The sequence below is a fragment of the Cupriavidus sp. GW822-FHT02D05 genome (genome assembly GCF_058802485.1).
Genome location: NZ_JBXAOE010000026.1, coordinates 1 through 56,223 on the forward strand (window position 1 = coordinate 1; position 56,223 = coordinate 56,223).

Annotated in this window: 52 protein-coding genes, 1 other RNA gene and 1 riboswitch; of the genes, 18 read left to right on the plus strand and 35 right to left on the minus strand. The window is 63.2% G+C overall.

All coding sequences use genetic code 11. The features are described from left to right. Positions 1–153: 153 nt before the first annotated feature. The 7 genes from cobC to AC1RQK_RS29025 are packed head-to-tail and all read right to left on the minus strand — an operon-like array spanning position 154 to position 7,072. Positions 154–729: an alpha-ribazole phosphatase gene (cobC, locus tag AC1RQK_RS28995; protein ID WP_492376694.1), complete on the minus strand. Its 576-nt coding sequence runs from the start codon at positions 727–729 to the stop codon at positions 154–156. After that, entirely contained in the window at positions 714–1,478 is a 765-nt protein-coding gene (locus AC1RQK_RS29000) for an adenosylcobinamide-GDP ribazoletransferase (RefSeq protein ID WP_492376693.1), read from the minus strand. The genes cobC and AC1RQK_RS29000 overlap by 16 nt, the downstream gene beginning before the upstream one ends. A 41-nt stretch (positions 1,479–1,519) precedes the next feature. Continuing rightward, positions 1,520–2,560: a nicotinate-nucleotide--dimethylbenzimidazole phosphoribosyltransferase gene (gene cobT / locus AC1RQK_RS29005; RefSeq protein ID WP_492812679.1), complete on the minus strand. Its 1,041-nt coding sequence runs from the start codon at positions 2,558–2,560 to the stop codon at positions 1,520–1,522. Positions 2,561–2,617: 57 nt separating this feature from the next. After that, positions 2,618–3,259: a cob(I)yrinic acid a,c-diamide adenosyltransferase gene (cobO, locus tag AC1RQK_RS29010; protein WP_150984001.1), complete on the minus strand. Its 642-nt coding sequence runs from the start codon at positions 3,257–3,259 to the stop codon at positions 2,618–2,620. Next, entirely contained in the window at positions 3,252–4,088 is an 837-nt protein-coding gene (locus AC1RQK_RS29015; RefSeq protein WP_492376691.1) for an ABC transporter ATP-binding protein, read from the minus strand. The genes cobO and AC1RQK_RS29015 overlap by 8 nt, the downstream gene beginning before the upstream one ends. Positions 4,089–4,093: 5 nt before the next feature. Then, complete coding sequence (locus AC1RQK_RS29020; protein WP_492812682.1) at positions 4,094–5,092, minus strand: FecCD family ABC transporter permease; 999 nt, start codon at positions 5,090–5,092, stop codon at positions 4,094–4,096. Positions 5,093–5,107: 15 nt separating this feature from the next. Continuing rightward, the gene (locus AC1RQK_RS29025) at positions 5,108–7,072 is read right to left on the minus strand and encodes a TonB-dependent receptor plug domain-containing protein (RefSeq protein WP_492812684.1); all 1,965 of its coding nucleotides are present in this window, start codon (positions 7,070–7,072) and stop codon (positions 5,108–5,110) included. A 96-nt stretch (positions 7,073–7,168) separates the two neighbouring features. Continuing rightward, positions 7,169–7,413, minus strand: a riboswitch (cobalamin riboswitch). 208 nt (positions 7,414–7,621) lie between these two features. On the opposite strand from AC1RQK_RS29025, the gene AC1RQK_RS29030 reads away from it, so the two are divergent. The 6 genes from AC1RQK_RS29030 (at position 7,622) to AC1RQK_RS29055 (ending at position 11,202) form a co-directional block, all read left to right on the plus strand. Continuing rightward, positions 7,622–7,939 carry a hypothetical protein gene (locus tag AC1RQK_RS29030; RefSeq protein ID WP_183036798.1) on the plus strand — a complete coding sequence of 106 codons (318 nt, stop codon included), beginning with the start codon at positions 7,622–7,624 and terminating at the stop codon, positions 7,937–7,939. Further along, the gene (locus AC1RQK_RS29035; RefSeq protein ID WP_492812686.1) at positions 7,936–8,277 is read left to right on the plus strand and encodes a cell division protein ZapA; all 342 of its coding nucleotides are present in this window, start codon (positions 7,936–7,938) and stop codon (positions 8,275–8,277) included. Before AC1RQK_RS29030 ends, AC1RQK_RS29035 begins: the two co-directional genes overlap by 4 nt. A gap of 311 nt (positions 8,278–8,588) precedes the next feature. Further along, a non-coding RNA gene (gene ssrS, locus AC1RQK_RS29040) (6S RNA) lies at positions 8,589–8,799 on the plus strand. Between the two features lie 189 nt (positions 8,800–8,988). Next, entirely contained in the window at positions 8,989–9,483 is a 495-nt protein-coding gene (locus AC1RQK_RS29045; protein WP_441633252.1) for an EVE domain-containing protein, read from the plus strand. Between the two features lie 84 nt (positions 9,484–9,567). Further along, on the plus strand, positions 9,568–10,380 hold the full coding sequence (locus tag AC1RQK_RS29050) for a sulfite exporter TauE/SafE family protein (protein WP_441633250.1): 813 nt from the start codon (positions 9,568–9,570) through the stop codon (positions 10,378–10,380). 120 nt (positions 10,381–10,500) lie between these two features. Continuing rightward, positions 10,501–11,202, plus strand: coding sequence for an SIMPL domain-containing protein (locus AC1RQK_RS29055; protein ID WP_416049479.1), 702 nt, complete (start codon positions 10,501–10,503; stop codon positions 11,200–11,202). 124 nt (positions 11,203–11,326) lie between these two features. Here the strand turns inward: AC1RQK_RS29055 and AC1RQK_RS29060 are convergent, their stop codons facing one another. The 8 genes from AC1RQK_RS29060 to AC1RQK_RS29095 form a co-directional block, all read right to left on the minus strand. Then, positions 11,327–12,880, minus strand: a complete 1,554-nt coding sequence (locus AC1RQK_RS29060) for a malonate--CoA ligase (RefSeq protein ID WP_441633470.1) — start codon at positions 12,878–12,880, stop codon at positions 11,327–11,329. A 110-nt stretch (positions 12,881–12,990) separates the two neighbouring features. Next, positions 12,991–13,773 carry an enoyl-CoA hydratase/isomerase family protein gene (locus tag AC1RQK_RS29065; RefSeq protein ID WP_492812689.1) on the minus strand — a complete coding sequence of 261 codons (783 nt, stop codon included), beginning with the start codon at positions 13,771–13,773 and terminating at the stop codon, positions 12,991–12,993. A 52-nt stretch (positions 13,774–13,825) separates the two neighbouring features. Next, positions 13,826–14,812 carry a Bug family tripartite tricarboxylate transporter substrate binding protein gene (locus AC1RQK_RS29070; RefSeq protein ID WP_492812691.1) on the minus strand — a complete coding sequence of 329 codons (987 nt, stop codon included), beginning with the start codon at positions 14,810–14,812 and terminating at the stop codon, positions 13,826–13,828. A 108-nt stretch (positions 14,813–14,920) separates the two neighbouring features. Beyond that, entirely contained in the window at positions 14,921–16,369 is a 1,449-nt protein-coding gene (locus AC1RQK_RS29075) for a malonyl-CoA decarboxylase domain-containing protein (protein WP_492375468.1), read from the minus strand. Positions 16,370–16,402: 33 nt separating this feature from the next. Beyond that, positions 16,403–17,143, minus strand: a complete 741-nt coding sequence (locus AC1RQK_RS29080) for a GntR family transcriptional regulator (protein WP_492812693.1) — start codon at positions 17,141–17,143, stop codon at positions 16,403–16,405. Positions 17,144–17,407: 264 nt separating this feature from the next. Further along, positions 17,408–18,091: an HAD family hydrolase gene (locus tag AC1RQK_RS29085; RefSeq protein WP_492812808.1), complete on the minus strand. Its 684-nt coding sequence runs from the start codon at positions 18,089–18,091 to the stop codon at positions 17,408–17,410. 17 nt (positions 18,092–18,108) lie between these two features. Beyond that, positions 18,109–18,921, minus strand: a complete 813-nt coding sequence (lgt, locus tag AC1RQK_RS29090) for a prolipoprotein diacylglyceryl transferase (RefSeq protein WP_492375466.1) — start codon at positions 18,919–18,921, stop codon at positions 18,109–18,111. A gap of 72 nt (positions 18,922–18,993) precedes the next feature. Then, the gene (locus AC1RQK_RS29095; RefSeq protein WP_492375465.1) at positions 18,994–20,004 is read right to left on the minus strand and encodes a LysR family transcriptional regulator; all 1,011 of its coding nucleotides are present in this window, start codon (positions 20,002–20,004) and stop codon (positions 18,994–18,996) included. Between the two features lie 164 nt (positions 20,005–20,168). Between AC1RQK_RS29095 and ilvD the strand changes: the two genes are divergently transcribed. Next, positions 20,169–21,842 carry a dihydroxy-acid dehydratase gene (ilvD, locus tag AC1RQK_RS29100; protein ID WP_043348892.1) on the plus strand — a complete coding sequence of 558 codons (1,674 nt, stop codon included), beginning with the start codon at positions 20,169–20,171 and terminating at the stop codon, positions 21,840–21,842. A 298-nt stretch (positions 21,843–22,140) separates the two neighbouring features. On the opposite strand, the gene AC1RQK_RS29105 is transcribed toward ilvD, so the two are convergent. The 3 genes from AC1RQK_RS29105 to AC1RQK_RS29115 form a co-directional block, all read right to left on the minus strand. Continuing rightward, positions 22,141–22,728 carry a hypothetical protein gene (locus AC1RQK_RS29105; protein WP_492375665.1) on the minus strand — a complete coding sequence of 196 codons (588 nt, stop codon included), beginning with the start codon at positions 22,726–22,728 and terminating at the stop codon, positions 22,141–22,143. Further along, positions 22,725–23,177: a DNA polymerase III subunit chi gene (locus tag AC1RQK_RS29110; RefSeq protein WP_492375664.1), complete on the minus strand. Its 453-nt coding sequence runs from the start codon at positions 23,175–23,177 to the stop codon at positions 22,725–22,727. The genes AC1RQK_RS29105 and AC1RQK_RS29110 overlap by 4 nt, the downstream gene beginning before the upstream one ends. Positions 23,178–23,282: 105 nt before the next feature. Continuing rightward, the gene (locus tag AC1RQK_RS29115) at positions 23,283–24,845 is read right to left on the minus strand and encodes a leucyl aminopeptidase (protein ID WP_492375663.1); all 1,563 of its coding nucleotides are present in this window, start codon (positions 24,843–24,845) and stop codon (positions 23,283–23,285) included. A gap of 139 nt (positions 24,846–24,984) precedes the next feature. On the opposite strand from AC1RQK_RS29115, the gene lptF reads away from it, so the two are divergent. Genes lptF through AC1RQK_RS29130 form a run of 3 tightly spaced genes read left to right on the plus strand, consistent with a single transcriptional unit; the run spans position 24,985 to position 27,693 of the window. Next, positions 24,985–26,109: an LPS export ABC transporter permease LptF gene (gene lptF / locus AC1RQK_RS29120; RefSeq protein WP_183036652.1), complete on the plus strand. Its 1,125-nt coding sequence runs from the start codon at positions 24,985–24,987 to the stop codon at positions 26,107–26,109. Next, positions 26,106–27,260, plus strand: a complete 1,155-nt coding sequence (lptG, locus tag AC1RQK_RS29125) for an LPS export ABC transporter permease LptG (protein WP_416049489.1) — start codon at positions 26,106–26,108, stop codon at positions 27,258–27,260. The genes lptF and lptG overlap by 4 nt, the downstream gene beginning before the upstream one ends. 28 nt (positions 27,261–27,288) lie before the next feature. Next, positions 27,289–27,693, plus strand: coding sequence for a sirohydrochlorin chelatase (locus tag AC1RQK_RS29130; RefSeq protein WP_492812698.1), 405 nt, complete (start codon positions 27,289–27,291; stop codon positions 27,691–27,693). Between the two features lie 304 nt (positions 27,694–27,997). Here the strand turns inward: AC1RQK_RS29130 and cobA are convergent, their stop codons facing one another. The 7 genes from cobA to AC1RQK_RS29165 all read right to left on the minus strand — a co-directional run bounded on the left by cobA (position 27,998) and on the right by AC1RQK_RS29165 (position 35,101). After that, a complete protein-coding gene (gene cobA / locus AC1RQK_RS29135) occupies positions 27,998–28,768 on the minus strand; it encodes a uroporphyrinogen-III C-methyltransferase (RefSeq protein WP_492375661.1) in 771 nt (256 codons plus the stop codon). A 47-nt stretch (positions 28,769–28,815) separates the two neighbouring features. Next, positions 28,816–30,120, minus strand: a complete 1,305-nt coding sequence (locus AC1RQK_RS29140) for a sulfate adenylyltransferase subunit 1 (RefSeq protein WP_174427935.1) — start codon at positions 30,118–30,120, stop codon at positions 28,816–28,818. A 140-nt stretch (positions 30,121–30,260) separates the two neighbouring features. Further along, entirely contained in the window at positions 30,261–31,223 is a 963-nt protein-coding gene (gene cysD, locus AC1RQK_RS29145; protein ID WP_459371774.1) for a sulfate adenylyltransferase subunit CysD, read from the minus strand. A gap of 11 nt (positions 31,224–31,234) precedes the next feature. Further along, complete coding sequence (locus tag AC1RQK_RS29150) at positions 31,235–32,023, minus strand: phosphoadenylyl-sulfate reductase (protein WP_492375660.1); 789 nt, start codon at positions 32,021–32,023, stop codon at positions 31,235–31,237. Further along, positions 32,020–32,601 carry a DUF934 domain-containing protein gene (locus tag AC1RQK_RS29155; RefSeq protein ID WP_416049494.1) on the minus strand — a complete coding sequence of 194 codons (582 nt, stop codon included), beginning with the start codon at positions 32,599–32,601 and terminating at the stop codon, positions 32,020–32,022. Before AC1RQK_RS29155 ends, AC1RQK_RS29150 begins: the two co-directional genes overlap by 4 nt. A gap of 17 nt (positions 32,602–32,618) precedes the next feature. Continuing rightward, positions 32,619–34,298 (minus strand): nitrite/sulfite reductase, encoded by a 1,680-nt coding sequence (locus AC1RQK_RS29160; protein ID WP_492375659.1) that lies wholly within the window; start codon positions 34,296–34,298, stop codon positions 32,619–32,621. A gap of 29 nt (positions 34,299–34,327) precedes the next feature. Then, on the minus strand, positions 34,328–35,101 hold the full coding sequence (locus tag AC1RQK_RS29165) for a sulfite exporter TauE/SafE family protein (RefSeq protein ID WP_183036659.1): 774 nt from the start codon (positions 35,099–35,101) through the stop codon (positions 34,328–34,330). A gap of 156 nt (positions 35,102–35,257) precedes the next feature. On the opposite strand from AC1RQK_RS29165, the gene AC1RQK_RS29170 reads away from it, so the two are divergent. Further along, positions 35,258–36,199: a CysB family HTH-type transcriptional regulator gene (locus AC1RQK_RS29170; RefSeq protein ID WP_183036660.1), complete on the plus strand. Its 942-nt coding sequence runs from the start codon at positions 35,258–35,260 to the stop codon at positions 36,197–36,199. Between the two features lie 193 nt (positions 36,200–36,392). Further along, positions 36,393–37,544, plus strand: coding sequence for a 50S ribosomal protein L11 methyltransferase (locus tag AC1RQK_RS29175; protein WP_183036661.1), 1,152 nt, complete (start codon positions 36,393–36,395; stop codon positions 37,542–37,544). A gap of 485 nt (positions 37,545–38,029) precedes the next feature. Here the strand turns inward: AC1RQK_RS29175 and AC1RQK_RS29180 are convergent, their stop codons facing one another. The 9 genes from AC1RQK_RS29180 to AC1RQK_RS29220 all read right to left on the minus strand — a co-directional run bounded on the left by AC1RQK_RS29180 (position 38,030) and on the right by AC1RQK_RS29220 (position 49,366). Next, positions 38,030–38,872 (minus strand): hypothetical protein, encoded by an 843-nt coding sequence (locus AC1RQK_RS29180; RefSeq protein WP_492812703.1) that lies wholly within the window; start codon positions 38,870–38,872, stop codon positions 38,030–38,032. Positions 38,873–38,933: 61 nt separating this feature from the next. Then, positions 38,934–39,215, minus strand: coding sequence for a PAAR domain-containing protein (locus tag AC1RQK_RS29185; RefSeq protein ID WP_492812705.1), 282 nt, complete (start codon positions 39,213–39,215; stop codon positions 38,934–38,936). A 17-nt stretch (positions 39,216–39,232) separates the two neighbouring features. Further along, positions 39,233–40,468, minus strand: coding sequence for a type VI secretion system protein TssL, long form (gene tssL / locus AC1RQK_RS29190; protein ID WP_492812707.1), 1,236 nt, complete (start codon positions 40,466–40,468; stop codon positions 39,233–39,235). Positions 40,469–40,473: 5 nt separating this feature from the next. Next, positions 40,474–41,592 (minus strand): hypothetical protein, encoded by a 1,119-nt coding sequence (locus tag AC1RQK_RS29195; RefSeq protein ID WP_492812709.1) that lies wholly within the window; start codon positions 41,590–41,592, stop codon positions 40,474–40,476. Positions 41,593–41,597: 5 nt separating this feature from the next. Beyond that, complete coding sequence (locus AC1RQK_RS29200; RefSeq protein WP_492812711.1) at positions 41,598–42,713, minus strand: hypothetical protein; 1,116 nt, start codon at positions 42,711–42,713, stop codon at positions 41,598–41,600. Between the two features lie 5 nt (positions 42,714–42,718). Then, on the minus strand, positions 42,719–43,837 hold the full coding sequence (locus AC1RQK_RS29205) for a hypothetical protein (protein ID WP_492812713.1): 1,119 nt from the start codon (positions 43,835–43,837) through the stop codon (positions 42,719–42,721). Positions 43,838–43,842: 5 nt separating this feature from the next. After that, positions 43,843–44,817: a hypothetical protein gene (locus tag AC1RQK_RS29210; RefSeq protein WP_492812715.1), complete on the minus strand. Its 975-nt coding sequence runs from the start codon at positions 44,815–44,817 to the stop codon at positions 43,843–43,845. Beyond that, positions 44,772–46,778 (minus strand): zinc-dependent metalloprotease family protein, encoded by a 2,007-nt coding sequence (locus tag AC1RQK_RS29215; protein ID WP_492812717.1) that lies wholly within the window; start codon positions 46,776–46,778, stop codon positions 44,772–44,774. Before AC1RQK_RS29215 ends, AC1RQK_RS29210 begins: the two co-directional genes overlap by 46 nt. Before the next feature lie 8 nt (positions 46,779–46,786). Continuing rightward, entirely contained in the window at positions 46,787–49,366 is a 2,580-nt protein-coding gene (locus AC1RQK_RS29220; protein ID WP_492812719.1) for a type VI secretion system Vgr family protein, read from the minus strand. 1,396 nt (positions 49,367–50,762) lie between these two features. Here AC1RQK_RS29220 and AC1RQK_RS29225 point away from each other — a divergent pair. Beyond that, positions 50,763–51,161, plus strand: coding sequence for a hypothetical protein (locus tag AC1RQK_RS29225; RefSeq protein WP_492812721.1), 399 nt, complete (start codon positions 50,763–50,765; stop codon positions 51,159–51,161). A gap of 112 nt (positions 51,162–51,273) precedes the next feature. Here AC1RQK_RS29225 and AC1RQK_RS29230 read toward each other — a convergent pair whose 3' ends face one another. Continuing rightward, the gene (locus AC1RQK_RS29230; protein WP_492812723.1) at positions 51,274–51,642 is read right to left on the minus strand and encodes a DUF1484 family protein; all 369 of its coding nucleotides are present in this window, start codon (positions 51,640–51,642) and stop codon (positions 51,274–51,276) included. 797 nt (positions 51,643–52,439) lie between these two features. Between AC1RQK_RS29230 and AC1RQK_RS29235 the strand changes: the two genes are divergently transcribed. The 5 genes from AC1RQK_RS29235 to AC1RQK_RS29255 are packed head-to-tail and all read left to right on the plus strand — an operon-like array spanning position 52,440 to position 56,178. Beyond that, the gene (locus tag AC1RQK_RS29235) at positions 52,440–53,063 is read left to right on the plus strand and encodes a 7-cyano-7-deazaguanine synthase (RefSeq protein WP_492812725.1); all 624 of its coding nucleotides are present in this window, start codon (positions 52,440–52,442) and stop codon (positions 53,061–53,063) included. Continuing rightward, positions 53,057–54,019, plus strand: coding sequence for a hypothetical protein (locus AC1RQK_RS29240; protein WP_492812727.1), 963 nt, complete (start codon positions 53,057–53,059; stop codon positions 54,017–54,019). Before AC1RQK_RS29235 ends, AC1RQK_RS29240 begins: the two co-directional genes overlap by 7 nt. A gap of 8 nt (positions 54,020–54,027) precedes the next feature. Next, positions 54,028–54,954, plus strand: coding sequence for a CBASS oligonucleotide cyclase (locus AC1RQK_RS29245; protein WP_492812729.1), 927 nt, complete (start codon positions 54,028–54,030; stop codon positions 54,952–54,954). A 1-nt stretch (position 54,955) separates the two neighbouring features. Then, positions 54,956–55,561 (plus strand): hypothetical protein, encoded by a 606-nt coding sequence (locus AC1RQK_RS29250; protein ID WP_492812731.1) that lies wholly within the window; start codon positions 54,956–54,958, stop codon positions 55,559–55,561. Beyond that, entirely contained in the window at positions 55,558–56,178 is a 621-nt protein-coding gene (locus tag AC1RQK_RS29255; protein ID WP_492812733.1) for a hypothetical protein, read from the plus strand. The genes AC1RQK_RS29250 and AC1RQK_RS29255 overlap by 4 nt, the downstream gene beginning before the upstream one ends. The last annotated feature ends 45 nt before the right edge of the window (positions 56,179–56,223 follow it).

Here is a 56,223-nt window from a genome sequence, read left to right on the forward strand (position 1 = left end):
TCTTTGCCTACTTTCTTGGCAAGACAAGAAAGTAGGTCGCCGCCCCGCAGGGGTGGTGAAACTGCAGTTGCAGTTGCAGTTGCAGTTGCAGTTGCCGTTGCCGTTGACGTTAAGCGTTGCAGTTGCAGTTGCAGTCATCACCCCCCCACAACCTCAACCCCGATTCCACCACCGCAACCGCGCCACACCGCCACCCAGCGTAAACCGGCAACTCGCCCCATAACCAAGATCCCACCCCAGCGTAGTAGCCAGCGGCACCCCGAGCCAGTGCGCCGCCAGCATACGCATCGGCCCCGCATGCGCAACAACCCACAGCCGGTCCGGAGCATCCACCGGCAAGGCATCAGCCCAAGCCGCCACACGCGCCATCGCCTGCGCGACGGTCTCGCCCCCATGCGGCCGCGCATGCAGCAGATCCGCAGCCCACGCATCCAGCTCGGCGCGCGGCACGGCGTCCCATGCGAGGCCTTCCCAACGGCCAAAATCGAGTTCGCGCAACCGCGCATCGGCTTGCGGCAGCAGGCCGAAATCCCGCGCAAGCAAATCTGCCGTGGCGCGAGCCCGCGTCATCGGGCTGCAAACAATGCGCTGCGGCGCAAGGCCATCGAGTGCCAGCAGCATGCGGGCAGGCTCGGGCAAAACGGGCTGAGCCAGCGGCAGGTCAAGCGCGCCGTAGCAGATCCCCTGCGCCACCTCGGGCGCCGCGTGTCGGATCAGGACCAGGTCCATGCCGCCGCCACCAGATAGATCAACAACTCGGCCAGCTGCTGCGCCATGCCGAGGCAATCGCCGGTGTAGCCGCCTATGCGGCGAACAAAGTAGCGTCCCAGCAAAAAGCGCAGCACCACCAAGGCAACGATCACCACAGCAGCAAACAGCGGCGACACCAGCAGCAGCGGCAATGCACCGCAAAGCAGCGTGAAACCCAGCCCCATGCCGGACAGCCGCTGCGCCACCGGCTTGGCCTTGCCCTCGGCACGCACGTAATCCAGCGTGGCAAGATAGCTCACCGCCATGGCGCGGCTGGCCGCATGCGCGGCCACCAGCACCAGCAGCAACTCCGCCATGCCGCTGCGCGCGGCAATCGCCACCAGCAGTTGCCACTTGAGCAGCAACGCCACCACCAGCGCGATGGCGCCAAATGCGCCAATGCGCGAGTCGTGCATGATGCGCAGCACGTCCTCGCGCCGGTAGCCGCCGCCAAAGGCATCCACGCAGTCGGCCAGGCCGTCCTCGTGAAAAGCGCCGGTGGCCAGCAGCGTCACGGCCATGCCCAGCAGCAAGGCCACGCCCGGCGGCCACCACTGCAGCGCGCCCCAGCTAGCCAGCGCGCCCAGCACGCCAACCAGCAACCCCACCAGCGGAAAGTAACGCGCCGCCGCGTTCAGGTAGTGCGGCGCAAAGCCGACCCAGCGCGGCACCGGCACCCGCGTGAAGTAGCCAACGGCGGTCAGGAAGTAGCGAAGTTCGTCGAGCATGGGCGGGTGCGTTGGGCCAGGTAGCGAAAGCGTGCCGCAGTCTACGCCGACGCGGTGCTGACGCCGGCCGCGCCGAAGGTGGCCATCTCGCGCAGGAAGGCCGCGGCGGACGCGACCAGCGGATAGGCCAGCGCGGCGCCGGTGCCCTCGCCCAGGCGCAGGTCCAGCGCCAGCAGCGGCTCGGCACCGAAATAATCCAGCAGGCGCCGGTGGCCGTGCTCGTGCGAGCAATGCGAGAACACGCAGTATTCCAGCACCTCGGGCGCGAGGCGCTGCGCCACCAGCAGCGCGGCCGAGGCGATAAAGCCATCGACCAGGATCACCATGCGGCTGGCCGCCGCGGCCAGGAAGGCGCCGGTCATCATGGCGATCTCGAAGCCGCCGAAGGCGGCCAGCACGTCGAGCGGCTCCACCGCATCCGCATGCAGTGCCAGTGCCTGCGCCAGCACCGCGCGCTTGCGCGCGAGGCCCGCGTCGTCCAGGCCGGTGCCGCGGCCGATGCAATCTTCAATCGGTGTATCGGTAAGCCGGCTCACCAGGCAAGCGGCCGACGAGGTATTGGCAATGCCCATCTCGCCAAAGCCAATCACGTTGCTGCCCTGCTGCGCGTGGCGCAGCACGCGCGCCATGCCGGCGGTGAGCGCCGCCTGCACCTGCTCCGCGCTCATGGCGCGCTCAAAGGCAAAATTGCGCGTGCCCGCGGCAATGCGGCAGTTGACCAGCCCGGGCGCGGACGGCAGCGGCGCGCGCACCCCCGCGTCCACCACCTCCAGCGCCAGCCCGTGCAGGCGCGAGAACACATTGATGGCCGCGCCCCCGGCCAGGAAGTTGAGCACCATCTGCGCCGTGACCTCGGCCGGATAGGCGCTCACGCCGGCATCGGCCACGCCGTGGTCCCCGGCGAACACGATCACCGCGGGACGCTTGAGCTCCGGCGTGCCACTGCCGGTAATCAGGCCGATCTGCAAGGCCAGATCCTCGAGCCGGCCGAGCGCGCCGAGCGGCTTGGTCTTGGCATCGATGGCGGCTTGCAGGGTCGGGCGCAGGGAGGCGTCGAGCGGGGTGATGGCGGGTAACAGCATGGTATTTCTTGGTGTGGCTGAGAAAAGATTCGATTCGCTGGAACAAGAATAGACGTTTTACATCTCGACGCCACGTTGGGCCTTGATGCCTTGCTGGAAGGCATGCTTGACCGGCGTCATGTCCGTCACGGTATCCGCCGCCTCGATCAGCGCGGGCGGTGCGCCGCGGCCGGTGATGACCACGTGCTGCATCGGCGGGCGGGCGCGCAGGTCGGCGATGACGGTGTCGACATCCAGGTAGTGCAGCTTGAGCGCGATATTGAGTTCGTCCAGCAGCACCAGCCCGATCGACGGGTCGCGCAGCAGCGAGCGCGCCACCTCCCACGCGGCCTGGGCCTTGGCCACGTCGCGCGCGCGATCCTGCGTTTCCCAGGTGTAGCCTTCGCCCATCACATGGAAGGCGCACTGCTCCGGAAAGCGCCGCAGGAACAATTCCTCGCCGCTGGGAATCGCGCCCTTGATGAATTGCACCACGCCGGCCTGCATGCCGTGGCCAAGCGCGCGCACCACCATGCCAAAGCCGGAGCTGGATTTGCCCTTGCCATTGCCGGTGGTGATGACGATCACGCCGCGCTCGTCCTGCGCGGCGGCAATCTTGGCATCCACGACATCCTTCTTGCGCAGCATGCGCGCCTTGTGGCGCTCGTCGCGGGCGGCGTCTTCCGACGTGGAGGTCTCAAGGGCTTTGGGTTCAGTCATGTTGGGTTTCGTCTGGTGCGGGAGAATGCGCCCCGTCGGCGATCAGCGCGGTATGGCGGCCGTCGCTGACGCTGACAATGGGCGTGCGCAGCGCGTGCGAGCAATGCGCGGGAGTCAGGACCTGCGCAGCGGGGCCATGCAAGCACAGGCCGTCTTCGGCCAGCAGCAGAGCATGGGTCGCGTAGCGCCGCGCCAGGTTAAGGTCGTGCAGGATCACCACGATGGCGTGGCGGCCGGCGCGCGCCAGCCGGGCCAGGGTTTCCAGCACCATGATCTGGTGGCGCAGGTCGAGGTGGGCGGCGGGTTCGTCCAGCATCAGCAGCGGCGCCTGTTGCGCCAGCGTGGCAGCCAGCGAAACGCGCTGGCGCTCGCCGCCGGACAGGGTCAGCACGTCGCGCCCGGCCAGCGCATCGAGATCCATCTCGCGCATCACTGCCGCGACCACCGCGTCATCCTCGCGGCCGGCCCAGCCCCAACCGGAGAGATGCGGGTGACGGCCCACCGCCACGGCGTCGCGCACCGACATCGAGAAGGTGTCGTGCACCGCCTGAGGCAGGTAGGCACGGCGCAATGCCAGGGCCGCGGGCGGCGTCTCCAGCGGCGCGCGGCCATCGAGCAGCACCACGCCGCCGTCCGGCTTGCGCAGCCCGGCCAGCACCGACATCAGCGTGGACTTGCCGACGCCGTTCGGGCCCACGATGCACCACAGCTCGCCCGCCTGCATGGACAAGCTCAGGCCATCGAGCAAAGCGCGCGTGCCGGCGCGCAACTGCAGGGACTGCAGCACCAGCGGCGGACAAGCGCAGACGGGTTCGTTCCAGGTCGGCATGGTGCTCAGCGCGGCCTGCGCAGCAGGAGAAAGAGGAAGGTCGGCACGCCCAGCAGCGCGGTGATCACGCCCACCGGCAACTGCGCGGGCGCAATCACCGTGCGCGCCACCAGGTCGGCGGCCATCAGCAACGTGCCGCCGAGCAACGCCGAGGCAGGCAACATCAGGCGTTGGTCGTTGCCCCAGGCAAGGCGCACCAGGTGCGGCACCACCAGCCCGACAAAGCCAATCGAGCCAGCCGAGGTAATGGCCACCGCGATCGCCAGCGAGGCCAGCACGAACACCGACAGGCGCACCGCGCCGACGCGCACGCCCAGCGCCTGCGCCACGGTCTCGCCCATCAGCATGGCATTGAGCGAGCGCGCCATCGGCATGGCCAGCAGCACGGCCAGCGCCAGCGCACCTAGCGCAAGGCCGTAGCTGGCGGTGCCGCCCAGGTCGCCGGTCAGCCAGAACAGCATGCCGCGCAAACGGGCCTCGGGCGCCACGCTCAGGATCAGGGTAATCAGCGCGCCCCAGCCGGCGGCCAGGATCACGCCGGTCAGCAGCAGGCGCGAGCCGGCCTCATGATGGCCGCCCTGCACCTGCGGGTGCAGCAGGTCGCGCCGCGCCAGCGTGGCCACCAGCACCATCGAGAACAGCGCGCCGCCGGCCGCGCCGGCCTGCACCGTCCACAGTGGCCACATCATCAGCATGGCGGTGAGCGCACCGGTGGCCGCGCCGCCCGATACGCCGAGCACATAGGGCTCGGCCAGCGGATTGCGCAGCAGCACCTGCATCAACGCGCCGGTCAACGCCAGCAGGCCGCCGCACGCGAATGCCGCGGCCGCGCGCGGCAGCCGCAGCTCACGCACGATGGCCCCGGCGGTATCGTCGGCGCCGACGGACAGCGCCTGCCAGACCTGCGCGCCCGACAGCGGCACGCTGCCCACCGCCAGCGACAGCAGGAACACCGCCACGCCGGCGGCGGCAAGCATCAGCCAGACGGCTAGCGCGCGGCGCATGTCAGGCGGCCACCATCATTTCTGGCGCCAGCCCAGCGTGACAAAGCCGGCGCGTCCCTGCGTGTTGTAGGGATAGGCGAGCTGGTAGTTCTTGTCGAACAGGTTTTCCACACGGGCGGCCACGAACCATTGCTTGTCGATGTTATAGCGGGCATTGAGGTTGACGATACCGTATCCGCCCAGCGTGCGCGAGCCGCTATCCATGCGCGTCGAGGAAATGATCCACTCGCCGCCGAGGCGGAAGTCGCCAAACTGGCGGCCCACGTCGAAGGCGGCATGGCGGCGCGCGCGGCGCAGCAACTGCGTATTGCTCTGCTCATCCACCGGGTTCTGGAAGGTGATGCTGGCGCCCACGTCGGTGCCCATCAGCTTGGCGCGCCAAGAGGCTTCAATGCCTTGCACCTTGGCCTTGTTGACATTCTGCGCCAGGAACAAGCCATTGGGCTGCAGCGCCGCGGTGATCAGGTTGTCGTAGCGGGTCTCGAACGCGGTCACGCGCAGCAGGCCGGCGGCGTCCGTGTTGTACTGCGCGCCCAGCTCGACCGACTTGGCGCGCTCGGGCTTGATGCCCGGCTGGCCATAGCCCGGGTAGTACAGCTCGTTGAACGTCGGCGCGCGGAAGGCGTTGCTGGCGTTGGCGATCAGCTTGAACGCCTCGGTCACGTTATAGCCATAGCCGGCGAAATAGCTCGCCTGGCTGCCGAAATCCGAGTAGTGGTCGTTGCGCACATTGAGCTGCAGCTGGTGCTTGCCCAGCCGGCCATCGTAGCCCCCGAACACCGACGCAATATTGCGGCCCGGCGCGCCATACGTGTTCGAGCTGAATTCCTGCTGCGCATACTCCGTGCCGAACAGCAGCTTATGGGTCGGCGCCAGCGCATATTCGTTCTGCCAGGTGTACTGGCGATTGCGCGTGTTGAAATTGCTGTTGAACAGTCCGTTCAAGGTGTTTTCGCTATTGTCCCCGCTCTGCGCGACCTTGAAATGCGTGGTCCAGTCCCGGGTGAGCTTGCCGTTGACAAAGGCGGATACAGTGTACAACTCGCTGTTCATCCACCAGACATCGGTCGGTTTGCCTGTCGTGGTGTCGTAGGAGAGCTTGCTCTTCGAGTAATAGGCTGTGACGCCGGCGTCCCAGTCGCTGGTGAAACGATGCTTCACCTGGCCCGATACGCTCTTGTTGTCATACGGGTTGTCGTTCGGGTTCGGGCCCATGCCCTTCTTTGCCTTGGCCGGATTGTCACCGTTCCATTGGGCCGCATTGATCGCCGAAAAACCGTCTGTCTTGACTGCCGACCCGGTGATATTGAACGAGGTATCGCCCACCTGCCCGCCGTAGCCCACCGTACCCTGGCGCGTATTGTTGCTGCCGTATTCAATCTGAGCGTTGGCTGCGGGAGCCTGGCCCGCACCGCTCTTGGTGAAGATCTGTACCACGCCGCCGATCGCATCCGAGCCGTAGAGCGCGGAGACGTTGCCGCGCACGATCTCGATATGGTCGATCTGGTCGGGCAGGATATTCGATAGCTGGGCAGTGCCGCTGCTGGCCGACGAAACCCGCACGCCGTCGATCAGGATCAGCGTCTGGTTGCCGTTTGCCCCGCGCATGAACAGGGTGGTGTTTGCACCCATGCCGCCGTTGGCCGCAAATTCCACGCCGGCCTGGGTACGCAGCAATGTGCGCAGGTCCGGAGCCTGGGAGTTGACGATGTCCTGCTGGGTCACCACAGTGGTATGCGGCAGCGCCTCGGTCAACGGCTGGACAGTGCGGGTGGCAGTGACCACCACCGGGTCGAGCTGCGCGTCGGGCGCGGGCTGCGCAGCGGATTGCCCGGAGGACTGGGCCATGGCGGCGCCGGGCGCGCTCATGGCGAGCCAGGCGGCGAGCGCGGCGGGCAGTTGCCGCGAGACGAAAACAGGTATGGTGTGGCGGCGCGCCGGCAATGCCGGACGGCTCGACGTGGGGGGCGAAAAGCGCATGATGCTGAGTGGGAGAGAGCTGCCTGGTCCGTTCCCCCGCGGACCGTCTGGCGACGAAGCGCGCCGCTGGCTTGCGCGGCAAAAAGCAGCGGAGGGCGGCGCACTCTCGTTCAGGCCGGTATCCGGGCTGACGACACCAGTCCGACCGCCTTCCCGAACCTTGCGGTTCAGTGGCTGAGTGGTCGGCCTTGCGATCTTGCGATCACGGTCGCTTACCGTTGCGGGGGCAGCACAGGTTGGCTCGGCCCTGCCCTGGCGGCGGTGGCTGGCTCCCTGTTTCCCGTTGAACTGCAACCCTGTAGTGAATAGGATTACGAGCACCTGGAACGTGCGCGAGTGTAGGCAGTTTCGAGGCAAGCGTCAATGCCGCGGCAAAACAAGGCGAAAGCGCCTGGAAACAGGCATAAAGCCGTCGCCACGGATGCCGTTAAACGACGATGCATGCAACTTCGGCGCGCAGGCCTGGTCACACACGTCTGCGTTCGCCGTCCGCACGATAGCGCTTGGGCTAAAATCCCAGAACCCGAGACCCTAGATATGACAGGCTCTATGCTCACCGAACTCGAACAACTCGCCGCCAAGATCGGGCGTGTGCTGCACCATGCCGATACCCTGGCGGCTGAGAACCAGCGGCTGCGCGAGGAGATCGAACGCCTGCAGGCCGACGCCAGCCAGCTGCGCGGCGACCGTGAAGCCATGGCCGCCGACCGCGAGCTGCTCAATATCAAGATCGAGGAAGCGCAGCTGCGCATCCAGTCGATCCTGGACAAGCTGCCCACCGCCAGCGACGCCCGCCAGCTCGACCTGCTGGGCGAAGGCGACGCGGCCGGCCGCGCCGAACAGAAGGCACCCGGAGAAAACGCATGAGCAATAAGCAAGTCGAAGTGAACATTGCCGGCCAGTCCTACCGGTTCGCCATTGCCGCCGACAACGAGGCCGCGCTGCTGGAGGCCGTGGCACTGGTAGACGGTCAGATGACGCGGCTCAAGGGCGGCGTATCCGCCAAGGGCGTGGAACGCGTTGCCGTGATGGCCGCGATCAGCATCGCCTCGGACCTGCTCTCGCTCAAGCGCAAGCAGCAAGAAGATGGCACGATTCCCGTTGATGCAGTGCGTGCGCGCATTCGCGAGCTGAACGAACGCGCGGACGAAGCCCTGCGCCAGTACGCGCATGTGGGCACCAATTCGCCCGTGCCGCGCAACTGATGCCCTGCCCTGCGCCGGCTGTACCACACGGCACAGGCAGGCGGTGATACGCTCGCGATTTCGGCCCGATGTGCCCCACATGCCGCGCGCGTCAGCAAAATGTAACGACACGCAAAGACGGGCTTGGTATGGAAAGCCTCGCGGTGTATAGTGGAGCCAAGCCGCACCAAGCCACATAGTTGCGGCACCTTAGGTCGGGTTATCGCGCCTGACCGCCGTTTTCATCCCATCCAAGTTAGAAACGGCAAACGTCTGACAGCCATGCCAAAGCAGTATGCGTTTGGCAGTGCAAAAAAGTCAGACGTTTGACAGTTTCCCTGCCTGGTTCGTCAGGATCATATTCCTTGAACCGATAAGCATTTGTTGGTGCGGGATTATGCCGTGTGGGCGAGCGCGTCGCATGGTTCATAGTTGCAGTCTGGACTCCCTGAACCGGTGATGTACCCGAAATGCGGCTTCCGCAGCCACTCTGAACCTCACTTGGGTTCAGGATGCCGATCCAGCGGCCGAGGCGGGGACCCCTCTAAAGGCGGTGGTTATTCAACCACCGCCTTTTCCTTTTGTGGCGCAGATTGACCTGCGCTGCCTCTGCAGTGCCCTCCCTCTGTTTCTGCGCCACGACCCACGCCCACATCCGCCAGACGGTTTTCTTTTGGCCGTGCTTGCTGCACCATATCGCTGTCGCCAACGTCACGCCCGCCCTGCCCGCCCATGAGCCGATCCACGCAAGCCAATGCCGCCGCGCGCGCCCGCCAGTACTGGCTGATGAAGTCGGAACCCGACGAGGCCAGCATCGATACGCTAGCCGAACGCGGCACCCTGCCATGGACCGGCGTGCGCAACTACCAGGCCCGCAACTTCATGCGCGACGGCATGCAAATCGGCGACGGCGTGCTGTTCTATCACTCCTCCTGCCCACAGCCCGGCATTGCCGGCCTGGCCGAGGTCAGCTCGCAGCCCTACCCCGATCCCACCCAGTTCGACCCGAAGAGCGATTACTACGACGCCGCCGCCAAGCTGGATGCACCGCGCTGGATGCTGGTTGACGTGCGCTTTGTCGGCAAGGGCCCGCTGATCTCGCTGGCCGACTTGCGCGCGCATGACGAACTGGCCGACATGGTCGTGCTACGCCGTGGCAACCGGTTGTCGATCACGCCGGTGACCCCGGCCGAATGGCGCTTCATCACCACGCGGCTGATGCGCTAGCCTGGCACCGGCGGTCACAGCAGCGGCATGACACAATGGCTGCCGACGACATAACTACAACACCAACAAGGTCGATTCCGCGTCATGAGCTTTTCCCTGATTCCCGGGCTGCTGCTGCTCGGCGCCTTTACCGGCTTCTGCGCCGGCTTGCTTGGCGTAGGCGGCGGCATGCTGATGGTGCCCTTCCTCACGCTGCTGTTCACCGCCCTGGCCTTCCCCCATGAGGCCATCGTCCATATGGCCATCGCCACCTCCATGGCGACCATCCTGTTCACCTCGCTGTCCTCGGTGCGCGCCCACCACAAGCGCGGCATGGTGCGATGGAAGCTGGTGCTGGCCCTGGCGCCCGGCATCCTGATTGGCGGCATGATCGGCGGCGGCAAGGTCTTCGCGGCGCTCAAGACCAGTTGGCTGTCGCTGCTGTTCGCCGTATTCGTAGGCTTTTCGGCGTGGCAGATGCTGCGCAACCGCAAGCCCGCCCCGCACCGGCAACTGCCAGGCACGCCGGGCATGCTGGGCGCGGGCGGCGTGATCGGCTTCCTGTCCAGCCTGGTGGGCGCGGGCGGCGGCTTTGTCTCGGTGCCGTTCATGACCTGGTGCAATGTGCCAATCCACAACGCCGTGGCCACCTCGGCCGCACTCGGGTTTCCCATCGCAGTGGCGAGCGTGATCGGCTATGTGTGGAGCGGGCTGGGCCAGACCGGGCTGCCGGCAGGCTCGCTCGGCTACATTTACCTGCCCGCGCTGGCGGTGATCGCGGTTGCCAGCGTGCTGACCGCGCCGCTGGGCGCGCGCACCGCGCACCGCATGGATGTCGCACAGTTGAAGAAAGTCTTCGCCTGCCTGCTGTTCAGCCTGTCGGCCTACATGATGTGGAAGGCCTGGCACGCGTTCTGAGGCCACAGGTGCCAGCAACGCATGCCGCGGATACAAGTAGATACAAGGTCGCACGCGACGTAGCGGAACGATCACCTGGGCGGCGCGTCTGATACCCATCGTCTGACAAGGGAGAATCCAATGAAACATCTGCTTGCCGCCACGCTGCTCGGTACCACCGCCATGGTTGCCTCCGCCCAGGGCGGCGGCCCGACCCACGAGCCGGCCCCTGCCGGCGTGCTGTCGCTGTCCGCCCAGGCCGCCACCGAAGTACCGACCGACGTGGTGCACCTGACGCTCGCCGCCGAGCAGGAAGGCGCGGAGCCGGGCGCGATCTCCTCGGCGCTGTCGGCCAAGACGGCGGATGTGATCGCGCAGGCCAAGCGTACCAATGGCGTGCAGGCGCAATCGGGCGGCTTCACCATCTATCCGTCCAACGACAAGAACGGGCGCATCAGCACTTGGCGCGGGCGCGCCGAGGTGATTCTGGAATCGCGCGATTTCACCGCCGTGTCCAAGCTCGCGGGGCAGCTCGCCAGCCAGATGCAGGTGCAGAACATCAGCTTCTCGCTCTCGCGCGAAGCCCGCCAGGCGGCCGAGGCCAAGCTGACCGAGCAAGCCGTGGCCTCGTTCCGCGACAAGGCCCAGGCCACCACCAAGCTGTTCGGCTACGGCAGCTACACCATCCGCGAAGTGCAGGTGGGCGAGGTGGGCGCGGTGCAACCGATGCCGCGCATGTACGCGGCCAAGGCCATGATGGCCGATTCCGCGCCGGTGCCGGTCGAGGGCGGCAAGGCCCAGGTCACCGTGACTGTGAACGGCTCGGTGCAGATGCTCAAGTAAGCGCCGTCCAAAGCCACAGGCTCAAGGGGCAAGGCAGAAGGCAGAAGGCACGGAACAAGGCCCCTGCCGCGCAAGCGGCAGGGGCCTTGTCTTTGATGCATGAGCCATCAAGGAGCGGCGGTGCTTACAGCGCCCCGAACTGCTGGCGCAGCACGTTCTTCTGCACCTTGCCCATGGTGTTGCGCGGCAACTCATCCACCACGTGCACGCGCTTAGGCACCTTGAAATTGGCAATACGACCCTTGAGCCCGCCAATCAGGCTCAGCGCATCCAGCGAGGCACCTGGCTTGCCAACCACCACCGCCACCACCGCCTCGCCGAAGTCGGCATGCGGCACACCAATCACGGCGCTTTCCGCCACGCCCGGCATCTCGTCGATAAAGCTCTCGATCTCCTTGGGGTAGACGTTGTAGCCACCGGAGATGATCAGGTCCTTGCTGCGGCCGACGATGGTCAGGTAGTCGTCAGGCACCTTGCGCTCGCCAGCCTGGCTGACGATGGCACCGCCAAAGCGGCCCACGTCGCCGGTCTTGAACCAGCCGTCGGCGGTGAACTCTTCCTGCGTCTTCTCCGGCATGCGCCAGTAGCCCTTGAACACATTCGGGCCACGCACTTCCACATTGCCGATCTCGCCGGCCGCGCAAGGCTTGCCGTCGCCGTCCACCACGCGCACCGACACACCCGGCAGCGCCTTGCCGACGGTACCGCCGATACGCTCGCCGTCTTGCGCCTCGTACGGGTTGGAGACCAGCATCACGGTCTCGCTCATGCCGTAGCGCTCCAGGATGGTGTGGCCCGTGCGCTCGCGGAAGGCATCGAAGGTTTCCATCAGCAGCGGCGCGGAGCCGGACACGAACAGGCGCATGCGGCGGCAGGTGTCGTCGTCAAAGCGCGGCTCCTGCACCATGCGCACGTAATACGTGGGCACGCCCATCATCACGGTGCAACGCGGCAGGAATTTGAGGATCTGCGCCATGTCGAGCTTGGGCGCCCAGATCATCTTGGCACCGGCCAAGAGCGCGCCGTGCGACGCGACGAACAGGCCATGCACGTGGAAGATCGGCAGCATGTGCAGCAGCACGTCGTCGCTGCGCCAGCCCCAGTACGCATGCAGCGTCTTGGCGTTGGAGGCCAGGTTGCCGTGCGTGAGCATGGCGCCCTTGCTGCGGCCCGTGGTGCCCGAGGTGTAGAGAATGGCGGCGAGTTCGTCGGCGCCGCGCGCCACCGTGGCGAAGCGGTCCGGTTGCACGGCGGCGCGGGACAACAGCGAGCCTGAGCGGTCGTCGTCCAGCGTGAAGACGTGCTTGGTGCCGTGGCGGAACGCCACCTTGGACACCCAGCCGAAGTTAGCGCTGCTGCACACCACCACCGCCGGCTCCGCGTTGCCGACAAAGTAGTCGATCTCGGCTTCCTGGTAGGCGGTATTGAGCGGCAGGTAGATGTAGCCTGCGCGCAGCGTGGCGAGGTACAGGAACAGCGCCTCCGGCGATTTTTCCACCTGCACCGCCACGCGCGCGCCCTCGGGCAGCTTGAGCGCGGCCAGCAGGTTGGCCATCTTGGCGGTGGCGCGGTCCAGGTCGTCCCAACTGTAGTAGAGGCCGTCGTGGGTTTCAATGCAGCAGGCACTGCGGTCCGCCGGGAAGCGGGATTCGAATAGGGCGAACAGGTTGGCGTTCATATTGCGGAAGATGAAAAACGGAATCGGCAATAGCATGGGCAATCCGCATGGGCAATCCGATCAATAGCCGGCAATGATACCTAAAGCGATTGCCCGTGCTATTGCCCGTGCTATTGACCGCTGAAGCGCGGCGGCCGGCGTGCCAGGAATGCCGCCACGCCTTCGGCATGGTCGGCGCTGTCGCCATAGCGGAAATGCGCGTCGAGCTCCGCCGCGGTGAGCGGCGCGGGCACCGGCGCCAGGCGGCGGATGCTCTGCTTGTTGATGCGGGCGGCCAACGGCGCACCGGCCACGATGCGCTTGACGGCCGCGGCGACTTCCTCGCCGAGTGCCGCTGCCGGCACCACGCGCGTCAGCAGCCCTTTCTCGCGCGCCTCGGCGGCGTCGAACACCCTGCCCTCCAGCAGGATCTCCAGCGTCACCGCGCGGCCCGCCAGGGCCAGCAGCCCGGTCAGCTCGCCGGGCGCCATGGGAAAGCCGAGCCGGTTGATCGGCACGCCGAAGCGGCTGTCGTCGGCGGCGATGCGCAGGTCGCAATGGCAGGCGATCTCCAGCCCGCCGCCCACGCAAACCCCTTCGATCATGGCAAGCGTCGGATGCAGGCAGCCCGCGATGGCGGCCAGCGCAGGCGCAATCACCGCCTCGTGGTAACGGCGCAGCGCGGCGGCGTCGCCCCGCTCCTCGGGGAACTCGGCAATGTCGGCGCCGGCGGCAAAGTTGCCATCGGCGCCGCGCACCACCACGCAGCGCAGCGAGGGATCGGCGGACAGGTCCGCAAAGCCCTGCGCCAGCGCGTGCCACATCGCCACGGAGATGGCATTGAGCTTGCCAGCGTGGGACAGCGTGACCGTGGCCACGTCGCCCTCACGCGCGAACGCTACCGTGCCGCTCATGCCTGCGCTCCACGCGCACGGGAAACATCGGAAACCATGCGGCGATCCTCCATCAGTCGATCTTGGCGCCGGACTGCTGCACCACCGTAGCCCAGCGCTTGATCTCGGCGCGCTGGAACTGCGCGAACTGCTCTTGCGTGAAAGCCGGCGTATCGGAGCCGTTGGCAAGCCAGATCTGCTTCATCTCGGGCGTGTTCAGTGCCTTCTCCACTTCGGTGTAAAGCCGGTCGACGATGTCCTTGGGCGTGCCCTTGGGCACCCACATCGCGTACCAGGTGGAGACTTCGTAGTTAGGCACCCCAGCCTCGGCAGCGGTAGGCACATTCGGGAACGCGGCCGAGCGCTTGGTCGATGCCACCGCCAGCGCCTTGATGCGGCCGGCGCGGATATGCTGGGCCGAAGAACCGAGACCGTCGAAATCCATATCCACCTGGCCCGCGATCAGGTCGGACAGCGCAGGGCCCGCACCCTTGTAGGGAATATGCGTGATGAAGGTCTTGGTCTGCAGCTTGAACAGCTCGCCCGCCAGATGGTGGGACGAGCCGTTGCCGGCCGAGGCGTAGTTCAGCTTGCCGGGGTTCTTCTTGGCATAGGCGATCAGCTCGCCCAGCGTGTTGGCGGTGACCTTGGACGGGTTCACCACGATCACCTGCGGCGGCTGCGCGATCACCGTGACGGGGATGAAATCCTTCTCGATGTCGTAGTCGAGCTTCTTGTAGAACGACGGCGCGATGGCGTGGTGCGCGCCGCCGATAAAAACGGTATAGCCATCCGGCGCGCCCTTGGCCGCGATGCTCGCGCCCACGGTGCCGCCAGCGCCGCCACGGTTATCGATCACGAACTGTTTGCCGAGCTGCTTGGAAAGCTGCGCGGTCAGCGGGCGGGCGAAGGCATCGGTGCCACCGCCGGCCGGGAACGGCACGATGACGGTGATCGGCTTGGACGGCCAGGCGTCAGCCTGCGCCACGGGCGCTACCGCGCCCAAACCCGCGCCCAGCGCGCAAGCCAGCCCTGCCAGTTGAAACTGACGACGATTCATGACTCTGTCTCCTCTCTCTTCTCTCTTCTGCTGTGGAAAGTCAAAACGAAGAACTGCTGGAATGGCCCATGAACGCGGCCCGCGGCCTTGTCTTTTACCTGACCAGGGTTACAACAGCTTGCTCACCGCGCGGCTCATGCGCGGGGATCCGTTGCCAAGGCGCACCAGATTGTCATCTAGCGCCTCGGGCACGTAAAGATAATTCACCATCATCCCGCACGACTGCGCACGGCCCTTGCGCGACAGGTCGGCGGCCCAGTTCAGGCGCTCCACGCAGGCGCCATTGCCCAGGTGAAAGCGCGCCACCGGATCGGCCGGCAGCGCCTGCTGGCGCTCGCGCACCAGGTAGTGCGCGGCCAGCGCCAGCGCGATGTCGCGCACCGTCGCATCTTCGGAATCGGCAGGCAGCGCGGCCAGCCAGCCGGCGCCGTCGGCGGGTGGCGTGCCGTGGCGCTCGCTCCAGCGCGCCAGGCGCTTGTCGCCCAGCACCTTGGCCACCGCTTCGCCGTCGCGCTTGCGCAGCCAGTCGGCGAACCCGGGGATGGGCGAGAGCGTGGCGAACTGCTTGAGCTTGGGAAACTCGCGCTGCAACTCCCCGATCACCCGCTTGAGCAGGAAGTTGCCGAAGCTCACGCCGCGCAGGCCTGGCTGCGTATTGGAGATGGAATAGAAGATCGCCCACTTCACGCGGCGCAGGTCCTCCAGCGGCGCGGCTTCGTCCAGCAGCGCGTGGACGTTGGCGGCCATCTCGGGCACGAAGGCCACCTCGACAAAGATCAGCGGCTCGCGCGGCATGCGCGGGTGGAAGAAGGCGTAGCAGCGGCGATCAGAATCGAGCCGGTTGCGCAGGTCCGCCCAGGACGCGATCTCGTGCACCGCCTCGTAGCGGATCAGCTTTTCCAGCAGCGATGCGGGCGAGTCCCACGTGATGGGCTGCAGTTCCAGCAGGCCCACGTCGAACCAGTTGGAGAACAGCGCCTCCAGATCGTCGTCAAGCGGGCGCAGTCCCGGCACGCGCTTATGCCAGCGCAGCATGTCAGCACGCAGGCCGATCAGGAAATGCAGGCCGCAGACGCTTGCGCCCTCCTGCCCGTGCAGCGCGGCCAGCCGCTTGAAGAAACGGATGCGCGCGTTGGACATGGCCTGCGCAAGCCCCGACGCGGATTTGGGCGTCTTGCCATCCTTGGCATCGTCATCCGATTCCGGGCCGCCGCTGGCCGCGACTTCCGCCAGCACGCCGAGCATGGCCTGGCGTGCGTCATCGCCCGCGGCTTCGTATTCGGCCCGCCAGGTTTGCGCTGCGGTATTGGCGGCGCTGTCGGTCAGGCGCGCATCGAAGCATTGACGCAGTTGCTCGCGCTGCCGGCGCAGCACGCGCGCCGGCAGCCCCACGGCCTTGGCGTCCGCCTTGGCATCGGCATCCGTATTTGGCTTGGCGCGGTCATCGCCCTTGCGGCCCCACCACCGGCCAAAGCGGGACAACAGGGATTGCGCCGACGGCTCCAAGCCGCTCAGGGGCGCGCTGACTTTCTGTTCGCTATTGCTGAGGGAATCCATGGACGTACCTGCTCTGTGCGCGTCAGTTGGCCGCTATCGATCAACGGGGGACTTACCGGCCAAGTGCAGGCGGCCGGGCTGTGCTTCGGGGATGGGATCGCCACCGCTATCGTCAGCCTCGGCGACCTCGGCGGCGTCCAGTGCCCTGAGCGCACCGCGCTGGCGCAGCAAGTGCGTCTTCATCAGGGTTTCGGCGCCCTCCGGGTCATGCGCCTTGAGCGCGGAGAACACCGACAGATGCTCGGCGCAGGATTCGCGGATGCGGCCCGGCAGCTTCAGGCTCTTGTGGCGCGACAGCCGCAGCACCTTGCGCAGGTCGCTGATCAGGCCGGACAGCCAGCGGTTGCCGGCGAGCCGCTGGATAGCTTCGTGGATCTGGTAGTTGGTTTCGTAGTAGGCGTCGATACTGCCGGCCTGCGCATACTGGGTCAGGTCGGCATGCAGGCTTTCGAGCGCGTCGAGGTCCTCGGCGGTGGCGTTGCGCGCCGCCTCATAGGCGCAGCGTCCTTCCAGCAGCGCCATCAGCGGGAAGATCTCGTCGAGGTCCTGCTCGGACAAGGCGTTGACAAAGCAGCCGCGGCGCGGCTCCAGCCGCACCAGGCCTTCGGCGGCCAGCACCTTGAGCGCCTCGCGCATCGGCGTGCGCGAGATCCCCATCGACTCGGCCACCGTGGCCTCATCAATCCAGGCGCCGGGCATCAGCGCGTGCTCGTCGATCATGGCGCGCAGGCGCTCCGCGACTTCGAGGTACAGGGCCTGCTGGATGATGCGCATGGTGCCTCCGGACGGAAGAATGCAATGGCATCGGGGTGGCTTGCGGCACGGTGAAATGTGTCTTGCCAGGCCCAATAATTCATAATTATGAATAACGGCGACCGGATGACAAGACAATTCGATGTTGCACAGCCGCATGCGCAGCATCTTCCAGCGCTCGCGCAACGCTTGCGCGCCGATCAACAGGAGGGTCAGTCTCACCATGCGCCAGGGGCGGCGCGGACGAATGCAAGGCAGGGAACGCCACGGGGCGCCGCGTGCGGACTAGCCCGCCGAACCCCTTGCCGCGTGGACGCCGAACCAGTGCGGCACGTGCGCAATGGCCTCATGCAGCGTGCCCAGTACCCGGAAACTGAATCCGGTCACGACCGGCGAAGGCGGCTTGATATCGGGCACCACCACCACCTGCGCCCCCGAGCGGTTCGCGGCCGTTGCGCCGTTCTCGCTGTCCTCGAAGGCCAGGCACGCCCGCGGCGCCACGCCGAGGCGCTCGGCGGCAAGCTGGTACAGCGCCGGGTCCGGCTTGCCGCGGCGCACCTCATCACCACCCGAGACGGAAGAAAAGAAATCCAGCACGCCCACGCGCCCGAGCCGGTCCCTGATCTCCTCGACACGGGATGACGATGCCACCGCGCAGGGAATGCCCGCGCCGCGCAGCGCCGAGAGCAATTCCCTGGCGCCGGGCTTCAGCGGAAACCGGGGCCCGGTGGCCGGCGCATGCAATTGCGCGCCCGCCATCGCCTGCACCTGGCGGAAGGCATGCTCGTCGCCAAGCAGGGAAACCAGGAAGGCATCGGACTCCGGCTTGGCCTTGCCGATGACCTGCACGTAGTCGCTGGCCGCCAGCGTGATGCCGATCTCGCGCGCGGCGCCGATCCAGGCTTGCATGATGGCGCGCTCGGAGTCGATCAGCAGGCCATCCATATCGAAGATGGCAGCGGTGAACAAAGTCATCTGCGCCCGCTTTAACGGATCGGGGCCTGCGCCGCCTGTCCGTGACGGTTCGCCCAGACCACCATGGCAATGCCAGCCAGGATCATCGGCAGGCTCAGCCACTGGCCCATGGAGAAGTTCAGCGCCAGCAGGCCCAGGAAGTTATCCGGCTCGCGCGCGAACTCGGCGAGGAAACGGAAACCGCCGTAGCCGATCAGGAACACGCCCGAGACCGCGCCCATGGGGCGCGGCTTCCTGGCGAACAGCCACAGGATGATGAACAGCGCCACGCCTTCGCCGGCGAATTGATAAAGCTGCGAAGGATGGCGGGGAATGTTGTCGCCGGCCTGCGGGAAGATCATGCCCCACGGCAGGTCCGTGGGACGGCCCCACAGCTCGCCGTTGATGAAGTTGCCGATGCGCCCGGCCGCCAGCCCGCAGGGAATCATCGGCGCGATGAAGTCGGTGACCTCCATCCAGTGCCGCCCACGCAGCTTGGCGAACAGCCACATCGCCACGATCACGCCCAGGAAGCCGCCGTGGAAGGCCATGCCGCCCTCCCACACCTTGAAGATCTCAAGCGGATGGCTCAGGTAGTAATCGGCCTTGTAGAAGAACACGTAGCCCAGCCGCCCGCCCAGGATCACGCCCAGCACGCCGAAGAACAACATGTCGTCCAGGTCCTTGACCGTCCAGCCCTGGGCCGCGATATGCGGCTGGCGGATGCGCAGGCGCCCGAACCACAGGAACATGATGAACCCGGCGAGGTACATCAGCCCGTACCAGCGGATGGCGAGCGGGCCGAGATGAATCGCAACCGGGTCGAATTGGGGATGAATCAGCATGTGTGCCGTGGTTAGGGTTGTAGGTAGAGAGATCGCGCACGGGCAACCTGGCGTCCGGCGCGATATCAGGGTTCAGGCTGCGTTAGTCAGGTGCGTTGCCGCAGCGGCAGTGCCAAGCTCCGCGCCCGGCTCCGTGCCCGGTGTTATGCCAGCGTTTTGCGTCAGCGTCATGGCAGCGGCCAGCGCGCCGGCGATCTCGATAAACGATCTCAGCACGGGGCTCACGCTGTCGGCACCAGCCTCACGCCACACCAGCCCGGTTTCGATATCGGGCCCGGCGTCGCGCAACGGCAGGTAGGACACACCGGTACGGCGAAGGTTGCAAAGCGAGGCCGGCACCAGCGCCACCCCCATGCCGGCGGATACCAGGCTGACGATCGTCTGCATCTGGATGGCCTCCTGGGCGATCACCGGCGTGAGGCCTTCGCGCGCATAACAGCCCGTAATGATGTCATAAAACGCCGGCGCGCTTCGCCGGGGAAAGATGATAAGCGGCTCGTGCGCCGCATCTTTGAGCGAAACGCCCTCCTCGGCTGCCGCCGCGCCATCCGGGCGCCAGCCTTCCGGCACGGCCAGCACCAGCGGCTCGCGCACCAGCGGCAGGTAGGCCACGCCATGCGGCATGGCCGGCAGTTGCGGGCGGATCACCAGCCCGGCGTCGATGCCGCCGTCCATCAGGGCCTCCAGCTGGATATCGCTGGTGGCCTCGCGCAGTTGCAGCTGCACATTGGGGTGCCGCGCCCGGAAGCGCCGCAGCAGGTCGGGCAGGATGCCGTAATCGGCCGTGCTGACAAAGGCCAACGACAGCGTGCCGGCCTCCCCGCGCGCCAGCCGCTGGGCCAGGCCCGGCAGCGCGGCCGCATCGGCCAGCACGCGGCGCACCTCGGGCAGCCATTGCTGGCCCGCAGGGGTGAGCGCCACCGAGCGCCGCGTGCGGGCGAACAGCTGCACGCCAATCTCCTCCTCCAGCGCCTGGATCTGCTGGGACAGCGGCGGCTGCGTCATGGTGAGCCGCCGCGCGGCGCGGCCGAAATGTAACTCCTCCGCCACGGTAACGAAGTAGCGCAACTGGCGCAGGTCCAAAGGAGCTCCTGATATGTTTTTCGACTCAATAAAGGTTGAATAATATATTTGACACGATAAAAGGCAAGCGGCATGCTCTCGTCCACAACATGGCAAGAGCCTGCCCGGTCCTCGGAACCCTGAGGCGCCCCGCGCAGGCCGGCACACTTCCCCCGGAGATTCCCATGGCATACAACAAACGCTCGCAGCACATCACGCAAGGCGTGGCGCGCTCCCCCAACCGCTCGATGTACTACGCGCTGGGCTACAAGAAGGAAGACTTCGACAAGCCGATGGTGGGCATCGCCAACGGCCACTCCACGATCACGCCGTGCAACTCCGGCCTGCAACGCCTGGCCGACGCCGCCGTGGCGGCCATCAAGGCCTCCGACGCCAACCCGCAGATCTTCGGCACCCCGACCATCTCGGACGGCATGTCGATGGGCACCGAAGGCATGAAGTACTCGCTGATCTCCCGCGAAGTCATCGCCGACTGTATCGAGACCGCGACCCAGGGCCAGTGGATGGACGGCGTGGTCGTGATCGGCGGCTGCGACAAGAACATGCCGGGCGGCATGATCGCGCTGGCGCGCACCAACGTGCCGGGCATCTATGTGTACGGCGGCACCATCAAGCCGGGCAACTGGAAGGGCAAGGACCTGACCATCGTGTCGTCGTTCGAGGCCGTGGGCGAGTTCACCGCCGGACGCCTGAGCCAGGAAGACTTCGAGGGCGTCGAGAAGAACGCCTGCCCGTCGTCGGGCTCGTGCGGTGGCATGTACACCGCCAACACCATGAGCTCCTCGTTCGAGGCGCTGGGCATGTCGCTGCTGTACTCGTCGACCATGGCCAACCCGGACCAGGAAAAGGTCGACAGCGCAGCCGAATCGGCACGCGTGCTGGTCGAAGCCATCAAGAAGGACATCAAGCCGCGCGACATCATCACGCGCAAGTCCATCGAGAACGCCGTTGCGCTGATCATGGCCACCGGCGGCTCCACCAACGCCGTGCTGCACTACCTGGCGATCGCCCACTCGGCAGAAGTGGAATGGAGCATCGACGACTTCGAGCGCATCCGCCGCAAGGTGCCGGTGATCTGCAACCTGAAGCCGTCGGGCCAGTACGTGGCAACCGACCTGCACCGCGCGGGCGGCATTCCCCAGGTCATGAAGATCCTGCTCAAGGCAGGCCTGATGCACGGCGACTGCCTGACCATCACCGGCCGCACCCTGGCCGAGGAACTGGAAAACGTGCCGGACACCCCGCGCGCCGACCAGGACGTGATCATGCCGATCGAAAAGGCGCTCTACAAGGAAGGCCACCTGGCCATCCTGAAGGGCAACCTGGCACAGGAAGGTGCCGTCGCCAAGATCACCGGCCTGAAGAACCCGGTCATCACCGGCCCGGCCCGCGTGTTCGAGGACGAGCAAAGCGCCATGGACGCCATCCTGGCCGACAAGATCAACGCCGGCGACATCCTGGTGCTGCGCTACCTGGGCCCCAAGGGCGGCCCCGGCATGCCTGAAATGCTGGCCCCCACCTCGGCCATCATCGGCAAGGGCCTGGGCGAATCGGTCGGCTTCATCACCGACGGCCGCTTCTCGGGCGGCACCTGGGGCATGGTGGTCGGCCACGTCGCGCCGGAAGCGCACGTGGGCGGCAACATCGCGCTGGTGCAGGAAGGCGACTCGGTCACCATCGACGCGCACAAGCTGCTGCTGGAACTCAACGTGAGCGAAGAAGAGCTGGCCAAGCGCCGCGCCGCCTGGAAGCAGCCGGCACCGCGCTACACCCGTGGCGTGCTGGCCAAGTTCGCCAAGCTGGCTTCGACCGCCAGCAAGGGCGCTGTGACGGACTGAGGCTGCGGCTTCATCGCCAGAAGGACAAAAGCCCGCGAGCGATCGCGGGCTTTTTTTTGGCAGCGCAGACTCAAGCTCCCGCGTGGTTGCTCCCCTCTCCCGCCTGCGGGAGAGGGGTTGGGGGAGAGGGCGGGCGCTGGATACGTCGCCATGCTGGAAACAACCACGGGCTTCGCTTCAAGTGGCTCCTAGCTAAGCCACCCCTCTCCCTCTCCCCCTGAGGGGAGAGGGAGAGACAGCCGTCGTCATCGCCGGCGGCTTTGGCCTGTTCGCCGGCTTCGTTCGGTGCCTGGGGCCTTCACATGCCGCCCGGGTCCCGCTCGATTTCTTCCAGCGTGGCGTCCAGCCACTCCACCAGCCGGGCCTCCATCGCCTGTGTCAGTTCCGCCGCCAGTTGCGCGGTCAGCGGGGCCAGGCGCGATTGCAGCGTGGCTTCGGTATGGGCCTCCACCACCTGCGGCCACTCAGTGCGAAACCGCATCATCACGCGGGTCAGCAGCTCGCTGCGCACGGCGCGCAACTCGTCCGGGCTGGGCGGCGGGCTGGCGTGGTGCGTGGCGTGCGAGACCGAGTAGGCGCCATCCTGGGTTGACGGGGTTGGCTGGTGCAGTGCCGGGATATCGGGCGCGGGCATGCCGTCGCCGGTCTCACGGGGCATGACGACATGGGTGACCGGGCCGGGCCAGGTCATGTCATGCACGGGCTGGGCATGGCTGGGGCTGCTAGCGCCAGCGTCCGACCACGCTACCGTCTGCGGCGCTCCTGCCGCATCCGGCGCCGGTTGCCTGGCGCCGTCGGTGGGCAGGTCGATCACCTCCGTCAGCAGCGGAATGCTGTCGTTGGGCCCGATGCGCGGGATCACGCGCGAGGTGGTGCGTTCGGTCATGCGGCATCCCCCTTACCCTGTGTTGGCTGGCCGGCCTGGGCGATATCGTGATGCGCCAGCGGATAGCCGCGCTCGCGGTACAGGCGAAAGCGCTCGCGCCCGGCGGCACGGTCGTCGGCGTCGCTGCCGACCACCTCGATCATGCGCTCGAAGCTGGCGAACTGCACCGGCGGCTCGGCGCTAAGGTTGATCAGCAGCTGATGGTGCGGAGCCTGGTCCAGCGCGGCCGCCAGCACGATCGGCGTCACCCCGGCGTTCGGGCTGTCCACGCCGCAATGCGGCAGGAAATCCAGCGCGGAGAACGTCCACAAGCGCGCATCGAGCTGCGCCAGCTGCTCCGGCGCGCCATGCACCACCAGTTTCTGGCCGGCGCCGTACGCCTTGCGGATCAGCCGGCAAGCGTAGCCGAGCTTGTCGGGCACGTTGCTGTGGAAATCGATACGCGTCATGGTTGAAAGCAATCCTGTGAGAATGAAGCTAAACAGGGACGGACCCGCGCAGATGCCGGCGCCGGCCCGTCCCTGCTGTCAAGCATCAAGCTTAACCATCCAGCTTCAGCCAGCGCGATCCATCAGGAACTGCGCCAGCAGGGGCACCGGGCGGCCGGTGGCGCCCTTGGCGGCGCCGCTCTTCCAGGCCGTGCCGGCGATGTCCAGGTGGGCCCAGTCGTACTTCTCGGTATAGCGCGCCAGGAAGCAGGCGGCGGTCACGCTGCCGGCCGGGCGGCCACCGATATTGGCCATATCCGCAAAGTTGGACTTGAGCTGGTCCTGGTAGTCATCGTCCAGCGGCATGCGCCAGGCGGTGTCCATGGCCTTGCGGCCGGCTTGCAGCAACTGGTCCGCAAGGCCGTCGTTGCGCGCGTACAGGCCGCTGTTGACGTGGCCCAGCGCGATGATGCAAGCGCCGGTCAGGGTTGCCACATCCACCACGGCGGCCGGCTTGAAGCGCTCCACATAAGTCAGCGCGTCGCACAGGACCAGGCGGCCTTCGGCGTCGGTGTTGAGGATCTCGATGGTCTGGCCGGACATGCTGGTGACCACGTCGCCAGGCTTGGTGGCGTTGCCGGACGGCATGTTCTCGCAGGTGGGGACCACCGCGACCACGTTCAGCTTGAGGCCCATCTCGGCCACCGCCTGCAGCGTGCCCAGCACCGAGGCGGCGCCGCACATGTCGTACTTCATCTCATCCATGCCCTCGCCGGGCTTGAGCGAGATGCCGCCGGTATCGAAGGTGATGCCCTTGCCCACCAGCACCACCGGCGCCTGCTTGGCCGAGGCGCCGTCGTAGCGCAGCACGATGAACTGGGGCGGCTCCACCGCGCCCTTGGTGACCGCCAGGAAGGCGCCCATCTTCAGGGCCTCGAGCTGCTTGCGGCCCAGCACTTCCACCTTGAGCTTGTGGCGCTTGGCGATGCCGCGCGCGGTATTGGCCAGGTAGGTCGGCGTGCAGATGTTGGACGGCAGGTTGCCCAGGTCCTTGGTCAGCTCCATGCCGTTGGCGATGGCCGCGCCGCGAATCACGGCCTGGGCGGCCGCCTTGGCGTCAGCCGCGTCCACGGTCAGCACCACCTTGCGCAGGCCGGTGAGCTTGTCGGCGCCGTTGCCGTTGCCCTTGGCGTTGGCATTGGTGCGCTTGAGGCCCGGATGGCGCTCCAGCAGGCGATAGCCCGCCTCGCGGATCAGGGTGACGGTGGTGATCAGGCGCCAGGCCAGGTCGCGGGCGTTGCCAGCTTGCTGCGGGGCCTGCTGCTGGGCCAGGCACCACAGCACATTGGCGGCGCGCGTGCCGGACAAGGCACGCAGCGCGGTGCGCACGGCCTCGGCGAACGCCTTGTCGCCGAACTCGGCTTCCTTGCCAAAGCCCACCAGCAGCACGCGGGCAGCGCCCACACCGGCCACTTCGTGCAGCATCAGCTGGGTACCGCGCTTGCCTTCGAAATCGCCCAGCTTGATGAGCCGGGAGACCAAACCCTTGGTTGCCACGTCGAGTGCCTTGGCCACACCGGCCAGGCTCTGTCCTTCAAACAGGCCCACCACCAGACAATCGGTCTTGGTTGCCAGGAAACCATTTTGGCCCGCTTTGCTCCAATCCAAGGCTTTTGTGCTAAATTCCATCGCGCTTCCTTCCAGGGGCTTGTCCACCACGAAAGCTCCTATTATCCGCGATTTGCTGCCGGCGGTCCGCTATGCTTGCTAGCAAGCCCCCCGGCACCGACATCGCCCGCGCCGGCCGGCAGCCCGGAACCGACTCCGCATGATCTTTCAACAAGCCTTGCGTCGCGAGCTCGCATACACCGCCGGCGCGGTGTTTCTGGTCATGCTGACCTTCATGCTGACCTCGCTCGTGATCCGTATTCTCGGCATGGCCGCCAATGGCCAGGCCAGCCCCAATGACGTCCTGATGCTGATCGGCCTGGCCACCATCGGCTACCTGTCGATCCTGCTGTCCGCCACCCTGTTCATCTCCACCCTGATCGTGCTCACGCGCTGGTACAAGGACTCGGAGATGGTGGTGTGGTTCTCGGCCGGCATCTCGCTGCGCGACCTGGTCAAGCCGGTGCTGCAGTTTGCCGCGCCCTTCATCATCATGTCGCTGCTGCTGGGCATGTTCGCCTGGCCGTGGGCCAACCAGCAAAGCGCGCTGTTCCGCGACCGCTTCGAGCAGCGCGGCGTGCTGTCCATGATTGCCGCCGGCCGCTTCATCGAGCCGGCCAAGGGCAATTACGTGCTGTTCATCGAAGGCATCGACGCCGACATGAAGCACGCGCGCAATGTCTTCGTGGCCAACGCCGAGGCCGACAAGATCGGCGTGGCACTGGCCCACCAGGGCCAGTTCCAGACCATGCCCAACGGCGACCGCATGGTGGTGATGGAAAACGGCCGCCGCTATGCCGGCACGCCCGGCAAGATCGACTACCGCATCGTCGAGTTCGACCAGTACGCGGTCAAGGTGGACAACAAACCACCTGAGTCGGACGCCAACCTGCCGACCAAGAGCCGCGACACCATCGACCTGCTGCGCAACCGCACCAACGAGAACCTGGGCGAGTTGCTGTGGCGCCTGTCGCTGCCGCTGCTGGCCTTCAACTTTGTGCTGATCGCCATCCCGCTTGCCTACGTCAACCCGCGCCTGGGCCGCTACACGCCCCTGGTCTTCGCGGTGCTGATCTACCTCACCTACAGTAACGTGATCAATCTCTCGCAGGCCTGGGTGCGCTCCGGCTCCATCCCGTTCGCGTTGGCCTGGTGGCCGTTCCACCTGATCGCCCTGCTGGGCGCGGTGATGCTGTTCCGCTACCGCCAGAACCGCAGCCTGGGTGGCTGGCGCGCGGTCTTCGGCCTGCCCCGCAAGGGCGGCGCCCGGGGGAACCAGGCATGAAGGTATTGCGTGTCTACGAGCGTTATTTCGCGCGGCTGATCTACGGCGTCTTCGCCTTCATCCTGTTTGCGGTGCTGGCGCTGTTCGTGTTCTTCGACATGCTCAGCGAGCTGGAGAGCGTGGCCGGCCGCTACACCTCGCTGGTGGCGTTCTTCCACGTCATCCTGCAGGCGCCCACCCGCATCTATGAGGTGCTGCCGATCGCCGTGCTGATCAGCGCCATCTATGTGTTCTCGCAACTGGCCAGCCAGTCCGAGTACACCATTTTCCGGGTGGCCGGGCTGAATACGCGCCAGGCGCTGTTCTCGCTGTTCAAGCTGGCGATTCCGCTGGCCATCGCCACGTTTATCTTCGGCGAGTTCATTGGCCCCAAGGCCGAGCAGTATGCGCAAAAGGTCAAGCTCGAAGCACTGGGCGCCACGGTGTCGGCGGGCTTTCGCTCCGGCGTGTGGGTCAAGGACCGCGACCGCGATGCCTCCAAGGGCCATGAGGTCACGCGCTTCGTCAACGTGGCCGGCCTGCGGCCCGACCAGAGCATCACCGGCGTCACCATTTACGAGTTCGACGACCAATACCGCCTGAGCGTGATCCGCGTGGCCAAGGAAGGCCGCTACGAGGGCGGCCAGTCCTGGCAGCTCACCGGCGTGACCGAGACCCACTTCCTGGAACTGCCCAGGGGCGAGCCCGGCAAAGCGGACGCCCTGGCACCGGCCTTCCGCGGCGAGCAGCAAAGCGTGCCCACCATGGCCATGCGCTCCGAGCTGACGCCGCAGATCCTGTCGGTGCTGCTGGTGGAGCCGGAGCGGATGTCCACGGTGGACCTGTTCCGCTATATCCGCCACCTGCGCGACAACAAGCAGGACACCCAGCGCTACGAGATCGCCTTCTGGAAGAAAGTGATCTACCCGCTGACCCTGTTCGTGATGGTGGCGCTGGCCCTGCCCTTTGCCTACCTGCACGCGCGGGCCGGCGCGGTGGGCGTGAAGGTGTTCGGCGGCATCATGCTGGGGCTGTCCTTCCACTTGTCCAACACCCTGTTCTCGCACGTGGGGCTGCTGCATACCTGGCCGCCCATCGTCTCGGCGCTGATCCCCGGCACGCTGTACCTGCTGGTGGCGCTTGGCGCGTTGCGCTGGGTGGACCGGCATTAAGCTAGCCAGCAAGCATTAAGGCTCGAAGATGAATACCACACCCCTTCCCCGCCAGGCCATGGTGCTGTTCGGCCATGGCGCGCGCGATGCGCGCTGGCGCGAGCCGTTTGACCGGCTGCACGCCAGGCTGACAGCCGCGCTGCCGGATTGCGCGGTGCGCCTGGCCTTCCTGGAACTGATGACGCCTTCGCTGCCGGATACGCTGGCGGCGCTGGCCGCCGGGGGCGTTACCGACATCAATGTGGTGCCGGTGTTCTTTGGCCAGGGCGGGCATCTGCGGCGGGACCTGCCGGCGTTGCTGGATGATTGCCGGAGCAAGCTTCCGGGTGTGACGATCCGCTGCGCGGCGGCTGTTGGCGAGGATGACAGCGTGCTGGATGCGATTGCGGCTTATTGTGTGGGGACGCTCAGCAGCGCGGAACAGCGCACCTGAAACATCGAACGAAGCCGAAGAACGGGCCACAACCCCGCGCTACGACGACGGCAGTCGCTCCCTCTCCCCTCAGGGGGAGAGGGCTGGGGAGAGGGGTGGCTTAGCTAGGAGCCACTTGCAGCGAAGCCCGTGGTTTTTGACGGCACGACGGCGTAACGAGCGCCCGCTCTCTCCCCCGGCTTGCTCTCCCGCAAGCGGGAGAGGGGAGCAAACCGGCGCAGCCCGAAAGCTCACAAGCACACAAGCGCAAAGAAAAAGCCGGACAACGCTATGTTGTCCGGCTTTTTACATCGCACCCAGTGCTTCAGGCCGCGCGAGTCTGCGCGTATGCAACGTCGCCATCCACATCCTGCGGCACCACCTCGCTAGCCCGCGAGGCCAGCGCTTCGCCGATCATCAGCAGGCTGGGATGCACCGGATTGATCCAGGCCGCCGCTTCGCCCGCCGCCATCTGCCGCAGCGTGAACTGGCGGCTGCGCTGGTGCGCCGAGGTAGCGGCCTCAACCACCCAGGCAGGCGTGGAAGCCGGCTTGCCGTGCGCGATCAGCTGCGCGGCGATGGCTGCTGCCTGGTCGCGGCCCATGTAATACACCACCGTATCGGCCTTGACATCCGCCTCCACGTCGATCGTGTCAGCCGCCTTGGATTGCGTCGCAAACGCCACGCTGCGCGACACACCGCGCTTGGTGAGCGGCTTGCGGATCGCGGAAGCCGCCGCCAGCGCGGCGGTGATGCCCGGCACGATCTCGTACTCGATGCCGGCCTCTTCCAGCGCCTGCAGCTCCTCGTCGGCGCGGCCGAACAGCATCGGATCCCCGCCCTTCAAGCGCACCACGCGCTCGAACTTGCTGGCCTGGTCCACGATCTGGCGGTTGATGAACAACTGCGCGGTGGAGCGCTGGCCGCAGCGCTTGCCCACCTCGATCAGCTGCGCCTGCGGACACCATGCCAGCATCTCGGGCGAGACCAGCGCATCGTGCAGCACCACCTGGGCTTCGCCCAAAAGCCGTGCACCGCGCACCGTAATGAGGTCCGCGGCGCCGGGACCCGCGCCGATCAGATAGACCTTGCCCATGCCATGCTCCTTCGCGCTCACTGGATCGATTTGTCTATGCACTCGCCTTAAGCGAACGCACGGATCATGCCAGCGGCCACGGTGTGGTTGGTGGCTTCGTCGATCAGCACGAACGCGCCGGTTGCCGGGTTGTCGCCATAGTTGTCGCAGACGATGGGCTTTTGCAGCGAGATCTGCACCGAGCCGATATCGTTCAGGCCGATCTCGTGGCGGTCGGTCTCGTGCAGCAGCGTATGCACGTCCAGCACGCGATCCACCGACGACACGCGCGCGAACACACTGGCCGTGGTGTGCTTGAGCACATATTTGCGGGCCGGATTGAGCGATTCATCGTCGAACCAGCACAGGTCGGCGGTCAGCTTCTTGGCCGAAACGCTGTCCGCCGCGGCAGCCACGAACATATCACCGCGTGACACATCCACGTCTTCCGACAAGCGCACCGTCACGGTCTCGCCCACGCTGGCCGATTCGGCCACGCCGTTGGGGGTCAGCACTTCCGCCACCAGCGCATCGCGGTTGGCGGGCAGCACGCGCAGCTTCTGGCCCACGCGCACGGTGCCTGCCTCGACCCGGCCGGCATAGCCGCGGAAATCGTCAGCCTGGGCGCCGTCCTGGCGGATCACCAGCTGCACCGGGAAACGCAGCGCGGCGTCGCCTTCGGGTGCGGGTTCTTCCACCGGCAGGGCTTCCAGCAGCGGCAGCAGCGGCTCGCCCTGGTACCACGGCATGGCCTGGCTGGCGTTGACGATATTGTCGCCACGCAGCGCCGACACTGGCACGTAGCGCACATCCTTCAAACCCAGCTGGCTGGCCAGCTCGGTATAGGCCGCGCGGATCTGGTTGAAGCGCTCTTCGCTGAACTCGACCAGGTCCATCTTGTTGATGGCCACGATCACGTGTTGCAGTTCCAGCAGCTTCAGGATGGCCGAATGGCGCTTGGTCTGCGCCAGCAGCTCGGCGCGGCCGTCCGTCACGGTCACGCGGGTGGCGTCGACCAGCACGATGGCGGCGTGCGCGGTAGAGGCGCCCGTCACCATATTGCGGGTGTACTGCTCATGCCCCGGCGTGTCCGCGATGATGAACTTGCGGCGCGCGGTGGAGAAGTAGCGGTAAGCCACGTCGATGGTGATGCCCTGCTCGCGCTCGGCTTCCAGGCCATCGGTCAGCAACGAGAAATCGATCTGCTCGCCGGCGGTACGCTTGTTCTTGGCGTTGGTCAGCGCGGTCAGCTGATCGGACAGCACAGCCTTGCTGTCGTACAGCAGGCGGCCAATCAGGGTGCTCTTGCCATCGTCGACCGAACCGGCGGTGATAAAACGCAGCAGGCCTTGGTGTGTTGCTTGGGTGCTCATTTTAAATCCTTTCTTCGTCCCTCTCGCAGCGCTCGCTCCGGCGCATAGGCGGGAGGCAGCGCTAGGCGCGTGAGGGCGACGTGTACATTGGTACACGAGCACTCTCGCAACGACGCGATGTGCCCGCCTATGCGTCCGGGTTAGAAGTAGCCTTCTTTTTTGCGGCGTTCCATGGACGCTTCGCTGGTCTGGTCGTCCATCCGCGTGGCGCCGCGCTCGGTGATCTCCGTCACGGCCGTCTCGGCGATGATCTCGATCGGCGAGGCCGCAACGCTGGCCACCGGGCAGGTGCAACTGATGTCGCCCACGGTGCGAAAACGCACCGAGATCACTTCGCTGACGTCGCCGTCTTGCTTCGGCGTGATCGGCGTGACCGGCACCAGCAGGCCGTTCTTCTTCACCACTTCGCGCTGGTGCGCGTAGTAGATCGGGGGCAGCTCAAGCTCTTCGCGGGCGATGTACTGCCACACGTCCAGCTCGGTCCAGTTGGAGATCGGGAACACGCGCATCTGCTCGCCGGCCGCCATGCGGGCGTTGTACAGGCTCCACAGTTCCGGGCGCTGGGCCTTCGGGTCCCATTGGCCGAACTCGTCGCGGAAGGAGAAGATGCGTTCCTTGGCACGCGCCTTTTCTTCGTCGCGGCGGGCACCGCCCATCAGCGCGTCGTACTTGTTGGCTTCGATGGTTTCCAGCAGGGTCACGGCTTGCGCGGCATTGCGCGAGTCGGTTTCCTTGCGCAGGCGCACGGTGCCGCGCTTGATGGAATCTTCCACATGGCCCACCACCAGGCGCGCGCCAAGCTCGGCCACGCGCTGGTCACGGAAGCGGATCACTTCCGGGTAGTTGTGGCCGGTGTCGATATGCACCAGCGGGAACGGCAGTTCGGTCTTGCGGTCGCCCAGGCGGAAGGCCTTGAGCGCCAGGTGCAGCATGACGATGGAGTCCTTGCCGCCCGAGAACAGCAGCGCCGGGTTGCGGCACTCCGCCACCACCTCGCGGATGATGTAGATGGATTCCGCCTCGAGCTTGTCGAGGTGATCGTTTTGCACTTGCAGCAGGTGCGCCACTTCCGGCGCGCCGGTCAGTTCGTTCATGATGCCCATTTCGTCTGGCCTCAATGCTTGATGTTCTGTTCGTGAAGCCCGCACTCTTTCGAGTCCTTGCTCTCCCACCACCACCGCCCGGCGCGTACATCCTCGCCAGCGCGCACGGCACGCGTACAAGGCTCGCAGCCGATGCTGGGGTAACCCTTGGCATGCAGCGCGTTGACCGGCACGTTGTGGCGCTTCAGGTAAGCCCACACCTCGGACTCGCTCCAGTCGGCGAGCGGGTTGAACTTGGGAATGCCGCGTGCCTCGTCCATTTCCTCGAACGGCAGCTCCGAGCGCGTCACCGCCTGCTCGCGGCGCTGGCCGGTCAGCCAGGCGTCCGCGTGGGACAGCGCGCGGTTCAGCGGCTCCACCTTGCGGATGCCGCAGCAGTTCTTGCGCAGGTCCACGCTGTCGTAGAACGCGTTCAGGCCGTGGTTCTTCAGGTAGTTCTCCACCGCCTCGGGATCCGGCGTGAAGCGCTCGATGTCGTAGCCGTAATGCGCCTTGACCTCATCGAGCACCGCCAGCGTCTCGGCATGCAGGCGCCCGGTTTGCAGCGTGAACACGCGGATGCCGGCGCGCACGGCCTCGGTGCCGCGCAGGATGGCGTCGGTCACCACCATGTCTTCGGCTGCCAGGCTGGACGCAAAGCGGGCGCGGAAAAAGCGGCCGGCGATCTGCGCCAGGCGCAGGCCCAGCGCACGCTCCTTGGCCTCCAGATCCGCCACGCTGCCGGTGTACGCCGGCGCGGTCCACAGCGCCGGCGGGCGCAGTGACGAGACGGCAGCCTCGACGATTGCAATCTCGCTCATGCCGTTTCCTTGCCCAGCGCTTCGGCGCGGTTGCGGCGAAACAGCGGCAGCGGCTCATCCACCGATGCCTGGTAAGCCACGGTGAACTCGGTGAAGCCCTTGATGGCGTCATCGATGTTCTTGTCCGCGCGCACCGCAAAGGCGTCAAAGCCGCAGCGCTTCATGAAGTTCAGCTGGTCGCGCAGCACGTCGCCGATGGCGCGCAGCTGGCCGGTCCAGTTGTAACGGGTGCGCAGCAGGTAGGCGGTGGAAAAACCACGGCCATCGCGGAACACGGGGAAATCCACCGCCACCACGGCCACGCTGGCAAACGCGGCCTGCGCGTCGGCCGGCTCGTCTTCCGGCGCCAGCCAGATGCCGGTGATGTCGGCGGCGCGGCCAGCCAGCACGCCGTCCTTGTGCGCCAGCCATGCGGTCAGCGGGAACAGCACAGCGTCCTTGCCTTGCGCGGCGGCGACGATCTGCTCTTCCGTCAGGGCCGCGCCCTCGGCACCGCGCAGCACCGTCCATGCGTCATCGATGATGACCGGAACCGGGTTGGCGCCTTCGCCGCGTTGCAGTTGAATAATCTTTGCCATGTCGTTATCTCCGGTGCTCAGGCTTCGGCGCGTTCGCGCTGCTTGTCGGCGTAGACGCGTTCCTTGAACGGGGCGATGCCGATACGGCCCAGCACATCGATGAAGCGTTCGTCGTCATGGCGGTTGGCCACATAGGTGTCGATGATGTGCGACACCACATCCGGCATTTCCTCAGCCTTGAACGACGGGCCGATCACCTTGCCGATGGCGCTCTTGTTGCCTTGCGCGCCGCCCAGCGTGACCTGGTACCACTCCTCGCCGTCCTTATCCACGCCCAGCACGCCGATGTTGCCAACGTGGTGGTGGCCGCAAGCGTTGATGCAACCCGAGATATTGAGCGAGATCTCGCCCAGGTCGTGCACGTAGTCCAGGTTGTCGAAACGCTCCTGGATGGCCAGCGCGATGGGGATCGACTTGGCATTGGCCAGCGAGCAGAAATCGCCGCCCGGGCAGGCGATGATGTCGGTCAGCAGGCCGATGTTGGCGGTAGCCAGGCCGCCCTTCTTGGCCTCTTGCCACAGCGCGTACAGGTCGCGCTTCTTCACGTCCGGCAGCACCAGGTTCTGCTCGTGCGCCACGCGCAGCTCGCCGTAGCCGTAGCGGTCGGCCAGGTCAGCCACCAGGTCGATCTGCGCATCGGTGGCATCTCCCGGGGGCGATGCCGGGCCGGGCTTGGTCGACAGCGTGATCGCCGCGTAGCCCGGCACCTTGTGCGCATGCACGCTGCGGCTCACCCAGCGGGCGAAAGCCTTGTCTTCCAGTAGGTGCTTTTCATACGAAGCGTCGGTGTCCGGCAGCTTGTCGTAAGCCGGGGGCGCGAAGTACTGCGCCACGCGGTCGAACTCGGCCTGCGTGATGGTGGCGGGACCATCCTTGCTGTGCTGCCATTCTTCCTCGACTTCCTGCGCGAACTTCTCCGCGCCGATGGCCTTCACCAGGATCTTGATACGCGCCTTGTACTTGTTGTCGCGCCGTCCATAGCGGTTGTACACGCGAATGGCCGATTCCACGTACGACAGCAGGTGCTGCCAAGGCAGGTCGTCCTTGATCACCGAACCCAGGATCGGGGTGCGGCCCAGGCCGCCGCCGGCCAGGATGCGCAGGCGCGTTTCGCCCTCGGCATTGCGGTAAGCGTAGATGCCGATATCGTGCATCTGCACCACGGCGCGGTCATCGGCCGAAGCGGAGATGGCGATCTTGAACTTGCGCGGCAGGAACGCAAATTCCGGCTGGAACGTGCTCCACTGGCGCAGCAGCTCAGCCAGCACGCGCGGGTCCACGGACTCATCGGGCGCAACGCCAGCGAAGTGGTCGGTGGTGATGTTGCGCACGCAGTTGCCGGAGGTCTGGATGCCGTGCATCTCGACGCTGGCCAGTTCGGCCAGCACGTCGGGCACGCGCTCCAGCTCCATCCAGTTGTACTGGATGTTCTGGCGGGTGGAGAAGTGGCCATAGCCGCGGTCATACTCGCGCGCGATATGGCCCAGCATGCGCATCTGCTTGCTAGACAGCAAGCCGTACGGAATCGCCACGCGCAGCATGTAGGCATGGCGCTGCATGTACAGGCCGTTTTGCAGGCGCAGCGGCAGGAATTCTTCCTCGGACAGCTCGTCGGACAGGCGGCGGCGCACCTGGTCACGGAACTGGGCTACGCGTTCGTTGACGATGCGCTGGTCGTATTGGTCGTACTGATACATGGTGTGGGTCCGTTCAGTATTCGTTAAATTCAGGAGACGAGCTTGATGGCCACCAGCGTCAGCGTGGTAGCCAGCGCGGCACGCACCAGCCGCTCGGGCAACGCCCGCGACAGTTGCGCGCCCAGCCAGATGCCGGGGATCGAGCCCACCAGCAAGGCCAGCAAAAGGGTCCAGTTCACCGTGCCCAGCCACACATGGCCCAGGCCGGCAAGCGCCGTCAACGGGACGGCGTAGGCGATATCGGTGCCCGCCACTTCGGCAGGCTTCATGCGGGGATAGAGCAGCAGGATCAAGGTGGCGCCAACGGCACCGGCACCGATCGAGGACACCGTCACCAGCACGCCGATCACGGCGCCCACCACGATGGTGGCAATGGTCTGGGCACGGCCTTCCAGCTGGAACTGGGGGTTGCGGGACAGCCACGCCAGCAGCTGCCTGCGGAACAACAGCGACAATACCGTCAGGATCACCGACACGCCGATGGTCATGCGGATGGCGTGCAGCCACTGCGCGTTGAGTTCACCGGCGCTCTTGAGCACCAGGATGGCCACCACCGCGGCCGGCAGGCTGCCAATGCACAGGCGGCGCACCACCTGCCACTGCACATGGCCGTGGGCGCGGTGCGCCAGCGTGCCGAAACCCTTGGTGATGGCGGCGAAAGCCAGGTCCGTGCCAACCGCCGTGGCCGGCGAAAAGCCGAACAGCAGCGTCAGCAGCGGCGTCATGAGCGAACCCCCGCCTACCCCGGTCAGACCGACGAGGACGCCTACTAGCAGACCGGAAACGGTATAGGCAAGAGACATTGGGGTTCACCGGGCCGGTAAGCGCCCGTTGCTGCCTAAAAGTGAGGCAAGCACACGGAGGTTCCGACCGTTCATTAACAAAGTTCGAGAATCGTAATAAACTGCCCTCATATCTCAAACTAATAAGAAGTTGTTTGTTTATACGAACACAGTTATATGAACCTGCATCAGTTCCGCTTTGTGCGCGAAGCCGTACGTCAGAACTACAACCTGACCGAAGCCGCTAAAGCGCTCTACACGTCACAACCCGGTGTCTCCAAGGCCATCATCGAGCTGGAAGAAGAGCTCGGCGTGGACATCTTTACCCGCCACGGCAAGCGCATCCGCAGCCTGACGGAGCCCGGCCGCCGCATCCTGGAGTCGGTAGAAAAGATCCTGCAAGAAGTGGAAAGCCTGAAACGCGTCGGCAAGGACTACGCCGCCCAGGACCAGGGCAACTTCACCATCGCCACCACCCACACGCAGGCGCGCTACGCCCTGCCCCGGGTGATCGCGGAGTTTACCAAGCGCTACCCCAAGGTGCGCCTGTCCATACAACAGGGCAATCCCGCCCAGATCGCCGACATGGTGCTGCACGACCACGCCGACATCGGCATCGCCACCGAAGGCATCTCGGCCGACAAAAACCTGATCTCCCTGCCCGGCTACCAATGGCAGCACGTGGTCGTCATGCCCCCCGACCACCCCCTGCTAGAAAAGAAGCACCTGGCGCTGGAAGACCTGATGGGTTACCCACTCATCACTTATGATCCCAACTTCGCCGGCCGCCCCAAGATCGACAAAGCCTTCGAGCTGCGCCACCTCAAGCCCGACATCATCCTGGAAGCCATCGACGCCGACGTCATCAAGACCTATGTGGAGATCGGCCTGGGCGTGGGCATCGTCGCCGGCGTCGCCTTTGACGCCGAGCGCGACCGCAACCTGCGCGGCATCCCCGCCGGGCACCTGTTCGGCACCAATGTGACGCACCTGGCTGTGAAGCAAGGCGCCTACCTGCGCAGCTTTGTGTATACCTTTATTGAGCTGTTCTCCCCAACGCTCAACCGCAAGCTGGTAGAACAAGCCATGTCGGGCGACCACGAAGCCTACGAACTCTGACGCACCCCATCCAGCGCGGCTGACCAACGATGGATAGCCATCAGCCGCGCCATGCCAGCCCCGCCACGGCGCCCCGGATGCAACCGGCGCGCGGCAGGGACGGATCACCTTGAATGGCCAACCCCGGTTGACCAGACTTATCAGCACAACGCAGCACAACCCATTGGCCGCCCCAGGCAGCCAGAAAGACCCTATGACAGAGCAAGCCACCATCCACTGGACCGAAAACGGCGAAGAACGCAGCGCAAACTGGCAATCCGAAGCCGGCACGCCCCCGCCCAAGCGCGTCGTCATCGCTGACGACACCACCACCGGCGACACCGCCTACCGCCTCGCCTGCGAAGGCACCGCCATGCTCTGGCGCGGCGACTTCCAGAACGCCCGCCAGCTGCTCCAGGCCCTGGCCCGCCGCGCCGACAAGCCCAAGAAAGCCGCCAAGGCGTCCAAGGTGCCCAAGGCCAAGCCCACCCCCACCGAAGCCTTCCACCTGCACCGCCAGGCCCAGTCCCAGCGCGCCCGCACGCTCTCCATGCTGCTGCTGCCCTTTGACGCCGACCACCTCGTGCCCCTGCGCCGCTCGCCGGATGTGCGCGAAGCCTGCCTCGAAGCCTACGGCGAGGTCGACGCCCCCTACGTGGCATCCATGCGCGAACTCCTCGGCCTGATCGGCGCCCACGAGTGGCGTAAAAAAGGCGTGGAAATCCCCGCCCTGGCCGAACGCATCCACCCCTACTACGGCGTGTTCTCCCCCGTGCGCGGCGAATACATCGACCTGGTCGCCAAAGCCCAGCTACCCGCCGGCGCCCTCAACCTCGCCTTCGACATCGGCACCGGCACCGGCGTGCTGGCCGCCCTGCTAGCCCAGCGCGGCGTCAAGCGCGTGATCGCCACCGACATGGACCCGCGCGCACTCGCCTGCGCCAGCGACAACATCCACCGCCTGAAGGCCGCCGCCCAGGTCGAAGTGGTGGAAGCCGACCTGTTCCCCGAAGGCCGCGCCCCGCTGGTGGTGTGCAACCCGCCGTGGGTGCCGGCACGCCCCAACTCGCCGATTGAACGCGCGGTGTATGACCCGGACTGCCAGATGCTGAAGGGCTTTATCGCCGGGCTGGCGGATCACCTGGAACCCAAGGGCGAAGGCTGGCTGCTGCTGTCGGATCTGGCTGAACACCTGGGCCTGCGCACACGGGACCAGTTGCTGGGCTGGATTGATGCAGCCGGGCTGAAGGTGCTGGGGCGGCTGGAGGTAAAGCCCAACCACCCGAAGGCTGCGGACATGACCGACCCGCTGCACGCTGCGCGCGCGGCTGAGGTGACTTCGTTGTGGCGGTTGGGTATCAAGTAAGCTGCAGCCGATAAACCGGGCGACGCTCGTCGCCTAGGTCTGAAGACAACCAGAGCCTTTAATGTTGCGCTCTGTTGTCTCCCCTCTCCCGCCCTGCGGGAGAGGGGCGGGGGAGAGGGCGGGAGCCCGCAAGAGCGACACGCGCCCAACCCGCAAAAGCCCCCTCCCCGGCCCCTCCACACGGCGCACGCACTCAAAACGCGATAGGCGGATCAAAGGCATCGATCTCCGTCGCCCAGCCCTCCCTCTCCCCACATCGGACGCGTGAAGCCGGTATCGCCTTCGCAGCCTGCTGGACAAGCACGCACCTTTCCCCCGGCAGAAGGTATCCGATGGATGGTCGCTCCGGAAGCATCATGTCCTCCATTGCGCCCTAGAGTTGCGCGTAGATGTAGATCATCCCCTTATCACCTCGCTGATACCCGGCGCGCTCGCCTAAAAAAGTCTCTGAGGTGTATAAATCGACCGGCACTATCATGCCTGCCTCAAAATGTTTCGCCATTCAGCCTGATGCCTAGTACACAGGATGACGCTTGTTCGACTAGATACCTGCCGTCGATCCGATGCACAACATGAACGGTCGCAGGGGCACGCCTACGGTAGTGCAGAATCGTCAGTATCAGACCCGCCAACACGACGAATTCCAAGGAAAACAAGACCGCCGCATCGCGGTGAATCGTTGGGCTCGGTAACCCAGGGGCTAGCAGCCTTAGCTGAAATAGCATCCACACGAGGGGCAATGCAATGGCGTTGCAGACGCCAAGTGCTACAGGCAGGCTGCGAGGAATGCGCCAGGCGAATCCTGCCGCGCCCAACGCCAACCCGATGATTAGCAGGCACCCCAAGGCAAAGGGCTTCGACACAGCCAGCCACGCCGGCAGAAACCAGCCTAGCAGCAGGCCGAGCGCCAGCATGCCCCCGGCAAGCAAAGCAAGGCGCAAGGTCTTGCGTTCATCGAGACGTGCGCGCAGCTTGGCCGCCCAGGATTGCACAGGGGTCGATATCAGCTTTACGTGATTGTCTGCGCTGATCTCCAGCGCGATCCATTTTGCTGCGAACGCCACGATTTTCCCATGCGCATTGACGGCGTATTGGGCACGGCTGCCATCGTGAAAGTGAATGTCATGCGAAACCATGCCGGCCACACCCGTCATGTCGTGTTCAATGACCTGGGCCGGGTCACCGATGTCCATGCTCGCCACGCGGTCCAAACGCAGCGTCACCGGCTCAGTAGGATAGGCAACCCCCATCACGCCGGCACTCACGATGCCATAAAGACCGCCGTCTGCACGCAACATGACTCGCTTCGCAACCTTGGCGGCGATCATTCCCGTCTCCATATCAGCCAGCTCAGGGGACCAGGACAGGCAGGAAAAATCGCGCATCTGACTATGCCCCCGCACTCGTGTCGGTGTTCGCAATCAACTGGCAGCCACACTCTGTGCGGCCCCCCTCGCAAGCCACGACGCCGCCTTCGACCGTTAGCCCGGAGCTCGCCTCCACGATCTTGTTAGTGCCGTGCGGCCGGCCATCCGGGTAGCCGAGCGGGCAACTGACGAGGTCCCCCAGGCGCGCCATTGGCTGGCCGTCCAGTAAATCGCTGGCGGACCCACTGATGACTTCGCCGCCATGCGTGGTCTTATCGCCTTTCTTGATGCGCTTCTTTGGCATTTGGATTGGCTTTGCGACTATTGGGTTACCACCACTTCGACACGCCGGTTTGCAGCGCGACCAGCGATGGTCTTGTTATCGCCAACGGGTTCGCTATCGCCCTTGCCAATTGCTTCGAGTCGGCCCTTGGCGACCCCTTGACTTGCAAGACACTCACTGACGACGGCGGCGCGTTCTTCGGATAACACCTGATTGGACGGAAAGCGCACGCTCTTGATGGGCTGGTTGTCGCTGTGGCCGATCACTTGCACCTTACCTTGCACCTTGTTGATTTCGCTGGCCACTTTGTTGAGCGTTGGCAACAGTCGCTTGTTCACATCAGCCTGGCCGGCACGGAACATGTCATCGCCCCGGAATACCACGGTCGTACCTTGGTCGTTGTCATGGACCGCTACCACGCCACGTGCGATCTCATCCTTGAGCAATTCGGCCAGATGCAGCGCCTGGGGCAGCGGTGGCGGCGTCATCCTGCCAATGGCCTCAATCTGCTGCACCACTTCATGCTGCTTGAGCATCAAATCGTATTTCATCCAAGCGAACAGCCCCAAGACAACCACGGCAAGCACCGAAGCCGTCGCCCACGGCGACACACTGTACAGACGGCGAAAGCGCCCCGGCGGCGCGGGTTCAATGTGCGGCGACAGTTCGTTGGGGACGGGGCCGTAGTGCTTCAGCAGCAAGTCGTACAAGCGCTGCCGAATCGTGTAATGCTGCCGGTCTCCGTCGGTCATCCTGCGATAACGCCCCATGAATCCCAGGGACATCAAATGGTAGATCAGTTGGATGACCGCGATATGCTCGTGGGGCGACTCCACCAGACGGCCCAGCACTTGATATACCTTCTCGCCGCCCTGATTGTCCTGGTGGTGTTGAACCAGCAGACTGTGGTTGGCCCACCAGCCCTGTCCCCATTCGTGCTGCAAGGCTACGTCGTCCAGCGCCGTGCAGATGGCATAGTGCGAGGCAATGACATGTTCGCGCTTGACGTTGGCGCGCTCGACCAGTGCCTTGAACGTGTCGAGCTCTTCGTTGATCAGCTCGCGTAGACGTTCCGTTTCCGCCGGCGCCATGCGCTCCGGTAGGTCGCAGAGACAACGAACCAAGCGCCGTGCTGCCTCCAATATTGGATTCGGGGCACGCTGCACATCGGCGAGACGCTGCTCAAAAGTATGCGGCGGCTGCGAATCGCTACCGGCTGCTGGTTTGTTGTCCGGCTCGGGCGAGGGGATGCCTTGCGGGTCCATGTCGGCCATCTTGCTTAGACTCCGTTCGTGACCGGATGGGGCTCATCGGTCACCGTGTAACCCAAGTCGCGCAGCTTCTGCTTGACCAGCTCGCGCTGCTCCTTGGAATAGGTCACGTCGTCCTCGATCTTGAACGGCATGTCGATGTTCAGCGTCTTGACAAGGATGTTCAGCGCGTAGTCGCGCGCGCGTAGATAGCGCAGCTCTTCGGGTGTCATGGCCGATTCGCTGCCATCCGCGTTATAGCGGCGCAGTCCGATATCCTTGATCGGCATGGGGTCGTTCAGCACGGGAATCAGCACCGGCACAAATATCGGCGTGCGCCATGCGCGGAACTGATAGAAGATCATGAGTGGGACTTCCTTCTTGCCGCGAACCCCCGAGCCTAGGGCGCGTGCCATCAACTCCACGCTGCCGGGGTCGTCCAGCAGCGCGAGGCCGAAGACCGCGCCGACCCGCACTCCATAGTCCTTTGCTCCCACATAGGGCTTCAGGTCGGCGATGCGCTGCTCCGGTGGCACGGGGATCTGCGCCATCGTGAGCAGGAGATCCCTGTCGTCTTCTTTTGCAGGTGGTCGCATCTGCCCCTTCAGAATTGGGTAAACCTCGGGACGAGGGTTCTCGATCAAGCCAAGTACGCTTGCCTGACCTCCTCCTTTACTAAAGCCTTGCGCCAATAACATCGCCGATTCAAGCGAGGGGACCTTCCGCAGAAAGCCGTAGGCAGTTTTTATTGCGGTACCGCTCGTCCTTGGGTCGCTCACGATAGCGCGGACTTCCGGCACGATGGCATTCTGTTGCCGGCGAACATAGGCATAAGCTTCATCCCACTGCTCGTGGTCGATCATTTGTGCCAGGCCAGGCATATTCGTTTGCTCCTGTATGACTTGATCTTGCGCAGCACACACCCGTGGTACCGCTACGGTGCAGCTGAGCAGCAGACTCAGGCAAAAACGCCTTGCCCAGCGTTGTCGGACGGTGGTGCCCATACGCTGCTCAAGAGTTCGCGGCGGCGGAATCCAGCGAGGCGTCGGCTTGACGCCTTCGGCTCGCGTCGGCTGCGAATCGTTACCGGCTGCCGGTTTGTTAGCCGGCTCGGGCGAAGGGATGCCTTGCAAGTCCATGTCGGCCATCTTGCTTACACGCCGTTTGTGACCGGATGGGGCTCATCGGTCACCGTGTAACCCAAGTCACGCAGCTTCTGCTTGACCAACTCGCGCTGCTCCTTGGAATAGGTCACGTCGTCCTCGATCTTGAACGGCACGTCGATGTTCAGCGTCTTGACAAGGATGTTCAGCGCGTAGTCGCGGGCGCGTAGATAGCGCAGTTCTTCGGGCGTCATGGCCGATTCGCTGCCATCCGCGTTATAGCGGCGCAGTCCGATATCCTTGATCGGCATGGGGTCGTTCAGCACGGGAATCAGCATCGGCACAAATTTCGGTGTGCGCCATGCGCGGAACTCATAGAAGATCATGAGTGGGACCTTTTTCCCGTCACGGTCATCGGCGTCCAGCGCACGCGTCATCAGTTCCATACTGCCGGGGTCGTCCAGCAGCGCGAGACTGAACGCCGCCGCGATTCGGGTCTGATAGTACTTGGCCGTCAAATAGGGCTTGAGATCGGCGATGCGCTGCTCCGGTGGCACGGGGATCTGCGCCATCGTGAGCAGGAGGTTCTTGTTTTCCTCCTCCTTTGGAGGTTGGAGCTTTGCTTTGAGAATGGGATAGACCTCAGGACGAGGGTTCTCGATCAAGCCAAATACGCTTGTTCGGCCGCCCCCTTTTCCCAAGCCTTGCGCCAGTAGCGTCGCCGATTCAAGCGTGGGAACCTTCCGCAGAAAGCCGTAGGCAATTTCCATTGCGGTACCGCTCGTCCTTGGGTCGCTCACGATGGCGCGGACTTCTGGCACGATGGCGTTTTGTTGCTGACGGACGTAGGCATAGACGTCATCCCAATCATCCCACCGATTTTGGCTGATATGTTGGTTCATCAATTGTGCGAGGCGAGGCATATTCGGTTGCTCCGGAATGGCGAGATCTTGCGCAGCCCATGTTTGTGGCAATGCAATGGTGCTGGCAAGCAGCAGACTCAGGCAAAGACGCCTTGCCCAGCGTTGTCGGACGGTGGTGCCCATACGCTGCTCAAGAGTTCGCGGCGGCGAAATCCAGCGAGGGGTCGGCTGCGAATCGTTACCGGCTGCTGGTTTGTTGTCCGGCTCGGGCGAGGGGATGCCTTGCGGGTCCATGTCGGCCATCTTGCTTACACGCCGCTCGTGACCGGATGGGGCTCATCGGTCACCGTGTAGCCCAAGTCGCGCAGCTTCTGCTTGACCAGCTCGCGCTGGTCCTTGGAATAAGTCACGTCGTCCTCGATCTTGAACGGCACGTCGATGTTCAGCGTCTTGACCAGGATGTTCAGCGCGTAGTCGCGGGCGCGTAGATAGCGCAGTTCTTCGGGCGTCATGGCCGATTCGCTGCCATCCGCGTTATAGCGGCGCAGTCCGATATCCTTGATTTCCATCGGGTCGTTCAGCACGGGAATCAGCACCGGCACGAACTTCGGCGTGCGCCAGGCGCGGAACTGGTAGAAGATCATGAGTGGGTCCCTTTTCCTGTCGCGGTTACCTGCACTCAGCGCACGCGTCATCAGTTCCATACTGCCGGGGTCGTCCAGCAGCGCGAGGCCGAAGACCGCGCCGACGCGCACCCCGTAGTTTTTTGCCGCTAGATAGGGCTTCAGATCGGCGATGCGCTGCTCCGGTGGCACGGGGATTTGCGCCATCGTGAGCAGGAGATCCCTGTCGCCTTCATTTGCAGGTGGTCGCATCTGCCCCTTCAGAATAGGGTAAACCTCGGAACGAGGGTTCTCGATCAAGCCGAGTACGCTTGCTTGACCTCCTCCTTTACTAAAGCCTTGCGCCAGTAGCGTTGCCGATTCAAGCGTGGGAACTTTCCGCAGAAAGCCGTAGGCAATTTCCATTGCGGTACTGCTCGTTCTTGGATCGCTCACGATAGCGCGGACTTCCGGCACGATGGCATTCTGTTGCAGACGAACATAGGCATAAGCTTCATCCCACTGCTCGTGGTCGATCATTTGTGCCAGGCCAGGCATATTCGTTTGCTCCTGTATGACTTGATCTTGCGCAGCCCATGTTTGTGGCAATGCAATGGTGCTGGCAAGCAGCAGGCTCAGGCAAAAACGCCTTGCCCAGCGTTGTCGGACGGTGGTGCCCATACGCTGCTCAAAAGTTCGCGGCGGCGGAATCCAGCGAGGCGTCGGCTTGACGCCTTCGCCTCGCGTCGGCTGCGAATCGTTACCGGCTGCCGGTTTGTTAGCCGGCTCGGGCGAAGGGATGCCTTGCAAGTCCATGTCGGCCATCTTTCTTACACGCCGTTCGTGACCGCATGGGGCTCATCTGTCACCGTGTAGCCCAAGTCGCGCAGCTTCTGCTTGACCAGCTCGCGCTGCTCCTTGGAATAGGTCACGTCGTCCTCGATCTTGAACGGCACGTCGATGTTCAGCGTCTTGACAAGGATGTTCAGCGCGTAGTCGCGGGCGCGTAGATAGCGCAGTTCTTCTGGCGTCATGGCCGATTCGCTGCCATCCGCGTTATAGCGGCGCAGTCCGATATCCTTGATCGGCATGGGGTCGTTCAGCACGGGAATCAGCACCGGCACAAATTTCGGTGTGCGCCATGCGCGGAACTGATAGAAGATCATGAGTGGGACCATTTTCCCGTCGCGGTCATCCGCACTCAGCGCACGCGTCATCAGTTCCATACTGCCGGGGTCGTCCAGCAGCGCGAGGCCGAAGACCGCGCCGACCCGCACTTCATAGTCCTTTGCTCCCACATAGGGCTTCAGATCGGCGATGCGCTGCTCCGGTGGCACGGGGATCTGCGCCATCGTGAGCAGGAGGTCCCTGTCGTCTTCTTTTGCAGGTGGTCGCATCTGCCCCTTCAGAATTGGGTAAACCTCGGGACGAGGGTTCTCGATCAAGCCAAGTACGCTTGCCTGACCTCCTCCTTTACTAAAGCCTTGCGCCAATAGCGTTGCCGATTCAAGCGTTGGAACTTTTCGCAGAAAGCCGTAGGCAATTTTCATCGCGGTACTGCTCGTCCTTGGGTCGCTCACGATAGCGCGGACTTCCGGCACGATGGCATTCTGTTGCCGGCGAACATAGGCATAAGCTTCATCCCACTGCTCGTGGTCGATCATTTGTGCCAGGCTTGGCATATTCGTTTGCTCCTGTATGACTTGATCTTGCGCAGCACACACCTGTGGTACCGCTACGGTGCAGGTGAGCAGCAGACTCAGGCAAAAACGCCTTGCCCAGCGTTGTCGGACGGTGGTGACCATGCCGCTTTCTTCTCCGTTGACGATTCAGACTGGTTGAGTAGTGCGATCCCGCGTGCCGTGACAATTTCAGAAAATGGATCGCTTGACACGACCTTCGGCACCGTCTTGCAGCACAGCATCTTGCCGCCCACATGCCAGCCATTGCCAACATCCTGTTGCCGTCCTCGTTGCCGGGTATAGGCGTCCAGTGGACCGATGCCGTTCAAACCGGTATAGACATACATCAGCATCCGGCGAGACCAGAAATCCTCCAGGTTGTGGCGTTCATCCCTGCCTTGAATTTGCACGTGAACATCGTCCCCCTTGGGGTTATGCGTTGCGGGGTGCCACAGTCCAAGAAAATGTCCGATCTCGTGGGCGAACGTCTGGATGAGCTGATCCTGACTGGAAGGATGGCCGCCATGCATCTGCTCGGCGGCCACCAGGGCGGTATTGCAAAGCCCCCAGCCAATGCCACTACCGATTGTGGATTCCACCACATACATGTTCAGATGCCTCGCCTTGCGATTCAGACTGGTCACCGCGGGGAACTCGTTCACTGCAGGTTGCCCGTCTTTGGCAGGCTTGACGGTCATCGCCCCTGCCTGCGTCAAGTCGACGGTGTCATTCAGCCATTGCTTGACCTCAAAGCGAACCCCCGCTGCCCGCCAGATGTCATTGATCTTGTTGAAGATGGGTTCAAGCTTTGGACGCTGAAGTGACGGAGGAATCCGTGGAATCTCCGGCTTGCCGGCCTGCCCAATGGACACAAAATGCACCGCCACAGCGACGTTGATGGGGTCGTAGACCTGCACAGACAGGGTGTGTAGTAGCGGCCCGCTGGCACTGCCATGACGCACTTCAATGTTGGCATTTTTTCCATTCGCCTTGTCGGGCTGGCCGGCGATGCCCGTCAGCTCGATCAGATCGCCCGTCGCCTGACTGATCTTGACCGTGCTCTCATCCGTGCTGACGAAGCTCAGCGGCACGCTTGCCCCGACATGCAGGCGCAGCAGCAACAGGTCAATTCTCTGTCCAGCCATCAGGCTAACGATCGGCCCGTCATGCTCCCGGTAGCCGCGCTCGTCCAGTTCGGGCCTGCCCGGATGAAAGGTGGTCGATTCGTTGTACCGCACGAAACGCACCGGTACAAACCGGTGTCCATCGTAGATTTCGCGTGCCAGCGGTTTTGGTGATGGTCCCGGCGTGACGGATCCAACTGTGCCTTTGTTTTTCGGTTGTGGCGGAGGCGGGACGGTACATGGCTCCATGGTGCCCGGAGGGGCGCTGCCGCCGCCCGCTGCCAGCTTGGCGACGAAGTCGGGGTGAAACTGCTTGACGTTCGAGCCAGTGAGATCGCGGTGAAAGCCAAACGCCTGCGACGGATCGATCTTGCTGCCAGCGAGTTCGTGCCGCTCAATTTCGCCATTGGGCTCGAAGCCGCTGTCCACCTGAAAGCGCAGGATCGCGTCTTCGATTTCGATGTGGTCCAATTTGTCATCGGGCGTCTGCGACACAGCCACTTGCCCGAGACGTACGGACCGATAAGGCTTGTCGTAGTAACCCAGCACCATCAGGCGACGCTTGGCACCCTGGATGCCCATCGTCGTTGTGCCGTCGGTTTTCTCGTCATCGCTGTAGTCACGCGCGGTCAACTGGATCAGCGTGCCAAGAATTTCCAGTTCGCCTGTGATGCCAGGTTGCAGGCCCGGCAAGAGAATCTGGCCGTTGGCCCCAGTCGTGCCTTCGCTGTCCGTTTGTCCAGGGATGCGCAGTTTGTAGCTGAGGCCAGCCAACCCGCGCTCGGCCTCAGTGCGGGAGATACCCGGAAACAGCTGGAAATAGATGCGCAATGGGCGCAGCGGTAGCACCACCTTGCACACCGCGCCGCCCGGCTTGAGGGTCAACTCCGGATTCGGCGCGGGCCGCGCGGGCGTTCTTGCAGGCGGCTTTTGCGAAGGATGTGTGGAATGGGTCGCCATAAGCTGTCTTATAGAATTTCAATCTTCACGGTTTCACCGAACTCGGCTAGCTTGAGCGCAGTCTCCCCGTGCGCATTGGTCACGCCTTCGATGAGGCTGCCATCGGCGCGCGTAATGCGATAAGACTGGTACGGTGCAAGGTGGTCGGTGCCATCCCAATGCAGCTTGTAGAAGCCCCCGTAACCTTTGCCGAAGCTCGGCATCGGCACGCTGGCAGTCTTCGGGCCGGTCAATTGCTTGCTGCCCGCGTGAACCGTCCATGCGCCGCTGGTGCCGCTCTCGATGCCGCTGGGCGTCATGCGGTAGTAAGTGCCTCCAACGTTGAACACGATCTCCTTGGCGGCGGTGACTTCGATCCTGCCTTCGGTGCTGGTGACCTTCAGGGTGTCGCGCGCCACGACTTCCATTTCGTTGTCTTGCGCCTGCACCGCGACTTTGCCCTTGCGGGCGATCAGCTTCACGTCTTCGGTATGGCCGCACAGCGAGACACCTTTGGCCGCGCTGCCGACAATGCTGTGACCCGCAGACATAGACAAATGCTTGCCGGTGGTCAGCGCCGTATGGTCGCCGCTGTGCAGGTGCGTGGTCTTCGGTGTCGTACTGGCGATCCCGGCAGGACTCGCCATGACCATCATCGGCTGTGACAGTTCGCCCAGCGCTTCGCCCGTCCCTTTGATGGCGTCGTTCTGTTCGGCAATGGCCTGCGCCACATTCTTCTGTTCATCGGTCTGCGCGAGTGCCGCCACGCTGGCATCCAGCACGTTGCGAGCTTCGGCCAGTGCCTGTTCCAGCCGCCGGATCGTTTCCCGCATTGCCAGCACATGGCCGTCTGCGTTACGTCGGGCCTCGGTGGTGATCAGCATCCCGTCTGCGCGGATGGCCCCCTTGCCATCGGTGCGCAGCTCGAAGCCCTCGCCGCGCTTTTCCTCGCGCCCCTGCCAATCGTTCACGCGCACGTTGTGGCCGAGCGCCAGCAGGCTGTTCTGGTGGGCCGAGGCGACCTGCACCTGCTGCTGGCCCTGCGTGTCGTCATAAAGCGTCTGGTTGCGGCCTTCGCCGAATAGCTCTTTACTCTGGTAGCCGGACAGCGCGTGCTGATCCGGCAGGTTCCACGCCGGTAGATTTTCCTGATTGTTCACCACCCCGACGATGATCGGCCGATCCGGATCGCCGCCCAGGTAGGCCACAACGACCTCCTGTCCGATGCGCGGCAGGTGCGTGTTGCCGAAGCGGCTTCCCGACGCGAAATTGGCGACGCGAATCCAGCAGGAACTGTTCTCGTCGTTGTTGCCGTAGCGGTCCCAGGCAAACTCGCAGCGCACGCGACCGAAACTGTCGGTCCAGATTTCCTGATTGGCCGGACCAGTGACCTTCGCGACATGCGTGCCGCCGATGTAGGGCTTCCCGACCCATTCGGGCCGGAAGATCTCGCGGGTCGGCTGTGCCTCGAATTCCACCTCGCAGCGCCATTGCTGGCCGCTGCCCGAGAACTCGCCCACATCCTCGATCAGCAGGCGTGTATCGAAAACCAGGTACTCGCAGTTGGCCTTCCTGCGCAGGGAGCGCGCGAGCGTGAACGTATTGCCCGGTGCCATCGCGCGGACATTCCCCTTGCCGCGCACACGGTGTCCATGCTGCCGGATGGCTTCCATGCGGATGCGCGCCCGCATGTCCCCCTCGGCGCGGGCTTGCTTGCCGCCCATGGGCTCGGCGTGGTCACCCGGCCAGTCGAACCGCTCGTAGGTCGAATGACTGGTGTCGCGCGGCGCTTCGGCAGACACGTTGAGGTCAGCGCGCGGTTGCTTGAAATCGTAATCCCCATGCGTCCATTGGCCGGTGATCAGCCGGTCGCGCGCCTCAAACTGATAGAGGTGTTCTTCGTCGACCCGGTCAGAGGATGGATACCAGCTAATGGTGTGATACGCGGCACTGGGAATGACTTTGAAAGCGCCGTTGCCATCGGTCAGCACCAGACGGTGGTGACCATTTGAATGCTCGAAGAAGAACGATATGCCCCATTCTGCCAGCAGGCGCCGCACGAATTGATAATCGGTTTCACCGGCCTGCAATTGATACTCACGCTGAGGATATTGGCTATCCAGCAGGCGACGCTCGACGGGGAAGGTGTAGTTGCCGAGTACCGCTTCGACGATTTCCAGTACGTTCATGTTCTGGAACCGCTTGTAGTTGCTCGTCAGTGTTGCCAGCCACAGCCACGGACGCAGGGTCAACCGGTACAGAATGCGCTCGTTGTCATAGAACGGCCCCCAAACTTCTGTGACGAGGCCGGTGATTTCCCGCGTGCCCTGACCCAGGCCACCGGCTTGGCCGGTGCCAGATCCGTCCAGTTCAATACTGACGGTGAGTTCCTTGCCCTGCATGGCCTCCATATCAAGGTCGCCTGCCGGGCCGTAAAGGGCATTGCGGTCGTCGGGGGTCTTTAACTCCAGTTCGTACTCGAAAAGGGCGTTAATGCCCTCGGTGCCGGATATGCGGGAAAACACCAGCAGCGGCTGTCCCATCAGTTCCGGCAACCCCTCACCGGACACGGTGACGGTACGAGAAAGGAGCAGCAAGCGGTTACCCATGCAAGTAAGCTCCGTGATGTCAGGCGCCCTCGGCGCATTCCTGACGCGACGCGAAACAACCCAGGCCACCTTACGCGACTCGGGCTCCCGAAAAAAATCCGCTACTCCGATGAATTCAGCTTCACAAGGCTATCGGCTTGGAAACGGGGGTGTCTATGAGACTATTCCGGAAATGAACCCAGACAATTCGTAGTCATGCGGAAATTACAGAGATCTTGGATGGCACTGCGAACAAGCATGCCGCCAATTCGGCCAGCCATCGCGTGCGACCGGATCGCGCTAAGCCACGTCCACCTCGCCACAAACCTCATCGACATGCCGCCTACAAGGCTTGCTGAGGCTTAACTTGGGTGGATTGAGGATGGGCCTCGCATCGAGGGCGCTAACATCAGCGAACCAGGTGCAGATCTACGGCAATTTCGCCCTTACGCGATCCAGCCAGGTCGGCGGTAGGTCCACGACGCCATTATTTTCGGTCGCCCCCAAATCGTATTGCACGAAAATTGGATTCCAAATCAAGCTACGCCGATCAGGGTCTAAATATGTGCGCTCGGCCAGTAACTCCCCAGTGCGGGTCTCATACAGACGAAATAGCGTGCCGTACTCGCGCGGAAGATAGCAAATTTCGCCTATGTATTGGCCTGTAGGAGAACGCTCTCGCTCGCATTGATACCGGGCTGATCGGCTCATTGCGTTGCAGCCATAAATCAGCGAGCTAACCAGAGCCACGAGAATGACCAGCAACTTAGCCAGAAATTTAACGAGGCGTATCATAGCTCAAACTCCACTATGATCGGATTTAGAAGATGCAAGACCATCCGGTCTGAATATAGGATCGGGTCGCCCAAGGATTTCAGGCATGCCCGGACCCGTCACGCGGACAGTACGATTGGAAGCCGATGGCCAACGAATACCCATGCGAAAACACTCCGCCGCAGGTGAAGTTGCAAGATCCGCAAGGCCATGAGGCTTGAACCTGATGTACCTTGCGCCAGTGCTGGCGCACCGATCCGCAAGTGATTTTCACAAATACCAGAACGGTATCCTGCAGCGAGAAACGCTATGCCGCAATCGGACAAGTACGAAATTCGATGAGAGATTTGGCGATGAAGGCGGCTATGAAACGATCAGAAAAGCGGCTACCGTTCGGTTCATTCAGCACACTGTGGGTGCTCAGGCGCGAGCCGCGCATGCTGCACCATTGAGGATGTGGAAGCGTTCTAACTTCCTACGGAACACCCTGCCACCCTCCTCCGCGACCGCCCCATCGCCGCCCACACCGCCAAAACCGAAGGCGCCTGTGCACCCGCCGACATCGCGCATCGAAAGACGCTTCTGGCGTTTCGCGAATGGCTGAACGCGCCCGTCAAGATCTGCTTGTTGTGGAGTTCGATCTATGAACATAGGCACCAAAATCAAAGCCGAACCTCGCAAAGCCGAACCTCGGCTACGTTCGGCGATCAGGCTGGCGGCGCTCGCCGCCGCTGCTGTATTTCTTGTTCTCTATGGCTTGGATGTTAGAGACAGATCCACTGCGCACGAATGCAAGCGAGAGAACTCTGGCGACTACATCGGTGAAGCCTGCTATTTAGCGCGTGAGTACGGCACTCTGTTTCGCCCTTATGCTGCGCGTAGCGATGAATTACTCGCAGAACGCACGTACCTTGACCCCGACGCTCCGCGCCTACTTTGGTTTCACGACCATGTGCTGTATGACATCGGCGCGCGCGATGGTAAGGGCTATGCAACACTGCCCCCGACACGTTGGGACTGGCTACGGGCTAGCCTCCCGTAGCGAACGAAGGCGCCTGCGTCCGTTCAAGGAATGACAGCCGTGAACCGACTGTTTGGGAGGGGGGCACAGGAGCGACACGCGCCGAACCTATGCACCCCCTCCTCCCCCTACCTCAAAGCAACCCCTGCACCCGATTCAAAGCCGCATCCAACTGCTGCTTCAACGGCGTCAGCAAGCAATGCAGGCCGTGACTGTCTTCTACCTCGTCACTGTCGTAATCCAGCAATCTCAGAACGGAGCCAAGGCCTGCGCTAACGCGTAGCAAGTCGGCGCAGCTTTCCTGCGCGATGCCTTGGGCGTCGTTGCGCAGCGCGTCAAGTTGGTAGGCTAGTTCCTGGACGCTTAGCTTTGTGGGGGTGTCGGCTGGGAAGGTGATGCGGATCAGGTCGGCGAGCAAGTCGGATTGCCGGGAGAGGGTGAGCGTGCGCTCGGGTGGATTGACGTGGGTAGTTTGCTCGGAGCGAGCGAGGGTGTCAGACATAGCGGCTTCCTAGTTTGGGTTGGAAGACCCGCCGCTCATTTCCACGTGAGGGTGGCGGGCCCGCAGCGAGGGTGGAAATACCGGAACGTAGGAACCGGCCAGCCCGAAAGCTGCCCCGCCCGGCCCGCCGTAGACATACTACGCGCGCACGAACGCACGGACACAAAAAAGCCGCAAATAGCGGCTGTCCGCCTACGTTTTCCGGGTTTCCACGCCCGATCACCTTTGTTTGAGGTGACACGGGGATTGTCGGGGAGGATTGGAGGGATGTCAATCAGTGATGGGCCGACCGGGTCTACCCTGCCATTCAGGTGCCACAAACTACTCCCGAATCGGACGCTCAACATTGTGTGTGCTGATGGCAGAGCCCCTGGACACTATTTAAATTTCACCTAGGAAAAGCAACCGAAAGCAGCAAATAGTATCTCCACTCCCAACTCGATAGCCTGCACACACCAAAATAATTTCAGCAACAGGCCTCATTGCACAACTCGATATTATCAAAAAATATATTACAAAAAAATAAATGGAACCATAAACAAATACACACCCCATAACAATTATCTCATTCCATCCACAAAAATCATAATTCACACATAACTATATTCAATTTTAATAATACTATCCAATCACGAAAAACGAACATCGACGCAAAATCCGAAAATTTGTTCCCGTCCAAGTCAACCTAGCGAAACACGATAGAAGTAAATCCAGGACCCGAGCGCCAAAAAGTCGATCACCACCCCCTATAAATCGAATCAGCTCCCCCACTACCGGATGCCCGGGTAGCAAAATTCATGAAAATCCATGATAATGCTGGAACAACAAAGAGAGAAGGGGGACTCTTCGTGCCAAATTCGCAGCGAAGCGCAAACTCAGCGGCCCTGCTACTTGCCGGCGGCGGCATCGATTCGACCTTATGTATGCATCGCCTACGCGAAGCGGAACTGCACTTTAGAGCCCTGCATATCGACTACGGGCAAAAAGCTAGCCGCCTTGAATGGGCCGCGGTCCAGGCAATGGCAAAACACTATGGTGGTACAGCGGACCAACTCAAAATCGCTAGCTCGCAGGCGTTCCCCCCTGGCGAGGTGGTTGGACGTAATGCAGCGTTCATATTTCTCGCACTGATGCACCGCACCCCCTCCGAAACACTAATTTGCATTGGCATTCATGCGGGAACGCCTTTCTATGACTGCTCTGAAGCATTTTTCGAAAGTACTTCCCGACTAATGGCAGAGCATACGGACTCACGGGCACGCCTGATTGCGCCGCTAATCAATTACACGAAACCCGAGATCGTTGGTGCCCTCCGTGAAACGGGTATCGATCTCGCTCATACATATAGCTGTCAACGTGGTGTCGAAGGGGGATGCGGCTCGTGTCACTCGTGCTTGGACCGGAGGAGTCTCGGATGTTGAGTGCTATTAGAGAAATAAGAATCGGAGGAAATGTCATCTCCAAAACCCCCACCGTCGTGCCATCATTCTCGAGCAAGGGTTTTCCAGATGTCTCACACATAATTGAGGTATTATCTGAAACGATAACAGAATGTGCATTGGTTAGCGCATATGATATCTCGCATCAGCATATAACCACTATTCCCACCTATCCGGAATACCTCATTCTTGATAGCGGTGGCTACGAGAGTTCCAAAGACATGGAGCTTTCCGACACTCGCAAGAATAACTATGTCGAGTCTTCATGGACACTCGAACAGTTAAGCAAAGTACTTGACGCCTGGGAAGCACCGCAACCGACTCTCGCGGTGAGCTACGACCACCCCGAACACCGCGTGACGGTCAAGGAGCAAATCGCGAGGGCACACGAATTGTTTGCAGGTCGAAAGTTCGGAAGGGAGATTCTTCTGAAGCCACACTCGCCTCAAGCCACACGCATAGACGTGGATGAGATACTAAAATCGGTCTATGAGCTCCGTGACTTTGATGTAATTGGATTCACCGAAAAGGAGCTGGGATATAGCATCTTTGATCGCATGCAAAAGATAGCGAAAATTCGAAGCGGCCTGACGAAAATCGGGCTAGATACACCGATCCATATTTTTGGAAGTCTTGATACCGTTTCTACGCCACTGTATTTCTTTGCAGGCGCGGATATTTTTGACGGGCTCACGTGGCTGCGATATAGCTATGTAAATGGTCAAGCGGTATACCAGAAAAATGCTGCGGCCTTAAAGTACGGTATTCGCATTAATGATCAAGATATTGACCCTAAAATTTGGTTTGAAAATTACCAGCAAATCATAAACCTTGAATTTGCGATGAAACGCTACATCAAGGAAAATAATTTCTCCGCGTTCAAAGAACACGCAATTTTCTTTGAGCAATCCGTGAACGAATTGCATGCAACGCTCTAGGAGGCCGCATGGGCGGGAGTAGTGGCACTTTTGGTGGAGCAGGCCGATCTCCTGCTGAGATCGCGAAGAAACTCAGAGAAGATGCTGAGGCCGGCGCTGCCGAGTTCGATACCGTGCTGGCAGAGGAATTCGGCAAGCTATTGAGCCGGTACAATTCCCGCAATACAGAGGAGGTGCGAGAGAGACTGGACGAAATTAAAGCAACTCTAGGCGTCGATCTGGACAGTGCGTTTGACACAATGTTTGGTGGCTCGGTCGCAAAGCACACGTATGTCGATGGAATCAGCGATGTGGATTCTATATTGGTCATCTCGGGAAAACTGGCTAACGAAAACCCGCATGAAGTTCTAAAAAAAGTTGGCGACGCTCTGTACGACGGTCTCGGGGGAGCCAGTGAAATTACGACCGGACGAGTCGCCATCACTGTGAAATACTTAGATGGACCGGAAATTCAGCTCATCCCGGCAATAAGAAAGGGAGGGAAGCTGCACGTACCCGCATGGCAAATTAACTCTTGGTCGGCGATCGATCCTGAGCAATTCAAAGATGGACTTAGCAAAAGAAATTCTGAATGCGCAGGGAAGGTCATACCGACGTTGAAACTTGCCAAGGCGATTAATGCGAATTTGCCTGAAGCCGTACGCCTAACTGGTTATCACATAGAGTCACTTGGCGTCGCTGCGTTCCGCGGCTATGCAGAAGAGCGAACGACCGTGAGAATGCTTCCATATTTCTTTAAGCAGGCGAGCGCCCTAGTGTTGACCCCAATGACTGACCGGACCGGCCAATCAATTCACGTGGATGAATATCTAGGCGCCGCCCACAGCGAAGCACGAACTGCTCTCAGCCATACACTTGCCCGTATTCACCAACGCATGCTGAACGCAAGTTCTGCTCAGTCGAGTGAGCGATGGCTCGATCTATTTGGTGAATAGAATGACAGAGAAGAATGCTATCGAAGCACTTCAGCGTGCCATGAGAGTCGCCGATCAGTCTTGCACTGCCTACTCAGCTCTGAGAGATAGGTTCAGGACTAAGTCGACGATACTTGACCTCGCTATCTTGTTAATCTCAGCATGGCTTGTCGCGATGGTATTCGTTCAGCCGACTATAGCTGCCCAACTTTCGCCGCACGGAGTATCGAAAGACATTTGGTTAGGGTTGCTCTCGATTGGCACTTTTTGCCTTTCGCTTATTCAGCTTCAGGTAGATTGGAAGGGGCGATCACACTCGTACCATCAGGGAGCCATTGCGCTAAGCGCATTTGTGAAGGAATATCGCCCCCTCTCCTCCGAAGCGGATTCTAACGTGATAAATCAAGCTCTGCTGCGATATCAACTGCTTACGGATACTATCGAATCCATCCCGGAATCTGAATTCCTAAAGCTCAAAAAAAAGCACAAATTAAAGGTCGAAATAAGTCGGCATCTCGACAATCACCCCGGCGCCAATATTTTGTTGATAAAAATAGTACTTTGGTGGCGCGACAATCGAGCCACCATCAGCGCTTCTAAAGGCGACAATAGGGATGCACAGAAATGAAAGCTGCCGCCTTCTACCGCCAAGCGAAACGCATAGTCGTCGATCTTGGTTACTCTGATGAGATTGCATGGCAGGAAAATCAGTCGCCTGAGAATATCGGCGAGCAGGAATTCCTCAGGGAAGCAGCCTGGGTGGTTTACTGCTCCGGCTTCCGTGAGGCGATCGTCAGGCGGTACTTCGATTACATTTCCCTTTGCTTCTGCGATTGGCTATCCGCCGATGAGATATCGGAGAAGCGGAATCAGTGCGTTGCGGCAGCGATGCCCGTACTAAAAAACCGGCGAAAACATGAAGCCGTGGCCGAGATCGCTACGCAGGTTGCAGTATCCGGATTCGAAAATTTCAAGGACGTCCTGCTCACAGCACCGCTTGATACTCTTCGCGAACTTCCATTCATGGGTGCGGTGACATCACTCCATCTTGCAAAAAACCTCGGCTTTGACGTCGCTAAACCTGATCGTCATTTACTCCGTCTACAGACGTATCTCGGGTATTCAGATGTGCGTTCCATGTGCAACGCCATTGCGAAGGCGAGCGGCGACCCTGTCCGAGTCGTCGACGTGGTGCTCTGGAGATATCTTGAGCGACGTGGCGCCCCCACCCACGATCGTCATTAAACGACATTTCAAAGAAATACTCGACTATCCAGAAATGTCTTTCTC

Bases quoted from the DNA above. Each gene is read 5' to 3' on its own strand.
- AC1RQK_RS29200 (WP_492812711.1), bottom strand. From the start codon at position 42,713: ATGGCCGACATGGACCCGCAAGGCATCCCCTCGCCCGAGCCGGACAAC.
- lptG (WP_416049489.1), top strand. From the start codon at position 26,106: ATGAAGGTATTGCGTGTCTACGAGCGTTATTTCGCGCGGCTGATCTAC.
- AC1RQK_RS29220 (WP_492812719.1), bottom strand. From the start codon at position 49,366: ATGGGTAACCGCTTGCTGCTCCTTTCTCGTACCGTCACCGTGTCCGGT.
- AC1RQK_RS29245 (WP_492812729.1), top strand. From the start codon at position 54,028: ATGGGCGGGAGTAGTGGCACTTTTGGTGGAGCAGGCCGATCTCCTGCT.
- cobT (WP_492812679.1), bottom strand. From the start codon at position 2,560: ATGCTGTTACCCGCCATCACCCCGCTCGACGCCTCCCTGCGCCCGACC.
- AC1RQK_RS29080 (WP_492812693.1), bottom strand. From the start codon at position 17,143: ATGCGCATCATCCAGCAGGCCCTGTACCTCGAAGTCGCGGAGCGCCTG.
- cobA (WP_492375661.1), bottom strand. From the start codon at position 28,768: ATGGGCAAGGTCTATCTGATCGGCGCGGGTCCCGGCGCCGCGGACCTC.
- AC1RQK_RS29045 (WP_441633252.1), top strand. From the start codon at position 8,989: ATGAGCCGATCCACGCAAGCCAATGCCGCCGCGCGCGCCCGCCAGTAC.
- AC1RQK_RS29110 (WP_492375664.1), bottom strand. From the start codon at position 23,177: ATGACGCGTATCGATTTCCACAGCAACGTGCCCGACAAGCTCGGCTAC.
- AC1RQK_RS29025 (WP_492812684.1), bottom strand. From the start codon at position 7,072: ATGCGCTTTTCGCCCCCCACGTCGAGCCGTCCGGCATTGCCGGCGCGC.
- AC1RQK_RS29060 (WP_441633470.1), bottom strand. From the start codon at position 12,880: ATGAACGCCAACCTGTTCGCCCTATTCGAATCCCGCTTCCCGGCGGAC.
- AC1RQK_RS29255 (WP_492812733.1), top strand. From the start codon at position 55,558: ATGAAAGCTGCCGCCTTCTACCGCCAAGCGAAACGCATAGTCGTCGAT.
- AC1RQK_RS29130 (WP_492812698.1), top strand. From the start codon at position 27,289: ATGAATACCACACCCCTTCCCCGCCAGGCCATGGTGCTGTTCGGCCAT.
- AC1RQK_RS29215 (WP_492812717.1), bottom strand. From the start codon at position 46,778: ATGGCGACCCATTCCACACATCCTTCGCAAAAGCCGCCTGCAAGAACG.
- AC1RQK_RS29205 (WP_492812713.1), bottom strand. From the start codon at position 43,837: ATGGCCGACATGGACTTGCAAGGCATCCCTTCGCCCGAGCCGGCTAAC.
- AC1RQK_RS29240 (WP_492812727.1), top strand. From the start codon at position 53,057: ATGTTGAGTGCTATTAGAGAAATAAGAATCGGAGGAAATGTCATCTCC.
- AC1RQK_RS29230 (WP_492812723.1), bottom strand. From the start codon at position 51,642: ATGTCTGACACCCTCGCTCGCTCCGAGCAAACTACCCACGTCAATCCA.
- lptF (WP_183036652.1), top strand. From the start codon at position 24,985: ATGATCTTTCAACAAGCCTTGCGTCGCGAGCTCGCATACACCGCCGGC.
- AC1RQK_RS29070 (WP_492812691.1), bottom strand. From the start codon at position 14,812: ATGAATCGTCGTCAGTTTCAACTGGCAGGGCTGGCTTGCGCGCTGGGC.
- AC1RQK_RS29065 (WP_492812689.1), bottom strand. From the start codon at position 13,773: ATGAGCGGCACGGTAGCGTTCGCGCGTGAGGGCGACGTGGCCACGGTC.
- ilvD (WP_043348892.1), top strand. From the start codon at position 20,169: ATGGCATACAACAAACGCTCGCAGCACATCACGCAAGGCGTGGCGCGC.
- AC1RQK_RS29020 (WP_492812682.1), bottom strand. From the start codon at position 5,092: ATGCGCCGCGCGCTAGCCGTCTGGCTGATGCTTGCCGCCGCCGGCGTG.
- AC1RQK_RS29015 (WP_492376691.1), bottom strand. From the start codon at position 4,088: ATGCCGACCTGGAACGAACCCGTCTGCGCTTGTCCGCCGCTGGTGCTG.
- AC1RQK_RS29105 (WP_492375665.1), bottom strand. From the start codon at position 22,728: ATGACCGAACGCACCACCTCGCGCGTGATCCCGCGCATCGGGCCCAAC.
- AC1RQK_RS29055 (WP_416049479.1), top strand. From the start codon at position 10,501: ATGAAACATCTGCTTGCCGCCACGCTGCTCGGTACCACCGCCATGGTT.
- AC1RQK_RS29050 (WP_441633250.1), top strand. From the start codon at position 9,568: ATGAGCTTTTCCCTGATTCCCGGGCTGCTGCTGCTCGGCGCCTTTACC.
- cobC (WP_492376694.1), bottom strand. From the start codon at position 729: ATGGACCTGGTCCTGATCCGACACGCGGCGCCCGAGGTGGCGCAGGGG.
- AC1RQK_RS29115 (WP_492375663.1), bottom strand. From the start codon at position 24,845: ATGGAATTTAGCACAAAAGCCTTGGATTGGAGCAAAGCGGGCCAAAAT.
- AC1RQK_RS29075 (WP_492375468.1), bottom strand. From the start codon at position 16,369: ATGGATTCCCTCAGCAATAGCGAACAGAAAGTCAGCGCGCCCCTGAGC.
- AC1RQK_RS29250 (WP_492812731.1), top strand. From the start codon at position 54,956: ATGACAGAGAAGAATGCTATCGAAGCACTTCAGCGTGCCATGAGAGTC.
- AC1RQK_RS29235 (WP_492812725.1), top strand. From the start codon at position 52,440: ATGAAAATCCATGATAATGCTGGAACAACAAAGAGAGAAGGGGGACTC.
- AC1RQK_RS29160 (WP_492375659.1), bottom strand. From the start codon at position 34,298: ATGTATCAGTACGACCAATACGACCAGCGCATCGTCAACGAACGCGTA.
- AC1RQK_RS29150 (WP_492375660.1), bottom strand. From the start codon at position 32,023: ATGAGCGAGATTGCAATCGTCGAGGCTGCCGTCTCGTCACTGCGCCCG.
- cysD (WP_459371774.1), bottom strand. From the start codon at position 31,223: ATGGGCATCATGAACGAACTGACCGGCGCGCCGGAAGTGGCGCACCTG.
- AC1RQK_RS29175 (WP_183036661.1), top strand. From the start codon at position 36,393: ATGACAGAGCAAGCCACCATCCACTGGACCGAAAACGGCGAAGAACGC.
- tssL (WP_492812707.1), bottom strand. From the start codon at position 40,468: ATGGCCGACATGGACCCGCAAGGCATCCCCTCGCCCGAGCCGGACAAC.
- AC1RQK_RS29140 (WP_174427935.1), bottom strand. From the start codon at position 30,120: ATGAGCACCCAAGCAACACACCAAGGCCTGCTGCGTTTTATCACCGCC.
- lgt (WP_492375466.1), bottom strand. From the start codon at position 18,921: ATGCTGATTCATCCCCAATTCGACCCGGTTGCGATTCATCTCGGCCCG.
- AC1RQK_RS29170 (WP_183036660.1), top strand. From the start codon at position 35,258: ATGAACCTGCATCAGTTCCGCTTTGTGCGCGAAGCCGTACGTCAGAAC.
- cobO (WP_150984001.1), bottom strand. From the start codon at position 3,259: ATGACTGAACCCAAAGCCCTTGAGACCTCCACGTCGGAAGACGCCGCC.
- AC1RQK_RS29185 (WP_492812705.1), bottom strand. From the start codon at position 39,215: ATGCCAAAGAAGCGCATCAAGAAAGGCGATAAGACCACGCATGGCGGC.
- AC1RQK_RS29030 (WP_183036798.1), top strand. From the start codon at position 7,622: ATGCTCACCGAACTCGAACAACTCGCCGCCAAGATCGGGCGTGTGCTG.
- AC1RQK_RS29180 (WP_492812703.1), bottom strand. From the start codon at position 38,872: ATGATCGCCGCCAAGGTTGCGAAGCGAGTCATGTTGCGTGCAGACGGC.
- AC1RQK_RS29035 (WP_492812686.1), top strand. From the start codon at position 7,936: ATGAGCAATAAGCAAGTCGAAGTGAACATTGCCGGCCAGTCCTACCGG.
- AC1RQK_RS29210 (WP_492812715.1), bottom strand. From the start codon at position 44,817: ATGGTCACCACCGTCCGACAACGCTGGGCAAGGCGTTTTTGCCTGAGT.
- AC1RQK_RS29195 (WP_492812709.1), bottom strand. From the start codon at position 41,592: ATGGCCGACATGGACTTGCAAGGCATCCCTTCGCCCGAGCCGGCTAAC.
- AC1RQK_RS29165 (WP_183036659.1), bottom strand. From the start codon at position 35,101: ATGTCTCTTGCCTATACCGTTTCCGGTCTGCTAGTAGGCGTCCTCGTC.
- AC1RQK_RS29000 (WP_492376693.1), bottom strand. From the start codon at position 1,478: ATGCTCGACGAACTTCGCTACTTCCTGACCGCCGTTGGCTACTTCACG.
- AC1RQK_RS29225 (WP_492812721.1), top strand. From the start codon at position 50,763: ATGAACATAGGCACCAAAATCAAAGCCGAACCTCGCAAAGCCGAACCT.
- AC1RQK_RS29155 (WP_416049494.1), bottom strand. From the start codon at position 32,601: ATGGCAAAGATTATTCAACTGCAACGCGGCGAAGGCGCCAACCCGGTT.